Raw genomic sequence first — 57,671 nt, forward strand, 5'->3', positions numbered from 1 at the left:
CGCTATCAAGATTGACCGCATTTTTGTCGCCTCGCTGCCCGAAGATGATGCGATGGCCAACATTGTTGCCTCGATTGCGCGTGCGATGAACATAAAGCTGAAAGCTGAAGGCGTGGAAACCGAGGCGCAGCGCGGTTGGTTATTGAACAATCGCATTCTTTTTGGACAAGGCTATCTATTTTCAGCACCCGTTCCGCTGGTCGAATTTGAAACAAAATTTCTCCTCAACGAGACGATGGTTTAACTGCCCCTCAACTCCCCGCAAAGCCGCTTCATTACTGGCTTGACTTAATATTAATATTTATTTAATTTTTTAGCTGAATCCTTTCAGTTCAACTTTTATAACAACAATGATTGCCAAACGAAACAATTTATTTCCATCCTGTAATGTCGGTGCTATTTTCCGGCTGTCGCTATTCTCTCGACTGCTGTATATCTATGGCGATGTACCCTCCGCTTTTCGGGCCGTTTCGTTCCAGCGTCTTGAAATCTTTGGGGATACTTTCACTACAGGATGGCCGTAAAATGAAAAAAACAATATTTAAGAGTCTTTATTTCCAAGTGTTGACTGCGATAACCCTCGGGGTATTGCTGGGACACTTTTATCCAGATCTGGGGGCGCAGATGAAGCCGCTGGGCGATGGCTTTGTCAAACTGATCAAAATGATTATTGCTCCGGTGATTTTCTGTACTGTCGTTACCGGTATTGCAGGGATGGAAAGCATGAAGGCAGTAGGTCGCACCGGTGCGATTGCGCTGCTGTATTTTGAGATTGTGAGCACCATCTCGCTGATTCTTGGGCTGATTATCGTCAATATCGTGCAGCCTGGTGCGGGCATGAACGTCGATCCCGCTGCGCTGGATGCTAAAGCGGTCGCTGTTTACGCCGAGCAGGCGCAAACGCAGGGGATCATTCCCTTCCTGATGGATATTATTCCAGGCAGCGTGATTGGCGCGTTTGCCAGCGGCAATATCCTGCAGGTGCTGATGTTCGCTATTCTGTTTGGCTTTGCGCTGCACCACCTGGGTGACAAAGGTCAGCTGATGTTCAACTTCATCGACAGCTTCTCGAAGGTGATTTTTGGCATCATCAACATGATCATGCGCCTTGCTCCACTGGGGGCGTTTGGTGCCATGGCCTTCACCATCGGTAAATACGGCGTGGGTTCTCTGGTGCAGTTGGGCCAGCTTATTCTGTGCTTCTACCTCACCTGTGTGCTGTTCGTGGTGGTGGTGCTGGGTCTGATTGCGCGCTTTACCGGCTTCAATATCTTCAGGTTTGTCAGCTATATCAAGGAAGAGCTGCTGATTGTTCTGGGGACTTCATCGTCAGAGTCTGCGCTGCCGCGCATGCTCGACAAGATGGAAAAGCTGGGCTGTAAAAAGTCAGTGGTCGGTTTGGTTATTCCAACCGGTTACTCATTTAACCTCGACGGCACCTCTATCTATCTGACGATGGCGGCGGTGTTTATCGCTCAGGCGACCAACAGCCACATGGATATCTGGCACCAGATTACCCTGCTGGTCGTACTGTTGCTGTCTTCCAAAGGCGCGGCGGGCGTCACCGGCAGTGGATTCATCGTGCTGGCAGCGACGCTTTCTGCGGTTGGCCATCTGCCGGTTGCGGGTCTGGCACTGATTCTGGGTATCGACCGCTTCATGTCGGAAGCCCGTGCACTGACCAACCTGATTGGTAACGGCGTAGCGACCATCGTGGTGGCTAAGTGGTGCGATCAGTTAGATGAAAAGCAGATGAATTCAACGTTATCCGGCAAAGTACCTGCGATTGCCGATAAGACCGTGTAAGGCTTTCCTGCCCCATCGTTGCTAACAACAGGGGCCGTTTTCCGCTAAAACGGCCCTTTTAAACGCTAATTTCCCTTTTAATCCCGCTGTTACTTGATGTAACCGGTGGATTATATTCATAATATACTCTTATTTATTTTCCATCCCGAATCACGAAAACGAATGGGTTTCAGTGTCCGTCCGGCTTCAGCGCCAGATTATTTTCATTGTTGTCCGTGACATATGCGGAGTTGTGCTGTCTAAGACAGTGCTACACTCGCCGTTTTCGTTTATTGCATTCGAGCTTGCCACCTCTTAATTAGGGTAAGAGCAAGATTTAATTACAGAAAATTGGATTTACCCCAGTAATTGGAGTTGCCGAAAACGCAGATTCCATACGACGGGTAGAGTTATTACGTAGGGGTTCACATGCAGGGCACCAGAATTCGCTTACTCCTTGGTGGGTTGTTGATGGCATCGGCCTGCAGCAACGTGCAGGCTGAAGCACTACAACCCGATCCGGCCTGGCAACAGGGCAAACTGGATAACGGCTTCACCTGGCAATTGTTAACTACGCCGCAGCGTCCCAACGATCGCATCGAACTCAGATTACTGGTTCGTACCGGATCGCTGGCAGAAAATCCGCAGCAGCAAGGCTTCGCGCACTTCCTACCGCGCCTGGCATTAATCCGCAGTGAAGGTTTTACCACTGCCCAGCTTCAGTCCTTCTGGCAGCAGGCGATTGATAATCAACGCCCAATGTCTCCGGCTATTACCTCTTACGATTTCACCTCTTATAACCTTAGCCTGCCGAATGGTCGTCCTGATCTGATGAAAACGGCACTAAACTGGTTGGTCGACACCAGTGGCAAGATGGTGATTACCCAGGATTCTGTTCATGCCGCCTATCAGGCACCGCAGGACCCTATCGATTCTCTCCCGCCTGACTCGCAGGACGCCTGGTGGCGTTACCGCATCAGCGGTTCCACGCTGGTAGGCCACAGCCCTGAGCTACTGCCGGCCAAGGTGGCCAAACCGGCCGACCTGAGCAAGTTCTATCATCAGTGGTACACGCCAGACGCGATGACACTGTATGTGGTGGGCAACGTTGACGGCCGCGCGATGGCCGAGCAAATCAAAAGCGCCTTCTCTTCGCTGAAGGGCAGCCGCCAGACACCTCAGACTTTGCCAACCCTATCTGATGTGCCCCCGCAGGCAATGGCCGCGTTTGACCCTTCGCTGACGCAGGACAGACTCTCGCTGATGTGGAGCATGCCGTGGCAGCCTATTCAAGATTCTCCGGCGCTCAACGCCTACTGGCGCAGCGATTTAGCGCGTGAGGCGCTGTTTCTGCATTTGCAGCAGGCGCTGAAAAAGCCGGGTGATGAGAAAGAGGGGGGGGCGGTGCAACCGGCGCTTGGTTTTGACTGCCGCGTACAGTATCAGCATGCTCAGTGCGCTATCCGTCTGGAAGCGCCGCAAAGCGCGATACAGCCTGCGCTTAAGCGCCTTGCAAATGAGCTGGTGAAAGTGCGCGACACTGGCCTGTCTCAGGCAGAGTTTGACGCGCTGATCGCCCAAAAGAAAGACCAGCTGGGTCAGCTGTTTGCGACTTATGCCCGCACCGATACCGGGGTGCTAATGAGTCAGCGCCTGCGTTCACAGCAAAATGCGGTCGTCGATATCGCGCCAGAGCAGTATCAAAAACTGCGTCAGGCGTTTTTATCGACTCTGACGTTGCCTGATTTCAATCAGGAGCTGAAGCAGCAGCTTTCTCACGACCCTTCCTTACTGTTGATTCAGCCAAAAGGTGAGAATGAGTTGAGTGTGAAAACGCTACAGGAAACCTACGACAGCATCGTGGTGCCTGTTGCTACGCCGGCTGATGCCCAAACTTCCGACAGCACGACTGCAGCCACATCCCCCGGTGCCAGTGCTACGGGAACGGTGCAGTAAGCTCACGGCAACAGTATGCTGGACCTGTGCGCCGTGCAGTTTGGGCGGCGCACAGGACTATCAATCTGTTATTCCAGGTTATATAAATTCGGCATCAGGCAGGCATTGCCTCGAGTGGAATGATTGCGCCGCGATACTGAATGACCGTGCTGGCGGTTAAGTGCCCACGCTGTGCAGATTCAATTTCGCTGGCGCCCGTCAGGCGTTTAGCCAGGTAACCGGCGCTGAATGAATCACCGGCCGCCGTAGTATCGATAACCTTCTCTTTTTCGAGCCGAATTGCCGGGATATCATGCCGCTCACCGTTGGCATTCGACACGATGCAGCTGTCCGCGCCGCGCTTCACCACCACCTCGCTCACGCCCAGCGCATGGGTCCGCGCAATCACTTCCTCATACGGCTTTTCGCCCCACAGCATGTCTTCGTCGTCCAGCGTCAGAAACGCAATGTCGGTGCAGGAAAGCATTGCCAGGTAGGCGCGCTGCGTCTGCTCCTTATTTTCCCACAGCCTTGGGCGGTAGTTATTGTCAAAGATGACTTTTCCACCGCGCGCCCGGCATTCCTTGAGCAGCGCCATCAGGCGCGCGCGGTTCTCTTCGCTGAGAATAGCCAGACTGATACCACTGAGATAGAGATAGTCAAAATCTGCCAGACGCTGACAGAGCCGTTCGGAATCAGGTCCATTGAGCCAGTAGCGTGCCGCGGCGTCGTTACGCCAGTAGTAGAAGGTGCGCTCACCGCTCGGGTCCGTTTCTATGACGTAAAGGCCGGGTAGCTTGTTGTCGAGCCGTTGCACCAAATCAGTTTCGACGCCCTCGCGCTGCCATGCCGTCAGCATATCGCTGCTAAAGCTGTCGGTGCCTAGCGCGGTCACGTAATGCACCTTCAGCGCGGCGTCGTCGACCTGGCGGGCAATATAAACGGCGGTATTCAATGTATCACCGCCAAAACCGCGATTTAACGCGTCTCCTTTCTGTGAAAGTTCGATCATGCACTCGCCAATAACAGCGATGTTTTTGTTGGTCATAAAGGTGTCCATCAGTGATATCAAAGGTTAAGAAGTATGCGTTCCAGTCTCTTCGCATGTGGCACTTCAGTCAATAGTATTAAAACGCTGTTTTATTATTTTCCGAGATGCCTCGAAGTTTACGAATATAGTGGTAGGCATTTACACCCGGCAGTGTTCCTCTGGCAGCACGAAATGTGCACCTCAGCATAATCTCAACTATCTTTAATGAAACTTATCAAATAATTGACCCACAGGAACCGACCTATGACACGCACTGGAAAAGCGCTGAGTTGGACGGCAGGACTCGTGGTCATTCTGGTCTTTGCCATCATTATCTTTGTGGCGCTGTTTGACTGGAATCGCCTTAAACCTACGATTAATCAGAAGGTTTCTGCCGAGTTGAATCGCCCCTTTGCCATTCAGGGAGACCTTGGCGTGGACTGGTCGCGGCATAAGGAAGAGGGGGGATGGCGTGCCTGGGTACCCTGGCCGCACATTCATGCCGAAGATATTGTGCTCGGCAACCCAGCGGATGTGCCGAGCGACAAGCCGATGGTGCATCTGCAGCGCGTCGATGCCAGCCTTGCTCCTCTTGCGCTGCTCGACAAAGAGGTACTTATTCCGCGTATCTGGCTAAAGCAGCCTGACGCGTCGCTTATTCGCCTGGCTGACGGTAAAAATAACTGGACCTTTAATCTCGCCAACAGCGACAACAAAGATCCTAACCAGCCGCCTTCGGCATGGTCGTTCAATATGAATGACATCGTATTCGACCGTGGCCAAATCGACTTCAAAGATGCGACGTTGAAAGCGGATTTCCGCGCCGTTGTGGATCCGCTGGGTAAACCGCTGCCCTATGACGAGGTGACCGGCAAAAAAAGTGCTAAAGACAGCAAAGATGAGGGTAAGCTCTACACCCCTGATTATGTTTTTGGCTGGAAGGTTGACGGTAAATACAAAGGTGAATCTCTGGCGGGGAGCGGTAAGATTGGCGGAATGCTGGCCTTGCAGGACTCGGATGCTCGTTTCCCGCTTCAGGCGGACGTGCGCTCGGGGAATACCCGTGTCGTAGTTGCCGGAACCCTGACCGACCCAATGAATCTTGGTGCGTTGGACCTGCGCCTGAAGTTCTCCGGACAGACGCTCTCAGACCTCTACGGGTTGACCGGTGTGCTGCTGCCACAGACACCGCCGTATGAAACCGATGGTCACCTGATTGCGCACTTGCACGATAAAAACGGCGCAAAATTCGAATATCAAGGCTTTAACGGCAAAATTGGAGACAGCGATATTCATGGTTCGCTGACTTACGTTGCCAGCAAGCCGCGCCCTAATCTCAACGGTGAATTAACCTCTAATCAGCTGCGTTTCGCCGATCTTGCACCACTGATTGGCGCAGATTCCAACAGTGACAAGGCTAAACGCGGTGAGACGACGCGCCAGCCTTCCGACAAAGTTCTGCCCGTTGAGAAATTCGATACCAAAAGCTGGCGTGTGATGGACGCAGACGTGAAGTTTAGTGCCAGGCGCATCGAACGCGGCAGCTCTTTGCCGCTCAGCAATCTCAGTACCCATCTAAAGCTTAATGACGGCGATCTGCTGCTCGATCCTCTGCGCTTTGGCCTGGCGGGCGGAAATCTTAACTCGACGGTCAGGCTCGAGGGTGACAAGACGCCGATGCAAGGACGGGTCGATATCCACGCCCGCGGCCTTCAGTTGAAAGAGCTGGTGCCGAACGTTCAGTCGATGAAGAAAAGTCTCGGCCAGCTTAACGGTGATGCGAAGCTCACCGGCACCGGTAATTCCGTTGCTGCACTGCTCGGGACCAGTAACGGCGAGATGAAACTATTGATTAACGATGGGGTTATCAGCCGTGGACTGATGGAGATTGCGGGGCTTAACGTCGGTAACTATGTGGTCGCCAAGCTGTTTGGGGATGACGAGGTGGCTATCAACTGCGCCGCGGCAGACGTGAATATTAAAAGCGGGCTGGCAAGGCCGAATCTGCTGGTCTTCGATACCGAAAATGCGGTGATTAACGTCAGCGGTACCACCAACTTTGCGACCGAAAGGCTGGATCTCTCGATTGACCCCGAGAGTAAGGGCTTAAGGGTGTTGACCCTGCGCTCGCCGTTGTACGTGCGCGGGACCTTCAAAAATCCTGACGCCGGTGTCAAACCGGGTCCGCTGATCGCACGCGGTGCAGCGGCCGTGGCGCTAGGGGCGATCGTCGCGCCTGCCGCCGCGCTGCTGGCACTGATTTCTCCAAGCGATAACGAGTCAAATCAGTGCAGTACCATCCTGCAAAAGATTAAGACCTCGAAATAGGCCTTCCTCTCTTTTTCGCTGAACCCACTACTGCGGTAGTGGGTTCAGCACCGCACAGTTGTGGTCCTGGATCTCTTCGGTGGATGCGTTGTTCAGCTGAAGCAGATTGCGTTCATTGGCGAGCAGCAGGAAGTCACCGCCCTGTAGGCTGACCATGGCCAATCCGAAATGTCCCATCTTCTCGCGAGCCTCCGGCACACCCTCTGCTAAAAGCCGGAATGCGCCTTTCTGATTCAATTCTGCCGCTGAAACCTTACGCGCCAGATAAGTATGGCCAATCAGTTTCTCCGGCAACGGCTGCCAGCGATAGCCAATATCCCCTGCCTCCTGGCTCAGCTGGGTTTTCACCTGCGGCAGCAGGCATGAAATATGGATGTGCATCTGGTTCTGGCTGCGGCCATACTGCGAATTGATCGCCAGGGAAACGTTGCTGTCATCAATCGGTTTGCCGTATTTATCGGCCATATAGTGGCGAGCCTGCCACGCCTGGGCAAAGAAGTTCGGTGTGTTGTCTTCCAGAAGGGCGGGGCTTTCAATACCGGTAATTCGGGCGGTTGGCATCAGCAGAAATTGCAGAGGACCCACCATATCCTTGAGTACCACGTAACCCTGTTGCTCATCGACCTGAGAGCAGGGCGCGGGCTGACCGTTTTTTTCCTGATTAGGCACACACTTCTGGCTGACGATATTCCACAGCGCACTGGGATTACCGGAATGTGGCCAGACGTAATAGGCGATGGCGATAATGACTATTAGAACAATAAGCAGGGGAAACAGCAGGCGAGGTCGCAAGCGCATTGTAATGGCTCTTTGATAAAGCCCGGCATTGGAAGCCCAACACCAGGCGAAATAATCACAGTGACTGGTTGCCGGTCTCTTTGGTTAACAGCAAGGCAATGAGCGTGAGCGTTGCCATGGATGCCAGATAGACGCCAACGTAAAACAGCCCGTAATGGGTTGCCAGCCAGGTGGCAATATAAGGTGCAACGGAAGCGCCTAATATCGAAGACACATTATAGGAGAAAGATGCGCCGGTATAGCGAACTTCTGTTGGGAAAAGTTCCGGTAGAAGTGCGCCCATTGGACCGAAGGTCAGCCCCATCACGCTAAAGCCGCACAGCAGGAATACCATCACCGTACCGATAGAGCCGCCGCTGATAACCGACGGGAAGGTCAGCGCAAACAGGATGATCAGCAGCGTAATGCAGATCATCGATTTGCGACGGCCAAATTTGTCAGCCAGTTGACCTGCAATCGGCACCATCACGCCAAATCCGATAACGCCAATCATCAGCATTAGCAGGAAGTCGTTGCGGGCAATGCCCAGACCCGCTGGCTTAGGCGAAGTGCCGTAGCCCAGTGAGTACACCGTCATGATGTAGAACAGGGTGTAGGTTGCCACCATGATGAAGGTGCCCAGAATCGTCGCCTTCAGGTGCTTGCTGAACAGGCGGCCGATCGGCACTTTGACCTGCTTGCCCGCTTTGGCAATCTTGGCAAACACCGGCGTTTCATGCAGCGACACGCGCACGTAGAGGCCAATGAGCACCAGCACGGCTGAAAGCAGGAACGGCACACGCCAGCCCCAGTCGATAAACTGTTGCTCGCTCAGCAGCCATGACAGCAGCAGGAACATGCCGTTGGCGAAGAAGAAGCCGATTGGAGCGCCAAGCTGCGGGAATGAGCCGTAGAGTGCGCGTTTTTTCGGTGGCGCATTCTCGGTGGCTAACAGCGCCGCGCCGCCCCATTCGCCGCCAAGACCGAGGCCCTGACCAAAGCGTGCCAGCGCCAGCAGTATCGGTGCGAAAACGCCGATGGTGGCGTAGGTTGGCAGCAGACCAATGATGACCGTGGAGACTCCCATGGTCAGCAGTGAGGCAACCAGCGTGACTTTGCGCCCTACTCGGTCACCGAAGTGGCCGAATAGCGCCGACCCGATGGGACGCGCGACGAAGGCAATGGCGAAGGTCGCCAGAGACTGTAGCGTTGCCGCAGTAGGGTCACCCTGAGGAAAGAAAATGTGCGGGAAGACAATGACTGCCGCCGTCGCATAAATATAAAAGTCAAAAAACTCGATGGCGGTACCAATCAGGGAAGCGATGATAACTTTGCCGCGAGAGTTCTGGCTGACGAGTTCAGCGTCGGCCTCAAGTTCTGGAGTGATGGTGGCTTGCATAAGTGTTTCTTATTGGTTTTGTAAGTAAATTGATTCGAATTAAAAAATCATCTTATGCACTGGTTAGGGGAGTTTCAACAGGGCCAAATAGCGCAGAAACCGCGTATAGGTTGGAATTGGGAGATTCCCCCATAAACCTCGGGTCTGGCTAGTCATAAGTTTGTTGAATGATTTATTTTCAGAGTAACATTCTGTAAAAGAGTGAAAGAAAAGTGAGCGAGACAGTGTGTTGTTCTAAGTTTATCGATGCGAAAGGTGATGTTTTAGAATAATACACTGCTTTTTGGGTTGAATATTGGTTTTTCATGCCAGGCACTTTGCACTGTCTGGCATGAAGGGGTGAGTTAAGGCTTATGTGCGTGGTTAGGCTCAGGCATCGGCGGATCGTCGCTATAGCGGGCCGTGGCTATCCAGGCGGCGCAAAAGAGGGTCAAGCGCGCGAAGAAGTAGAAAAAGGCCATCAGACCAATCACCGAGCCGAAGGCAGCACCAGAAGGTGAGCTTGCCAGTCGCGGCAGCATCATGGTCATCACAAACTTAATCACCTCAAAGCCTATAGCCGCTATCAGCGTACCGCGCAGCAGGGCCTTTTTTCTCGGCTTATGGCGCGGCAGTATCCAGAATATCCATAGGAATAACAGGTAATTGGCGGCGACAGAAATGACCAGCGTAATTACCGTCATCACCGGCCGCAGCCAGTCGATGCCGCCCAGACCCAGCGCATCGACAATAGTTTTCTGCGCCGAACCGGCAATGGAGGTCAGAGAGAGCGTAATGATTAGCGCCAACACCAGTCCGGTCAACGAGACAAAGTCGCGCAGGTAGCGGATGTGGATCTTCTCCTGGTCCTGCGGATTTCTTTCCCACACGTCGCGAGACTGGGCGCGGATCGCCTCACGCAGATTGCCCATCCAGCTAATGCCTGAATAGAGTGCGATGACCAACCCGGACAGTCCCACCGCCGTTCTTTGCTGGATAGCGGTGTTCACCGTGCTCTTGAGGGTGTTCGCCAGATTAGGGTCACTAATGCTATTGACGATTTTGTTGATCAGTCCGGCCAGCAGGTCTGGATTTGAGGCCAGCACAAAGCCGACGGCGGCAAAGGAGACCATCAGTATTGGGATAAGCGACAAAAATGAGAAGTAGGTAATCGCCGCGCCAAACTGGCTGCCGAGACGGTCGTTAAATCTGTCGGCTGCACGCAGCAAATGCGCTACCCAGTGCCAGCCCTGAACATGGCTTACCAGGCGAGAAAAACCCGACAGGGTCGCATCGACTTTCTTATTTCCCGTCTTGATATTAATCAACGGCTTATCGCTATCATCTTGGATATTTTCTTCTTGTGGGGGTAATGGCATTAATCCACTGAGTCCTTATCGTTATTCAAGTTCCAGTGTCTAGTATAGCCGCCCAATCCCGTTAAGGCCCGTTACGGGCGAAATTATCATCATAAAATCCTTATACAATATAGTGTTGCATGATTTCACTCAGCCAATCCATGAACAGCTTGACCCTGCGCGACAGGTGTCGGCGATGCGGATAGACGAGGCTGACCGGCATCGGCGGTGCGCGGAACTGCGGCAAGATGCTGACCAGTTGACCACTGGCGAGATAATGTTTAATTCCCGTCGCAGGAACCTGAATAATCCCCAGCCCAGACAGGCAGGCGACCGTGTAGCTCTCGGTGCTGTTAACGGTGATGGTGCTGCCGCATTTCACCGTCCGCAGCTCTTTGCCATCGAGATATTCAAATTCGGTGCTGCGGCTTCGCAGCGCCTGGTCGTAGTTCACCATCGCATGATGGGCGAGCTGGTCGGGATGTTCGGGTATGCCGTAGCGCTGCAGGTAGTCCGGGCTGGCGCAGTTGACGACGCTGAGATGACCCAGTGTACGAGCGATGAGCCCGGAGTCTTTAAGAAGGCCGACGCTTATCACGCAGTCGAAACCTTCTCGCACCACGTCCACGCGATGGTCGGTGCTGCTCAGCTCAATCTCGAGCGCCGGATAGCGGTTCAAAAATTCTGCCAGACGCGGTAGCACGAGCCTGGTTGCCATCGTCAACGGCATATCGACCCGCAGCTTGCCGCTGACCGTCGTTGGATTGGATTGAAACATCGACTCCAGTTCGTCCATATTGGCCAGCAGTTCTTTGCAGCGCTCATAAAAAACCTGTCCGTCCTGCGTCAGCTGTACGCGGCGGGTTGAGCGATGCAGCAGCCGCGTCGACATTTTGCTTTCAAGCTGTTGCACGAGCCGTGACACGCTGGCCTTGGGTAATCCCAGACTTTCTGCCGCGCGCGTGAAATTGCTCAGCTCGGCAACGCGGACAAAAACCTGCATTGATTGAATTTTATCCACACTTTCCCCGTATAAACCGTCTATTGTTGTTGTCATTGAGACAGTGAAACTCATTTTAGACCATTTATCATTTCTGCAGAGTCTAATAGGCTGTTTATCACACAACGACGCAACTCTGGAGTCTCAAAATGAGCAAAAAAATTGCATTAGTGACCGGCGCAAGCCGTGGATTGGGTAAAAATGCGGTATTAAAGCTGGCAGAACAAGGTATTGACGTCATTTTCACTTATAACAGCCAGCGTGAAGAGGCTGAATCCGTGGTTCGTGAAATTGAGGCTAAAGGCGCGAAAGCGGTGACACTTCAGCTCAACGTGGCTGAGAGCAACGGTTTTGATCCTTTCGTGGCGCAGGTAAAGTCACAGCTAGAAAAGGTGTGGCAGCGCGAGAATTTTGATTTTCTGGTGAATAACGCCGGGATTGGCGGCAATGCTTCTTTTGCCGAGACCACCGAGGAGGAATTTGATCTGCTGATGAAGATCCATCTCAAGGCTCCGTTCTTCCTGACGCAGAAGCTATTGCCGCTGATTGCCGACGGCGGCCGCGTGCTCAACGTTTCAACGGGGCTGACGCGTTTCTGTCTGCCGGGCTTTGCCGCATACGCCACGATGAAAGGCGGTATGGAAGTATTAACGCGCTATCAGGCGAAAGAATTGGGCGCACGCGGTATCTCAGTCAATATTCTTGCGCCGGGTGCTATCGAGACGGATTTTGGCGGCGGGGCAGTCCGTGACAACCAGCAAATTAATCAGTATGTTGCTAAAAACACCGCGCTTGGCCGCGTCGGTCAGCCCGATGACATTGGCGGCATGGTCGCCATGTTGTTGAGCGAGCAAAGCGGCTGGGCCAACGGCCAACGCATCGAGGCGTCAGGCGGCATGTTCCTGTAAAATTCCCCCGCTGGCGCGCCGATTTTCATCATGAAAAGGAGTTTTTATGCAGCCAGCGGCAGTGCCTGTCCTTAACACCGAACGTTTAATCCTCCAGCCATTGTCTCCCGAAGACGCACCGGTTATTCAGCGCGTCTTTCCGCACTGGGAAATTGTGCAGTATCTGGCGGCCGCCGTTCCCTGGCCATTCCCCGATAACGGCGCGCACAATTACGTCAATAACGTGGCGCTGGCCGCGGTTGCCGCCGGTACCGGCTGGTTCTGGACGCTGCGCCACAAGGATTCGCCTTCGGAGTTGCTTGGCGTTATTTGCCTGACCGATGCCGAAGACAATAATCGCGGGTTCTGGCTGCGCCCGGAATGGCAAAGGCAGGGAATCATGGCTGAGGCCAGTATGGCGGTCACCGATTTCTGGTTTAATACTTTGAATCGCGAGGTGCTGCGTGCGCCTAAGGCCAGCCTGAATCGGGCCTCAAAACGAATTTCCGAGTCTAGCGGCATGCGGCTGTTACGGGTTGAGAAAAAGGCCTACGTCGGCGGTGAGATGGACTCCGAGCTGTGGGAAATCACCCGCGATGAGTGGAACGCGCTGCATCAAAAAAAATAATTTAAAAATGAGCGAATAAATTTCCGTGCCTGGGTGTTTACTCCGATATCGAACATCTGGGGCACGACTATGAAAAATAACCCTCTTTCTCCTTCGCGTAAACGCTATGACCATCTGACCCTATTGCTGCACTGGCTGACCGCCTGGATGGTGATTTTTCTTTTTGCCAGCGCCCATATCTGGGAGGTCCTTGAGCGAGGCACACCGCTGCGAAAAGCGTTGCAGTCGCTGCATATCTCAACCGGTATTCTGCTGGCGATGGTGATAGTCTGGCGTCTGCTGTGGCGGATAACGCATCCTGCCCGACTCGACGCTATTCCGATGCCGACTGCGATGTTGCTGTTATCTAAGCTCACGCATTGGGCGCTCTACGCCCTCCTGCTGGCGCAAATTAGCCTCGGTTTTCTCTTTCGCTGGGCGCAGGGCGAGCCTTTTTACTTCTTCTCGGTATTTCCTATCCCTGACGTTTTTGGTATCGACTCGTCGCTGCGACGTACCTTCGGCATGCTGCACAATAATGTTGCCTGGGCGCTGATCGTGCTGGCCGGTTTACACGCTCTTGCCGCGTTATTTCATCATTACGTGCTGCGTGACGGGACGTTACGGCGAATGCTCTCTTCGACAGACAAAGAGGCCCCCTGAAGCAACGCATTGCCCTGCTATTATCAATAAGAGGTCGCTCTCGACGGTCGCTGTACCAATATTCAGGAATATTTCGAGGAAGCCTATATGATTAAAGCACGACCTGAATCCTGATGATTTAATGGCAAAAAACTAAGGCGGATAAAATTACCTCCCCTAATCTGCGTAATGAGCTGAGTCTTTGTCTGGCGCGTTTATGGCGTTACGCCATGGTGTTGTCAAAAAAACGTGACGTTGCAGATGACCTTGTGCAGGCTACCTGCGTGCGTGCGCTTGAACGTGCCCAGCAGATTAAAGAAGGTTCGCCGATCGATCGCTGGTTTTTCTCCATTTTGCATTCAATCTGGATCAACGAAGTCCGTGCGCAGCAAGTCAGACGCGGTCAAGGCTTCGTTGATATTGACGAACTCAATGCCACCCCCGTCGAGTTCGACAATCAGCGCCAGGCCAATCAGGTAATGCAGCGCGTCAATCAGCTGCCCGAAGCGCAGCGTAATGCGGTGTTTTTGGTTTATGTTGAAGGCTTTACTTATCAGGAAGCTGCGCAAACGCTCGACGTGCCTGTCGGGACCATCATGAGCCGCCTCGCCAGTGCCCGACTGACGCTGGCAGGAAAATCGGCGGCGGCTTCTCACCGGGGGAGAACATCATGACCGATAATCTTTCTCTTTTTTCTAATGACGACACGCTGCTGGTGGCCTATTTAGACAACGAGCTAAAGGGCGACCAGCGACGCGCCCTCGAAAAACGTTTGCAGCATGATGAGGCTTTGTCTACCCGCTTGTCCCAGCTTGAGCAGACCCAGTTCGATTTTGGCGCAGCTTTCTCGCCAATGCTGGACCAGGCTCCCGTCGCCGAGATGCAGAGCCGGCTCGACAAACTGGCGTATATTCCGACGGCGGAAGCGACCAAGGTTGGCTTAAGCCGCCGCAGCCTGCTGGCGGCCGCGCTGAGTTTCCTGATGATTGGCGCAGGAGTGGGGCGTTTCGTTCTTTCCCCCGACCCTGACTCTGCTGACCAGAGCTGGCGCGATCGGGTTGCTCAATATATGTCGCTCTACACCGCCGATACGCTGGCCGACGTCTCGGACTCTCCCGCCCTGCAACAGCAGGAGTTGAACCGCGTAGCGAAAGAGGTGGGCATTGCTTTAAAGACGCCCCAGTTAAAGATAACCGGAGCACAGCTTAAAAATGCCCGCATCCTGCGTTATGACGACTACAACATTGCGCAAATTTCCTGGTTGGACGAGAAATATGGTCCACTCGCGTTATGCATAACGCCAAGCTCCCGCGCGGGCGCTCAGGCGCAGATCGCGGAAAAACGTCTGGGGATGAACGTGGTGTATTGGCGTCGCGAGGGGTACAACTTTATGTTAATTGGTCGAGCTCCCGAGCGAGATATTCAGCAGCAGGGCGTCGAGTTATTAAATAATATTTCATGATATGAAAATGGATGTGAAAAAAATAATCATCAACAATGTAATGAACCTATTGGTTCGATATTTGAATGCCGTTAGGGGTACTAAAAATAATACCTAAGATTATTTTTATTAGAACGTAATTTCAAAAAATAAATTATCCGATAAATAATGTATGTAAAATTATTGTTATGAATTTGTTTAAACAATTCAATGAAGTTTGTTACATATAATCATGATTTTGTTACATTTAACGCCGTAATAATGAGCCGATAACTGTGACTCCCATCACAAATCCCCCTATGATGAATCCGGGCATGCGTTCTGCATCAACCCACACACCCATCGTGCGTTTAATTTTTTCCTATTCAATGTCATGCAAACAGGGTTTTGCTTTAGGGAACAATGTGAAAAAAAACAATAATTCAGAGGATAACTCTGAACTGAGCAGCAACGGTCGTTCACGACGAAATTTAATTTCCCGTTCCGGCACATTAATCGCCAGCTTTGCTTTAGTCTCCGGCGGATTAACCTCCACCCCGGCATTAGCGGCCAACTCAAATAACGATTCTGCCGATTTCGATGGCTTTATTCGTTTGTCGCGTTTACTCACAGGACATAATAGTCTGGATATTCAGCTGGGCGAGCGTCTTTATTCCGCACTTTGCCAGAAAAATACCCAATTCGCCGGTGAGGTAAAACAGCTCAGTGAATTCGTGAAGCAAAATAATATTCCCGATGTGGAAACGCTGGACGAAAAATTAAAACAACAGCCTTTGCATGATCCTATGATGACAATTATCAAGGCCTGGTACAGCGGGGTTATCGAGCCCGGATATCACGCTACGGTCTATGGTTATCAGCAGGCGCTAATGTATCAGATCCCCCGCGATGGCATGGTTATTCCGACCTATGCTCACAACGGCCCTGACTATTGGGTGGCGAATCCGCCTCCGGTTGATCGACTGCTGACGTTCTAAAACCCCAGGCGCTAGCCTGAGCAGGTTTGTTTGACCGGCGTTAATTCTCCGGCAGCACGAGATAACGATAAACGTCATTTTCACGTCTGAAGGTTTTTTCTCCCGGAAAAAGCCCGCGGCTTTCTATGGCCAAAATTCAGCGCGCGTATTTATAAAATGAAAAGATTATGGAGAGCAGGTCCTTGCCAACAAATTACTCACTAACCCGAAAAATGCCGTTCAGGCGAGCCTTCTATTTTGCGGGCATTGCCGCAGCGGCCCTAATGGGGTCAGCGGTGTCGCACGCCGCAGAAAGTCTGCCGTTGGCCGCGCCTTCCGACCACCAGACCGGCGCTGACCTCATCGCTCGTGGTCAATATTTGGCGATTGCCGCCGACTGCGCGGCCTGCCATACCGATCCCAGCAGTAAGAAAGTGTTTGCGGGTGGTTACGCGATTCACTCGCCGATGGGGATCATTTATTCGTCCAATATTACGCCCTCAAAAGGGTTCGGTATTGGAAACTATACGGAAAAGCAATTTTCCGATGCCGTGCGTCAGGGGATTCGCGCAGACGGGAGTCATCTTTACCCGGCGATGCCTTATCCGTCCTACGCTGGCTTGACCGATGCCGATATCCACGCGCTTTATGCCTACTTTATACATGGCGTAAAACCGATTGATGAAAAGCCGCAGCAGACCAAGCTGAGTTTCCCATTCAACCTGCGTTTCTCCATGGCGGGATGGAATCTGCTGTTCCTGCACAACAAGCCGTTTACCCCCGTGGAGTCTGAGGATGCCACCTGGAATCGCGGAAAATACCTGGTCGATAACGTCGAGCACTGTAGCGAATGCCACACCCCGCGCAATGCGCTGATGGCGCTTCAGAGCGGAAATGCACTGTACACCGGTGCCATGCTGGGCAGCTGGCATGCGCCAAATCTGACCAGCGATGCGGTGAGTGGCCTCGGTGGCTGGAGCGATAAAGATCTGGCGCAGTATCTGCAAACTGGGCACGTCAACGGCAAGGCTCAGGCTGCCGGGCCTATGGCCGAAGCGGTGACCAACAGCCTGCAATATCTGCATGACGATGATATCAAAGCGATCATTGCTTACCTGCGCACCCTGCCTCCGGTTCGTGACCCGTCACAGACCCAAGCAGCGTCGGAATTTGGTACCGGTTCCAACTCTGACACCGCGACGCGAGGCATTCATCCGATCTCCAAGTTCCTTTCTGCCGAGGCTTCGGGACAAACCCTGTACGACGCCAGCTGTTCCAGCTGTCATCAGCCGGACGGTAAAGGCACGCATGACGGTTTCTATCCTTCGCTGGTGCACAACACTACGCTGGGCGGCGACTCACCGGACAATCTGGTATCGACCATCCTGTTTGGCGTACAGCGCACGGTCAACGGGAAATCCGTACTGATGCCAGCATTCGGCCCGTATTCGGACGTGCAGGCGCTTAGTGACAAGCAGGTCGCGACGCTAAGTAATTATCTGTTCAAGCAGTATGGCAATCCGCAGCTGTCCGTGACCGAAGAGGACGTGAAAACTATTCGTCAAGGTGGAGCGACGCCGCTCATTGCACGCGTGGCCGGTCCAGCAACCCTTGCGGGTGGTGTGATTGTCGTGATTTTGGTTGTGCTGCTCGCCGTGTGGCGTCTGCGCCGCAAACGCCGCTAAGCGCGACGTGTATCGAATGATTATCGCGCGCAGCAGGGCGCCTACAAAAATTTTAGAGGTTAAAAATGTCTAATGAATTGAGTGCAGACGTCGTCGTGATTGGCGCCGGGATTTGCGGTGGTTTCGTGGCGCAAGAATTGGCACAGGCCGGATTATCGGTACTGGTGCTAGAGGCAGGGCCGCGTTGGGAGCGTGCTCAGGTCGTTGAAAATTGGCGTAATATGCCGCCGGTGAATAAATCCGAGTCTGATTATGCGACGCCTTATCCGGCATCGCCTTGGGCGGTTCATCCACAGCTACACCCTTACAACGAGTACCCGCAGGTTGATGGTCCAGACGCCTCTGCCTACCGTCAGGGGGTGGTGCGCGGCGTTGGCGGTACCACCTGGCACTGGGCCGCCTCGACCTGGCGTTTTCTGCCGCATGACCTCCAGTTGTACAGCACCTATGGCGTAGGCCGCGACTGGGCGGTGACCTATGACGAGCTAGAGGATTATTACTACCGCGCGGAGGTGGCGATGGGGGTCAACGGGCCGAATGACACCACGCTGAAATACGTTGCGCCGCGTAAGCAGCCGTTCCCGATGGAGCCGATGCCTTATGGACCCGCTGACCGCCGGTTCACCGAGGTGGTCGCCAAGGCGGGTTACGAAAATACGCCGGTCCCTCAGGCGCGTAACAGCCGCCCTTACAACGGACGCCCTCAGTGCTGCGGCAACAACAACTGCATGCCGATATGCCCCATTGGCGCAATGTTTAACGGTATCCATGCCATTGTAAAAGCAGAAGAATATGGCGCTAAAATTATCTCTAATGCGGTTGTTTACAGCATGGAAACCAACGCCTCCAACGAGATTGTGGCGGTTAATTTCTACGATCCGGACAAGAAGTCGACCCGTGTGACCGGCAAAACCTTCGTGCTGGCGGGCAATGGTATCGAGTCGCCCAAGCTGCTGCTGCTGGCTGCCAACGATCGTAACCCGAACGGGATTGCCAACAGCTCGGGCCATGTCGGTCGCAATATGATGGACCATCCGGGCATTTTGATGAGCTTCCAGGCGGCAGAACCTATCTGGACCGGCGGCGGTTCCGTGCAGATGAGCTCGATTACCAACTTCCGCGACGGTGATTTCCGTCGCGATCGTTCCGCTATTCAGATCGGCATGAACAACACCTCACAGAACCATAAGGCGGGGGTCAAGGCTCTACAAATGGGGCTGGTGGGTAAAAAGCTGGACGAAGAAATTCGCCGCCGTGCGGCCTGCGGTATGGATATCTATGTGAACCACGATATTTTGGCCAACCCGGATAACCGCCTGCGCCTTAGCACCACCAAAAAAGATGGGCTGGGGATCCCGTATCCGCATATTACCTATGACGTGGGTGAATATGTGCGCCGCGCTGAACCAAGCTCTCGCCAACACCTGCAACAGATTGCCGAGCTGTTTGGCGCGACAGAAATTGAGTCCACGCCTTATTTCAACCCAAACAACCACATTATGGGCGGCACTATCATGGGCCATGACCCGAAAGATTCGGTCGTAGACGGTTGGATGCGGACCCATGACCACCGAAATTTGTTTATCGCTTCGGGCGGCGCGATGGCGTCTGCGGGCACGGTCAACTCAACCTTGAGTATGGTGGCACTTTCTCTGCGTGCGGTTGACGCTATCAAGAAAGACATGCTTCACGCTTGATTTATCGGTGTAAATTGCAACTGGGGCATTCAGTCCCCCGTTGCTTAATCATTCTGTGCGGTTTTTAATCACCGCACTTTTTTAATTCTTACTAATGTTCACATTTTAATCGCCAAAATCCCCTTTTTTATTTCGTCTTTTAATTCAACTTATTGCGGATTTTTGTCCTGTTTTCGGAAACGTTTTACGTGAATAACTGGTTAATTTTTTCCCATAACTATGCCATTATCATAATATTTGAATTATTAAATTTATTATCGCGTAAGTGGCAAAAATGTTATGTTAGTTACGTAGATTGGTATTTTTTGTTAAAAATAACCACTAGATTAGTGTGGAAAACACTGGCCGCTTTTGAATACTCCCGGTATTGAGAAGAGACGAAGCCGCCTTGGTCACAAGGAACGTTGGGTTTTTCACCTGCTTTAGCTAAAAGTGAGAAGTGAATCATGAAAAATCGACTATCCAGTGCTCTAGGCATGGGCCTGATGGCGCTGTCTAAACACGCGGCAGCGGCGGAAAATAAAATCGTTGATGTTGTCCTGATCGGTGGCGGAATTATGAGCGCGACCTTAGGCACGTATCTCCAGGAACTGGAGCCTGACTGGTCGATTAATATGTATGAGCGACTGGACAGCGTGGCTGACGAAAGTTCCAACGGATGGAATAACGCCGGTACAGGCCACTCGGCGCTGGCCGAGATGAACTATACCCCTGAGAAAGCCGACGGTTCGGTTGAAATCGCCAAGGCGGTTGAGATTAACGAGGCCTTCCAGATTTCTCGACAGTTCTGGTCCTATCAGGTCGAGAAGAAAGTGCTCGGTGAACCCCGCTCGTTCATCACCAGCGTGCCGCACATGAGCTTCGTCTGGGGCGAGAAAAACGTCGAATTCCTGCGTAAACGCCATGCGGCGCTGCAAACCAGCACGCTGTTCCGCGGCATGGAATTCTCGGAAGACCGCGCACAGATCGAAAAATGGATCCCGCTGGTGCTGGAAGGCCGCGACCCTAAAGAGAAAGTGGCGGCGACCCGCATCGAAAGCGGCACCGACGTCAACTTTGGCGCAATCACCCATCAGTTGGTTGAATCTCTGCGTAAAAAACCAAACTTCAGCCTGAATCTCGGCCATGAAGTTAAGAACATTAAACGTAATGCGGATAAAACCTGGACCGTGACCTTCTCAAAGAAAGGTGGCCGCGAACACAGCGTAACAACCCGCTTTATCTTTATCGGTGCCGGTGGTGCGTCCCTGACGCTGCTGCAAAAATCAGGTATTCCAGAGGCTTCACGCTACGGCGGCTTCCCGGTCGGCGGCGAGTTCCTGGTGACCGATAACCCAGAAATCGTTAAACGCCATCAGGCCAAGGTTTACGGCAAGGCGTCCGTGGGCGCACCGCCAATGTCGGTGCCGCACCTGGATACCCGCGTGCTCGACGGCAAAAAAGTCTTGCTGTTCGGACCTTTCGCCACCTTCTCGAGCAAGTTCCTGAAAAATGGCTCGCTCTGGGATCTCTTTGGCACCGTTAACCTGCACAACATCTTCCCGATGGTGCGCGTTGGCCTCGACAACTTTGATCTGGTCAAATACCTGATTAATCAGGTGATGCTGACCGAAGAACAGCGTCTGGCTGCGCTGAAAGAGTATTTCCCGGATGCCAAAAAACAGGACTGGCGTCTCGTGGTTGCCGGTCAACGGGTGCAGATTATCGAGAAAGATGGCAAGCAGGGCGGTGTACTACGCCTCGGTACTGAAGTTGTCACCTCGCAGGACGGCTCGATTGCCGCACTGCTTGGCGCTTCACCGGGTGCTTCTACCGCTGCGCCAATCATGCTTGAGCTGATGGAGCGTGTCTTTAAAGACAAAGTGGCGACGTCAGAATGGCAGAGCAAGCTTAAAGAGATGATCCCTTCTTACGGCCAGAAGCTGAACGGTAACGTTGAGTTGGCGAAGCGTGAAATGGATCGCACCAGTCGCGTTCTGCAGTTGGAAATCGAAGCGGTTAAACCTGCCGTTGTCGTTCAGCCTGTGGTTCACGTGCAGGAAGAAGAGGCAGAGCAGGAAGAATTCACCTCCTAATCTCTTCGTTCTTACACGCCCCCTTTTCGAGGGGGCGTGTATTCCACGTCACTTCCCCTCCCGGTTGATTATTTCCTGATATTTTCCTGATAAACCGACATATGCGTATAGGCGGCGTTGACCAGTGGCGTGTTTAATCCGGCTTTTTCAGCGATCGAGACCAGAGAACCGAGGATTTGTTCGGCCTCAACCGGCAGACCCTGAGTCATATCGCGGTACATCGAGGTCGTCTGTGTCGAGTTTTCATTAGTCAACTCTTTGATAGTATTTAGTTTAACGTGCGGGCGTTCCCGGTAACCGCCTGCGACCACGATAGCGACCACCTCCTCGACGAACGCCGAAATAAACGCCGGTCCTCCCGCCGCACGGCTGACTTGCCCCATATTGCCGCGCATCAGGCAGGTAATACCGCCCACGCTTGCCAGGAACAGCCATTTTTCCCACATCTCGCTGACAATATGGCGCGATAGCCGCGCCGTAAACCCGGCGTTTTGTAATAGGTCATCCAGCTTCACAATGCGTTCTGAACGTTCACCGTCAACTTCGCCATAGATGAGCTCGTCGAGCGCTGTCATCTGGTGTACCTGACCTTCGGCATCCAGAGTGGCGTTGATTCTGCAAAGTCCACCGATTGCCCTATGCTTTCCGAATCTTTGCTGAATCTTTTCCAGATGATGCATGCCGTTCAGCACCGGTAAAATCAGCGTCTGCTCGCCGACGGCCGGAGCGAACTCCTCCATGACCGCCTCAAGGGAAAAACCTTTCACCGTCAGGATAACCACGTCAAAGGTGTCTTTCAGCTCTGAGGCCAGCACCAGCTTGGGTTGTACGCAGGTAATACCCTGAGGGGTATGAATGTTCAGCCCGCTTTTTTTCAGCGTCTCCCCACGCTTCTCGCGCACCAGAAACGTCACGTCTCTGCCTGCCTGTGCCAGACGTCCGCCGAAAAATCCTCCCGTTGCCCCGGCTCCCACTACCAGAATACGCATGCTGATTTCCTTAATTGTCATTGCCGCTGTGATTAAAACGAGGGTTTAAATAAACCGTATTTCGCTACATCGAGGCAAGAGATATTGGCTGCCAACGCACTTTGACACTATTTTGCAGCGAAAGCGGGTCTTTCCTGGTGTATATATTAGGAGGTCGAAGGGCCGACCTCAGGCTCACTCATTCAGGAGAAAAAACATGATCGTAGAGATGCGGATTTACCACTGTGCGCCAGGTCGCTTGCCGGCGTTGCATGACCGTTTTAGAAACATCACGCTGGCATTTTTCGATAAATACGGCATCAAACAAATTGGTTTCTGGACCACGGTTGTCGGTACAAGCAACCATGCGCTGACCTACATGCTGCAATGGGAAAGTCTGGCCGAGCGTGAGCAGAAGTGGAACGCCTTCCAGTCCGATCAGGAGTGGTTAGCTAAACGTCTCGCCACCGAGGCAGAACAGCCGATCGTTGAGCGAATCGAAAACCATTTCTTGTCACCGACTGACTACTCGGCGCTGCGTTAAGCACGCGTTGCGTTGGACTGGAACTCCATGATGTCTTCTGAAATTGGCCTGGTGCGAGCCGAAACGCTGCGTTTTCAGGTAGAAAATGTATTACGGCAGGCGATCGTGAACGGGCATTTTGCGCCGGGAGAACGGCTTGTCGAGCGCGAGCTTTGTGAGAAGCTCGGGGTCAGTCGCACCTCGATTCGTGAAGCATTACGAAAACTCGAAGCCGAAAAACTGGTGAATATCCTGCCACACAAAGGCCCGATCGTGGCCAGCCTGTCGTTAAAAGAGGCCGCCGATCTGTACGCCATGCGCGGCCTGCTCGAGGGCTTTATTGCCCGCGAATTTTCTCAGTCGGCCAGTGAAGCAGACATCCTGGCGTTAGCCGCTGCGATAGCGCAATTACGCAAGGTGAGTCTTAGTGAAGACAGGGCCACAGTGCTACAGGCCAAAAATGCGGTTTATGGCATTATGTTGGCGCACTGTGGCAACGAGCTGGTGACGGAGTCGCTGACCACGCTGCATTCGCGAGTCAATCTGCTCCGTGCCACCTCACTGCTGCAACGAGACCGCTTGCCCGAGAGTCTGCGCGAGATAGACGCGGTCTTTCAGGCTATCAAGGCGCGTGACGGTGATGCGGCAGAGAATGCCGCACGCCATCACGTCGCCAATGCGCAAAAGTCGGCGCTGCAAACGTTAAGTTCCCTCAGCGACGCTTGCTGAACAACCAGCAGAACAGCGCCGCAATCAGCAGCGACGGCAGCGTCGCACCCAGGTTAGGGTAAAACTGTGCTATCAGATGATAAGTCGCAATACCGAGGATCCAGGCGGCCAGCGCGCGCCCGTCCAGACTGCGGGTAGACGGCTCACGACGGCGAAGCACGAAGTAGTCCATCAGCACGACGCCAAACAACGGCGCAAACACTGACCCAATCAGCAGCAGGAAATTCTCGTAGCGGTCAAGTGGAACCCCCCAGGCAATCAGCGTACAAATCAGGCCGATAGCCCAGCTCAGCTTGCCGATGTTTATCGGCAGCAGTGTGCCGGTCGAGAGCGCGGCTGAGTGAATGTCGGCAAAGGTATTCTCGTGCTCGTCGATCAGGATGAGCAGCAGCGGAATACCCAGCGCGACCCCCGACAATGCCAGCAGCAGCGCATTGCTGTCCTGAGAGCTGACGAAGGCCAGCGTGTAGGCCGCGCCCAGCGCCATCATCCACAGACTGCCCAGGAAGAAGCCGCAGGCGGTGCCAAGGAAGTTCTGGCGTGAGGTTTTGCCAAAACGGGTGTAGTCAGACACCAGCGGTAGCCAGGACAGCGCCATCGACACGACAATATCGCAGGCCAACGCAAACGGCATGCTGCCGTCTCCAGCCTTATGCCACAGTGCGGTGAGCGACGTATGCTGGATGAGGTTTACGCTCAGCCATGCGCAGCTGGCAATCAGCAGCCAGATGCCCCAGCGGCGCAGCACGACGCGAATGAACGCCAACGGCCCGCACACGGCTAGCAGCGTGGCGAGGAAGCCGAAAACCCACGTCCACAGCGTCGGATTTGCCCACAGGCTTTGCGGCCCCCAGGCCTGTTTGGCAAGCAAGCTCGCGGCGTCACGCATGACGATAATTTCAAAAGCGCCCCAACCAATAAGCTGCAAGATATTAAACAGTGCAGGCAGGGCGATGCCTCTTTTCCCGAGGCTCAGGCTCAGGGAAGACATTGATGAAAGGCCGGTTTGTCCACCAATCACACCGACCAGCGCAAGCAAAATCACGCCGACCAGCGTGCCGGTAAAAATAGCCAGCAGCGAACCCGCCATACCCAGGCCAGGGGCGAGAATCGCACCGGCCTGCAAAACCATGAGACCCATCCCGAGTGAAAACCAGAGCGAGAACAGATCGCGCCAGCCGAGTACGCGCTTCTGCGCCGCAACCGGCTGCGCAGGCGTGTAAATACTATTGTTTTTCATGTGGTTAATGCCGTTAAAAAGCTGAGCGCTTTTTATACCATACTCCGTGAGTTTGCGTGATGACCGGCGCACTTTTTGATAGACAGACCTTTAGCCTCACGCCTTAAGGTATCGAATGTTGCAGACAACTCTGCCCGCAAACATTCCACAAAATGCACTAAGCTTTGTTTTTATAGCAATTTCATTATTGGACCGGGGCGATACAGCCCTCGACTACCCATTCCAAAGCTAAATTCTATAGCTAGATTTTATTACTCCAGGATATGAGAGGCGTGTATGTTGTTCCGTCGTTTTGAACGGTTGATTGATGTTTTTAAAGCTCCGCCTAATGCGGCGGCACCCAACCAGGTTTGGCCCTTTTACTTTTATTATCTGCGTCAGGTTTGGCCCAGCTTTATCGCACTGCTGATCGTTGGCCTGATTGGGTCACTGATCGAGGTATCGTTGTTCAGTTACCTCAGCACGATTATCGACCTGACCCGTTCCACGCCGGCCGGTAGTTTCTTCAGCGTGCACGCCGGGGAACTGCTGTGGATGGCGGCAGTGGCCCTCATCATGCGGCCCATTTTTATCGGACTGCATGACCTGCTGGTGCACCAGACCATCAGTCCGGGCATGACCAGCCTGATCCGCTGGCAGAACCATAATTACGTGCTGCGGCAGAGCCTGAACTTCTTCCAGAATGATTTTGCCGGACGTATCGCACAACGCATTATGCAAACCGGCAACTCGCTGCGGGATTCTGCGGTGCAGGCGGTGGATGCCATCTGGCACGTGGTTATTTATGCCGTCAGTGCGCTGGTGCTGTTTGCCGAAGCCGACTGGCATCTGATGATCCCACTCATTGCCTGGATTGTGCTCTACAGCCTGTGCCTGTGGTTCTTCGTTCCTCGCGTCAAGGCGCGGTCGGTGGTTTCCTCCGAGGCGCGTTCCAAGTTGATGGGGACCATCGTTGACGGTTACACCAATATCACGACGCTCAAACTGTTTGCTCATACCGATCTCGAGCAGGAATACGCCCGCGAAGCCATCAGCGAGCAGACCGAGAAAACCCAGCTGGCAAGCCGTCTGGTGACCAGCATGGACGTAGCGATAACCACCCTTAATGGCCTACTGATTGTCGGCACCACCGGCCTTGCGCTGTGGCTGTGGACCCAATCGCTGATTAGCGTCGGGGCCATTGCGCTGGCGACCGGTTTGGTTATCCGTATCGTCAATATGTCGGGCTGGATTATGTGGGTGGTGAACGGCATTTTCGAGAATATCGGCATGGTGCAGGACGGCCTGCAAACTATCGCCCAGCCGATTGCCGTGACCGATAAGCCGCAGGCACCAAGGCTTAAGGTCAACCACGGTGCGATTCACTTTGACCACGTAACCTTCAACTACGGCAAAGAACGCAGCGTCATCACCGGACTGGATTTAGCCATTCGTCCGGGTGAGAAAATTGGGCTGATTGGACCGTCCGGCGCCGGCAAATCGACGCTGGTTAACCTGTTGCTCCGACTTTATGACCTTGATGGTGGCAGGATACTTATCGATCAACAGGACATCGCCGAAGTTACGCAGGAGAGCCTGCGTGCGCAAATCGGGATGATTACGCAGGACACCTCGCTATTGCACCGTTCTATTCGCGATAACCTGTTGTATGGTCGCCCTAACGCCAGCGACGAGGAGCTGAACCGAGCCATTCGTCAGGCGCGTGCCGATGAGTTTATCCCGCAGCTTTCTGACCCGCAGGGCAGAACGGGACTGGACGCGCACGTCGGTGAGCGTGGGGTGAAACTTTCTGGCGGACAGCGTCAGCGTATCGCCATCGCTCGCGTACTGCTGAAGAATGCGCCGATTCTTATCATGGACGAAGCGACGTCGGCGCTCGACTCCGAAGTCGAGGCGGCTATTCAAGAGAGTCTGGAAACGCTGATGACCCACAAGACGGTGATTGCTATTGCCCACCGGCTGTCGACCATTGCCAAGATGGACCGCCTGGTGGTGCTGGATAAAGGGCAGATTGTCGAGATTGGCAGCCACGGTGAACTGTTGGCGCAGAACGGTCTTTATGCACGCCTGTGGCAGCATCAAACCGGCGGTTTTGTCGGCCACTAATCGCCTAAGGCTGTGGCTGACGATAAGGCAGCGCGTCTCGTGCTTCAATGGCCCAGGCGCGCACGCCTTCCCGCTCTTGCCCAAGATACTCTTCAACCGCGTCGCGCAGTCCGGGATGGCGTAAATAGTGCCAGGAGTGCGTCAGCACCGGTTCAAATCCGCGAATAAGCTTGTGCTCACCTTGCGCCCCCGCATCGAAACGCGCCAGCCCGTTGGCAATCGCGTAGTCCATGCCCTGATAGAAGCAGGTCTCAAAGTGCAGCCGGTCAAATTCCGCCAGGCAACCCCAGTATCGGCCATAGAAAGTGTCGCCGCTGACCAGACTGAAAGCCATCGCTACCGTCTGGCCGCCCTGCGTGGCCAATACCACGCGGATATCCTCTGGCATACGCTCGGCCAGCAGACTGAAGAAATCGCGCCTGAGGTAAGGCGATTGCCCGCGCACGTGATAAGTGTTGGCATAGCAGGCGTAAATAAAGTCCCACTGCGCTTCTGTGACCTCTGCCCCCTTCAGCCAGGTAAATTCAAAGCCCTGCGCCGTAACCTGCTCGCGCTCCTTGCGCATCTGCTTGCGTTTACGTGAGGTCAGCGTGTCGAGGAAATCCTGAAAATCACGATAGCCGCGGTTGTGCCAATGATACTGGCAGCCAAGGCGGTGCAACCATTCGGACTCGCCGGCCATCAGCTCATTATCTCGCGGGTCGGTAAAATTGATGTGTGCGCCGGAGAAATCATGCTGTTCCAGAAAATTGGGAACGGCGCGCAACAGCTTCTGGGCTGCATCGTGTGCGCCCAGCAGTCGACGTCCGCCGACCGGGCTAAAAGGCGCCGCACCGAGCCATTTGGGATAATAGGGGATTCTTGCACGATAGCAGGCGTCGGCCCAGGCATGGTCGAAAACGTATTCACCCGAAGAGTTTGATTTACGATACCCCGGAACCGCGGCCAGCGTCTTACCGTTTTCCTGCCATAAGAGATGCTGGCTCTTCCAGCCCGATCTTGGCCCGAAGGTGCCGCTGTCTTCCAGCGCGGTCAGAAATGCGTGTCGCAGGAAAGGTTGCCCGGCAGGAACCAGCGCATCCCACTGCTCGGCGGGCAGCTCACCGAGATGCTCAAGGGACGTTAACGACATAAATTTTCCCCGATGGAGTGCAAGAAGGAGTAGGCAATAATAATGACACCAGTACGGAAAATTAAAAAGCCAGACGCTTAGGCAATCTGGCTTTTTGGGTATGGGTCTGCGTTTCAGCGAGACAGCGGGTGCCCGGCCTTGAACGCGACGCTTTTTTCGAGGGCTGCATCGGTAGGGTCTTTGCGGACACGTTCGATAGGCCCCATTACGAACAGGAACAGCAGGGCACCGAGGATGCAGTGTGCGCCGACGAACAACAGGCCCATGCTGTAATCACCTGTGATGGCAACGATATAGCCAAACAGAATGGGCGTGACTATTCCGGCAATATTGCCTACGCAATTGAAGATGGCACCGGCCAACCCGACGGCCTCTTTTGGCGCAGTGTCGCTAATGACGGTCCAGGTCCCCGCGCCTGCCGCCACGCCTTTGCCGAAGAAGGCGAATGACATGATGGCAACAATCCAGACATTGCTGTCAATGACGGCGGCACCGATGAGCGTTGCGGCCATCAGCATGCCGACAATATAAGGGGCCTTACGCGCCCAGGAGAGCGACCAACCTTTGAGGAGCAGGTAGTCGGAGATATATCCGCCGAAGATTCCGCCTGCAAAACCGCAGAGTGCAGGGGCGATGGTGGCAAATCCGGCGTGCAATATATCCATGCCGCGGGCCTGCACCAGATAAATGGGGAACCAGGTAATAAAGAAATAGCTCAGCGCGATAATGCAATATTGGCCGAGGTAGGCGCACCACAGCATTCTGTTGGTCAACAGTCCATTAACGGTTGCGCGCGATAAACGTGATTTGGCTTTACGCTCATGAACGGAATCAATATCAACCAGACCGCCGCCGTCAATAATATGATCCAACTCCTGCTGCGACACTAAAGGGTGATGGCGCGGCTCACGCATAAATGCCATCCAGACAAAGAAGGCGGCAACGCCAATAATGCCTAATACGAAGAACGGCCACTGCCAGCCGAATTCTGACACCAGCCAGCCGGAAAGCGGTGAGAATATCGCGACGGCAAAATATTGCGACGAAGCGAACAGCGAAGACGCTCTGCCGCGCTCGGCCTTTGGGAACCACATAATGGTGACGCGAGCATTGGCGGGGAAGCTCGGTGCCTCGATCAGTCCAAGTAAAAACCGCAGGCTGAACATAATCATTAACGCGCTGGCCATGCCACGCTCAAACTCGCCGACGAAGCCCATCGCCAGCGTGGAGAGCGACCAGAGCACCAGCGTGACGCCATAGACTCGCTTCGCGCCAAAGCGGTCGAGAAACAGCCCACCCGGAATTTGTCCTATGACATAGGCCCAGCTGAAAGCGGAAAGAATAAAACCAAGTTGAATAGATGAGAGGCCAAACTCGTCTTTAATCGCCGACCCTGATATCGATAAAATAGAACGATCCGCATAGGCTACGACCGATAAAAACAAAATCATTAATAAAATTCCTATGCGGACATAGGATTTTTTCTCAGGACCCTTTTTCGACCATACCATTTTATTTTCCTTTTAATTTTAAAAGGCAAGTTCGCTGACGTATCAAATATAGGATGGCGGTCAGAATGGGGTCATTGTGCTTATGTTGAAAAATAACGGCGAGAAATCAATAAAGTTTATGAAAGCATCCAATTGACTATGAGGTGGTGCACAGAGTTTTTCAAAACCTCGAATTCACCGACGTTGTTTTCGTAATCTGTGAGGAAGGTCCGGGAGATATTCAGAACTGGAGAACTTGACGGGGAGAATGCTCAGGCAAAGACGGCGCTTTGCCTGAGTCTATCGGGCGTTAAGCCTTGAGTTTCGCGGCAATTTGCGCGACATATTGGCCCTGATGACGGGCAATGGCCAGTTCGCGGGTGTCGGGCTGACGAGATCCGTCGCCGCCGGCTATGGTCGACGCACCGTAAGGCGTGCCGCCGCCGACTTGAGAAATATCGAACAACTCACCGGTGCTGTAGCCGATGGGAACGATAATCATGCCGTGGTGTGCCAGCGTGGTCCAGGTGGAGGTAATGGTCATCTCCTGGCCGCCACCGGTGCCGGTAGAGGTGAAAACGCTGGCGACTTTGCCAACCAGTGCCCCTTTGGCCCACAGACCGCCGGTTCTGTCGAGGAAGTTACGCATCTGCCCGGACATATTACCAAAGCGAGTCGGGGTGCCGAGAATGATGGCATCGTAATCAGCCAACTCTGACGGGTCGGCGACAGGAGCCGCCTGATCTGCTTTACCACCGGCTGCTGCAAAGGATTCCGCATCCATCACTTCAGGCACGCGTTTAAGCGTAACTTCAACGCCAGCAACGCTTTTTGCACCCTCTGCAACGTTCTGCGCCATAGTTTCTATGTGACCATACATTGAATGATAAAGTACCAGAACTTTAGTCATCTTTGGTTCCTCTTTTAGGGGCGTAGGTGTCGAATCAGTACCCAATAACTTCGCGAAGAATTTACTTAGTAATCCCACGAGATGCTCCACAACGTTGGACAGTTGATGAGTTAAAGATACATCCTCACCCCAGATTGGTCACATAACAACCGCAAACTTTTGACCGGTTCGGTCAGTTTTATTGAATATTCAGAGGGAATGCGGGGTATTTGTCAGCCGCCACCATCGCGCTTGTTGCTCACAAAGCTGTCGGTGGAAGTGCTGGAGCTGTAGCCGCGTGAGGCGCGGAACGGTCTCGGGAGTGAGTGCAGGGGAGAAAGTGTGCTGGGCTAGCCAGCGATCGCGCGCCTGTTGTTGCTTGTCCTGCGGGGTATTTTGAAGATTTTCAATCAGCGCAGTGGTTTTTTCAACTAACACATCGTCGGCAATATGGGCGATATTTGTCGCCATTTCCTCGATGAATTGCCTTATTTCAGTCATTATCTGTTCGCGGGTATGGCTCGGCGACTGCACCGCAAACAGTATACCGCTCTCGCCCGCCGTCTGCATAAAGCGGCAGGTAACCACGTAACCGATGTTTTTTTCGACCCGTAGTCGTTGGAAGAACAACGGCTCGAACAGTGAAGCCATAATCTGCCACGCCGCGAGGCAGGACGCGGTTGATTCAACCAGCGGGCAAAACAGCAGTACGGCGGCATCTTCACCCTGGGTGGGGAAGCGATACTCTGGCCGTGCTGGCTGTGGCGCAGTGACCGCAAAATGTCGCGCGTTTATCTTGCCAGGAAAATGGCTCAACAGATGCGATAGCGCCGTTTGCAGCTCGGCGTCTCCGCCATACAGCGCGGCATTCCAGCTAAGCCTTGGCAGCGTTTCAACGCCATTATCGTCGTCACGTTCACTCTCGTTTTCAGCGCCCTTATTTGCCTCGAAATCTGCCTCTGGCAGCTCGCCGGACAACAGCCGTGGCAACTGGTTCAGCAGGCAGCGGATGGCGATATCGGTTTGCAGCGCTTGCCGGGCCTGAACGGCCTGCCTTTCTCCTTGTGCACGCAGCGTTGCGGGCAGGGCTGAGAGTCGGGTCAGCAGGTTATCGAGGGTATTGACCATTAGCCCGTTATCGCCGCTGAGCAGCAACAGCCATTGGCCCTGATGGCGCTCAAAGGACAGGTTGCCGCCCGCGTGGGCACAGCCTGCGGCAATGGCGCGCAGGCTGGCCTGAAGAATATTGGCCCAGCGCAGCGGCAATGCCTCACCCTGGGCAGGGCTGAGGATCAACACCCCATTTTCGTTATCACTCTGATGATGCGCAAGTTGAACGGACTCCGCGGGCAGCACTGGAGCCGAACGTCGATCGCCAAGGGGATAAAAGGCCAGCGTTGGCGGCGCTGAAATTTCGGTAGACCAGTCAGGAATTGTCGCCAAAGGCAGTGAAAATCCCTGAATATGCCGGTTTTCTGCCGTAATGTCGGGGGTTACCCATAATCGAGTCATATTGCTGGCAACAAGCTGGTTCAGTAGCTGCTGCCAGTCGCTGACAAGCGCGGTATTCGCGGCATCGACGGGAGGGAAACCGAATGCGGTGGTGCGCAGCTTATCAACCGGCGTCAAGCGGGCAAACTCCTGCGTAGCGAGACCGGCGTAGTGCTGTAGCTGGGGGGGACTCAAGGAAGACAGCGTGCCCAGCCAGTGAGCGAAAATCGTTTCAGTCTGCGTGGCGGCAGGCCGAAGGGTTCCCGTGAGCATAAATTCAAAGGTGACGATAGACCCATTATCGCTGCTGTACGGCAATAATAGCTGCGCGTTATCGCAACATCCCTGCTCGCGAAGCGCGGCCAGCAGGCTATGCTCTGCCTCGTCGGTTGCAAGCTGACGCAGCAGGGTAAGCGAGGAAGCATTGGCGCGATGAATATTTTCTAGCCCGAAAGACAGGTGCAGGCGAGGTGCACCTTCATTACGCAGCGCGAAGGTCTGCGCGGCGTTAATTCTCAAGGGTTCGGTCTTTGGCACAGCCGCGCCGTTGGCGGCAGGCAATATGCCCGCATAACGTTCGGCCAGCGCCGCCAACTCCTCAATGGGCTGCGGCCCTAAGAGCTGAAGCGATAAATTGCCGGTATGAAAGAAGCGCTGCTGATAGTCACGCAAAGCCTGCTGGAGAGCGTCGATATCATCGCCAAAGTGCGCAAGCGTACCGACGTGAAACCGCGCCAGTGCGGCGGGGGAATCGAACGCGGCACCCAGCGCCGCCTCGCATAAGGTCTCAGCATCCGTGGTGAGCATCCGATATTCGGCGTCAATGACGGTGATTTCCTGCGCAACAGCTTCTCGAGAGAGCAACGGCTGCGCCAGCATATCGACCATACGGGCAAAACCGTCTTCCAGCTTGGCCGCAGGGATATCAAAAAACCAGGCGGTAGCGGTCGGCAGCGTGGTGGCGTTGAGGCGTGCGCCTTCGGCCTGCGCCCAGCCCATCAACCGCTGGTCACCCTGATAATGCTGGCTACCGGCAAAGACCACGTGCTCGTGAAGATGCGCTAATCCAGGCCACTGCTCGGGTTCGTGATGGCTACCGGCGGCCAGATGAAACAGCGCGGCCGCGCGTGACGCCTGCGGGTCATGAGTCAACGTGACCCACAGGCCGTTCGCCAGCCGCTGCCGTTGCTGCATATCAGGCTACCGGCGTCTTGAAGATCAGCTGCTGGGAGTTTTGGCGGTTGCGGAACTGGAGCTGACTGACCTGAATATTGGTGCAGTTGGCCTGCTCGCGCGCCTCCAGAATCTTGCCGTGATGTGGCGACTTGGAGCACACCGGATCAGTATTATCGGCATTGCCGGTCAGCATAAAGGCCTGACAGCGGCAGCCACCGAAGTCTTTTTCCTTTTCCGAACAGGAGCGGCAAGGCTCCGGCATCCAGTCGAAGCCACGATACTTGTTAAACCCAAACGAGTTGTACCAGATGTCCTGCAGCGATCGTTCGAGCACCGAAGGGAACTCCACCGGCAGCTGACGCGCGCTGTGGCAAGGCAGGGCCATACCCTCTGGCGTGACGCTGAGGAAAATCGAGCCCCAACCCCCCATGCAGCCTTTCGGGCGCTCTTCATAATAGTCGGGCGTCACGAACAACAGGTTGGCAAGATTGCCTTTGTCGGCCATCTTCACGCGATAATCGGCGACGACGGCTTCTGCATCAGCGATTTGCTGGCGCGTCGGCAGCAGGCCTTCACGGTTCAACTGCGCCCAGCCGTAAAACTGGCAGGTCGCCAGCTCGACGTCGTCGGCCTCAAGCTCAATGCTGAGTTCGATGATTTTGTCGATCTGATGAATATTGTGGCGATGCAGCACGAAGTTCAGCACCATCGGATAACCGTGGGCTTTGACCGCTTTTGCCATGTCCAGCTTCTGCTGGAAAGCCTTGGCAGAGCCTGCTAGCGCGGCGTTCAGCGTCTCGTCGCTTGCCTGGAAGCTTATCTGAATGTGGTCCAGACCTGCTTCGGCAAAGGCGTCGATCTTCTTCTCGGTTAAGCCAATGCCTGAGGTTATCAGATTGGTATAGAAACCGAGATCGCGTGCTGCCTTAATAAGTTCAGGCAAGTCCTTGCGCACCAGCGGTTCACCGCCGGAGAAACCTATCTGTACAGCGCCCATCTCGCGGGCCTGTTCAAACACCGTAATCCATTGTTCGGTGGTCAGCTCTTTTTCCTGCTTGGCAAAATCAAGCGGATTGGAGCAGTAGGGACACTGCAACGGACAACGGTAAGTCAGCTCCGCCAGCAACCAGAGCGGCGGTTTGACTTGGGGTTTAGGCAGGTTCACGGAAAATTATCCACTTTTGTTCGTAGGCTTGGGCAAAAAACTCTTTCACGTCTTCGTCAACGCCGCCCGCTTCCGGGAAGCGTTGATTTAGCCCATCAATGATTTCAGACAGCTGACGTTTACCGTCGACGTTTTCTAAAATCATCGCTGCGCTTTCGTTAAGTGTTGCCATGCCTTCAGGGTAAAGGATCACGTGGCTGTTCTGGGTCGGTTCCCACTGTAAACGGAAACCACGACGGAACATCGGCACCTGATTGACGTTAATTTCGATCACAGAAGCTTCCCTCTATGCCACACCGGCTGCTGCGTTACGCTGTGGTAAGGCGCGCGGTTAAGCTCATAGGCCATGGTCATTGAGTCGAGCATGGTCCACAGAATGTCCAGCTTGAACTGCAGAATTTCCAGCATACGCTGCTGCTTCTCAACAGTATTACAGTACTCCAGCGCTAACGCTAAACCGTGCTCTACGTCGCGGTTCGCTTGGCTCAGTCGGCTGCGGAAATAGTGATAGCCTTCAGGCTGGATCCACTGATAGTGGTTCGGCCAGCTGTCGAGGCGCGACTGGTGAATCTGTGGCGCAAACAGCTCGGTCAGCGAGCTACAGGCCGCTTCCTGCCACACTGCGCGGCGGGCAAAGTTGACGTAGGCATCAACGGCGAAACGTACGCCCGGCAACACCCTTTCTTCTGATAGCAGCACGTCGCGCTCAAGGCCTACGGCCTCACCGAGTTGCAGCCAGGCTTCAATGCCGCCTTCGCTGTCGCCTTGCCCGTCGTGGTCCAGAATTCGCTGTACCCACTTGCGGCGGGTCTGTGCATCCGGGCAGTTTGCCATGATGGCCGCGTCTTTCATCGGAATACTGGTCTGATAATAAAAACGGTTTGCGACCCATCCCTGAATCTGCTCACGCGTGGCCTGGCCGTTGTGCATGGCGATATGATAAGGATGGTGAATATGATAGTAGGCACCCTTGGCGCGCAGGGCCTGTTCAAACTCTTCTGGCGTCATCAGCGCCGCAGAGGCATTAAATGAGTTCATTAACGGTTTCCTAAAGCTCGATACGCATGCCGTCCCAGCTGACCTCAATGCCTTGCTCGGTCAGCGCATTGTGCTCGGCGGAGGACTCATCGAGGATTGGGTTGGTGTTATTGATATGAATAAGGATTTTACGCTCGGCGGGCAGCGAGGAGAGCAGGTCCATCAGACCTTGTTTCTCGGCCAGCGCCAGGTGACCCATGTCTTTGCCGGTGTTGCGGCCCACGCCGGTATTGGCCAGCTCGTTGTCGCGCCACAGCGTGCCGTCGATAAGCAGGCAGTCGGCCTTCTTGAGCCAACCCATCAGCGCGTCGTCTGGTTCTCCCAGACCGGGTGCATACATCAACGTTTTTCCGGTGCGGGTATCTTCAATAAATAGCGCGATATTATGGCCCGGCAGCGGCTTTCCGCGGTATTCAGAATACGGCGGTGCATTGCTTAGCAACGGAATAGCGGTAAATTTCAGCGCCGGACACACCGCAGTGGAGAAGGGCTGGTCGGGGTCAATCGCGTGGTGCACCAGTCCGCCGTTCCAATGGGACAGCATGGTAAATACCGGGAAACCGGTGGTCAGGTCCTGATGGACCTCAGGCGTGCACCATACCTGATGCGGACAGCCTTCACGCAGATTCAGCAAACCTGCGCTGTGGTCAATCTGGCTATCCGTAAGAATTATTGAGCCAATAGCCGTACCGCGCAGCACACCGTGTTTAATCAGGTCTGGCGTGGCGGCAATCTGATGGCAGACGTCAGGAGAGGCGTTACAAAGCACCCAATCAATACCGTCATCACTGATAGCAATCGAGGATTGCGTACGTGCCGAGGTTTTCATGGTGCCGTTGCGTACGCCCTGACAGTTGTTGCAGTTGCAGTTCCACTGTGGGAAGCCACCGCCCGCAGCGGAACCAAGAACGTTAATCAGCATGTGTAGACCAGGAAAAGAAGAAAAAAAGAAAATGCCCGCAGCGAACTGCGGGCAAGAGGGATTAGCGGTTAGAGATGTACAGCGTAACTTCTAAGCCCAGACGCAGATCTACAAATTTAGGTTTAGTCCAAGTGGTCATGGTCAACTCCTCGTGGTGTTGCAGGTTAAAAAAACATCATGCCAGTATTAATTCCGGCAGATGAAGTGCTCGTTGTCAAATATTAGAAAATTTGGCGCCGCAGATGTTCCTCCTAAGCTTATGTGATATCAACCACACAAACTGTATGGGGAAGGCTCTGAAAGCGCCCTATAAAGCCGAAAAGAGGTTATTTACCCCAAGTTTGCTTTAATACTTTTAACCAGTTGCGACAGGCTAGTTTCTCAATTAGTGCATTACTGTAACCTGCATGTTTCATGGCTTGTAACAGTAATGGCAGACCTTTAACATCACCTAACGCTTCAGGAACACTGATACCGTCAAAGTCTGAACCCAGACCCACTCGGTCTTCTCCGAGTTTTTCCAGCAGATACTCAATGTGTTGTACGATACGGTCGATTGGCGTGTCGGCGTCGCGTTTGCCGTCCGCTCGCAGGAAGGCGTTGCCAAAATTGACGCCAACAAAACCGTCACTTTCAGCGATCGCGGCCAGCTGTTTGTCGGTCAGATTGCGTGGTTGAGCGCAAAGGGCATGTGCGTTGGAGTGTGTGGCAACCAGCGGGGCATCGCTGAATCGCGCTGTCTGCCAGAACGCCTTCTCATTCATATGCGAGACGTCAATCAGGATTCTTTTCCGATTGCAGGCGCGCAGCAGACCGAGACCGGCCAGCGTCAGGCCGTCACCGCTGTCTGGGGATCCGGGGAAATCGCCGGTCACGCCGACGCCAAACTGATTCGGTAGATTCCATAACGGACCGATACTGCGCAAACCCGCCTGATAAAATTCGTCCAGATTGCCGAGTGAAACGTCAATTGCCTCGGCCCCTTCGATGTGCAGCACCATCGCCAACACGCCCTGTTCGATGCAGCTTTCAATTTCGCCCGCGGTACGACAAATCTTCGCCTGACCGTTAGATTGACGCTCAATACGCTGTAGCAGACTGATTTGCTGATGCGTTATTGCCAGCGGATCGTGGGGTTGCTGCGCCGCATGCGGTTTCAGCTTCGGCATGTAGGAGGCTGGCGGAATGAATACCGCGAACAGGCCACCGGCAAATCCGCCCTGACGACTCCGCGGCAGATCGAGATGACCCTCTGGCGAACCGTTTAAAAAGGTTGAAACGGGATCGGATGCCTCGTTCAGCCAAAGGCGCAGCAAAAGGTCATTATGACCGTCAAAAACAGGCTGAAGCGGGAAGTGCGTATTAAGGGTCATTGAAGTAATCAGCGTGAGAAGTTAGCGATGGTTTGTTGATCAAAAAACATTGAACAAATGATACCCCATTCTGCCCACCGATACCCCGATAAAAAATGCTGCATAGTGAGTATGGTCAGTGTTTCTGGCTATGAAAAAAGGATGAAGGAAGATTTTAGGGCGATACTGGTTTACACCTAAAGAGGCTAACTGATTTAAATACAAGGATTACAAACAGTGAGGATCCCCTGGCATGAAAATTGAAAATCTGGATCATCTGGTACTGACCGTGGCAGATATCGATAGCACTATCGCGTTTTACCATCAGATATTGGGTTTTGAAGTCGTGACCTTCAAAGGTTCTCGTCAGGCGCTAACCTTTGGTCGGCAAAAAATAAATCTTCATCAGCGCGGAAAAGAGTTTGAGCCTAAAGCACAGGCTCCGACACCAGGATCGGCAGACCTGTGCTTTATCAGCGCAACGCCCTTGGATGAGGTAATAGCAGAGCTGATTGCTCATGAGGTCGTGATTGAAGAAGGGCCGGTCGAACGCACCGGCGCCCAGGGGGCAATCCTTTCGGTTTACATCCGCGACCCTGATTTTAATCTGATAGAAATCTCAAATCTTATCTAATCTCTTTTCCAGCAAAGCTGGCCGATAAACCCAGCTTTCTACCCTGCCACAGCCCTCATCAGGGAACTCTCAGAGTAATTTAAGACAAAAGATGTACGTAATGTAAGCATTCCGTAATGCAGTGTATTCTTTTTGTCTGTTTTTCGTGATAAAAATAAGAACATAAATGATAACTATTATCTTTATCATTTATAGCGTCTAAGCCAGCTAGGGCAACCCGCTGTTTTCCTGAGGGTGTTTATTCAGGCGGCGGGTTCCTGCATGGGTGTCTCAGCAGACATCGATGCGCTGGGTAACTAATAACTTTTAAAACGAAGAAATATAAATAAGAAAATGGAAAAGCACCTCACCTTGCCGTTTACCAGCTTCAACTCACTCACGTTATTCACCGGTTTATGTTTGGGTATTTCAGCTCCTGCTTACGCTCAGGCTGCTGATAATGCAGAAAAAAAACAGGATGACACGCTGGTCATTGAAGCTCAGGCACCTTCTCTTTACGCTCCAGGGCAGTCCGCAGATCCAAAATTCACCCGACCGCTGGTGGATACCACGCGCACCATCACGGTTATTCCTAAACAAGTTCTGAACGATCAGGGGGTTAATAACCTGACCGATGCCTTGAAAAACGTGCCGGGAGTCGGGGCTTTCTACGCGGGTGAAAACGGCAGTTCATCAACCGGTGACGCGGTGTATATGCGCGGCGTCGATACCTCTAACAGTATCTACGTTGACGGAATTCGCGACATCGGCAGCGTCTCGCGCGATACCTTTAACACCGAGCAGGTTGAGGTCATCAAAGGGCCGTCGGGTACCGACTATGGCCGCAGTGCGCCAACGGGCTCTATCAACATGATAAGCAAACAGCCGCGCATGGATAACGGCCTCGATGCGTCTGTCAGCGTGGGAAGCGCCTGGTTCCGCCGCAGCACGCTGGATTACAATCAGATGCTCAACGACACGACGGCATTCCGCCTGAACCTGATGGGCGAGAAAACGCATGACGCAAGCCGTGACAAGGTGCAGAACGAACGTTACGGCATTGCGCCTTCTCTGGCTTTTGGTCTGGGAACCTCCAACCGTCTTTACCTGAATTATCTGCATGTTACCCAGCACAACACGCCAGACGGCGGTGTGCCGACTATCGGATTACCAGGTTATTCGGCTCCGTCGGCGGCGACTTCGGCGCTGAATTCCTCGGGCAAGGTCAACACGCATAATTTCTACGGCACTAATTCCGATTACGACGATTCAACCACCGATACCGTCACGATGCGTTTCGAGCATGACCTTTCGGAAAACACCACTATCCGCAACACCACTCGCTGGTCGCAGATCAAGCAGGACTATCTGCTTAGCGCATTTATGGCGGCGGATTCCAATATCACCCGTCCTAACAGCGACGTTGGCAGCTGGTCGCTCGGCCGTGTGGCGAATACCAAAGACGTCAGCAACAAGATTCTGACCAACCAGACCAATATCACCTCTAAGTTCCAGACCGGTTCTATCGGTCACGACGTCAGCGCCGGGGTTGAATTTACCCGCGAGCAGCAGACCAACTACGGCGTTAATGCGCTGACGCTGCCAGCGGCCAATATTTATCATCCTAATAGCGATATCAGCATCGGTGGCCTGACGCACAATGGTGCGAATGCCAATGGCACCACCGATACCGCCGGGATTTATGCTTTTGATACCCTGCAGATTACCCGTACATTTGAAATTAACGGCGGCGTTCGTCTCGACAGCTATCACACCTCCTACGACAGCGCGACTGCCTGCGGCTCAACGGGGCGCGGTGCGTTGGCCTGCCCTGCCGGGGTGCCAAAAAATACGCCGATTACGACCGTGAATACCAATAAGTCGGGCAACCTGGTTAACTGGAAGGTCGGTGCACTTTATCATCTGACCGAAAATGGCAACCTTTACGCCAACTATGCAATTTCTCAGCAGCCTCCGGGTGGCAGCACCTTCGCGCTGGCCGCCAGCGGGACGGGCAACAGCGCCAACCGCACCGATTTCAAACCTCAAAAGGCTAAAACCACTGAAATTGGCACCAAGTGGGAAGTGATGGATAAACGTCTGCTGCTTTCCGCCGCCGTGTTCCGTACTGATATTGAAAACGACGTTGAAGCTAACGACGACGGTACCTATTCGCAATATGGCACCAAGCGCGTAGAGGGCTACGAGCTGTCGGCGAGCGGCAATATTACAACGGACTGGCAGGTGATAGCGGGTTACACCCAGCAGCATGCCTCGGTTCGCCAGGGGGCTATCGAGACCGCGGAAGGCTCGTCGTCTCTGCCTTACACGCCTAAACATGCGTTTACCCTGTGGAACCAATATCAGGTCAGCGATGACTGGTCCGTTGGCGGCGGCGCACGCTATGTTGGCGGCTTAAGCCGTGGCACCGATGGTGCGGTGGGGACACCTTCTTATACCGAAGGTTACTGGGTCGCTGATGCGAAGGCCGGCTATCGCGTGAACCGCAACCTTGATATTCAGCTCAACGTTTATAACATCTTCAACAAAGACTACGTTGCATCGATCAACAAGAGCGGATATCGCTACCATCCGGGCGAAGAAAGAACGTTCTTGTTAACTGCGAGCGTGCATTTCTAAGCTGTTTTAAAAAGAACGTGGGGCCCTGTGCCCCACGATTTCCTGTGAGATGACAATCATGATGTATCGTATTCCCGCAGTATTAAACGCTGACGAGCTTGCTGCCTTTTCCCGCGAGCTAGAGCGCGCACCCTGGATTGACGGGCGTGCCACCGTCGGCAGTCAGGGTGCTCAAGTGAAGAATAATCAACAGATTGATACACGAAGCGAGATTTATCAGGTGCTACAGGCTGCGGTTCTCAAGGCGTTGCAAAACAGTCCGCTGTTCTTTGCCGCCGCTCTTCCGCGCAGTATCTCTGCGCCACTGTTTAACCGCTATCAGCAGAATGAAACTTACGGTTTTCACGTTGACGGTGCGGTGCGTAACAACGGTGAAGCGGGTTGGATGCGTACTGACCTCTCCGCCACACTTTTTCTTTGCGAACCAGAAAGTTATAAAGGAGGCGAACTGGTCGTTAATGACACCTACGGACAACACTCGGTCAAATTGCCAGCGGGTGATTTAATTCTTTACCCTTCCAGCAGCCTGCATTGCGTCACGCCTGTGACACAGGGGACGCGAGTGGCGTCATTTATGTGGGTACAGTCGATGATTCGCGATGATAAAAAGCGTGGCATGCTGTTCGAACTCGACGGCAATATCCAGAAGCTGAAAGCGCGCCACGGCGAAAGTGAAGAGGTACTGTCGCTGCTGAATCTGTATCACAACCTGTTGCGTGAATGGTCGGAGATTTGATCAGTAATAGAGATCTTGCTAATAAGGCTCGTTGAGGATTTGTATCGTGTTCGATGATGTTTTTTTAAAATCTGCACGGTATTGAGACTGGTCGATACCGGTCATAAAATTATCCAAATCGGTGTAAGCAAATCGAAGCGATTTATTGTGAGCCCATTTGGGTAATGCTTTAACAGAGTAATAGAAAACGATGAATCCCCGATCTTTTCCAGTGAGTTTGGGAAATAAAAAAGGCCGAGGATAAATCCTCAGCCTTAAATGCTATTAATTTTAATTATGAATTAACGGTTTGGGTGGTTAACTTCTACCGGGCGCAGGTCAAACAACAGGACTTCGGCTTTATCACCGTCGGTGAACGTCAGAGACGTTTCATTACGTACGCGGGCGCCGTCGCCTGCCTTAAACTCGATACCATTTACCTTCACGCTGCCGCGAGCAACGTGGATATACGCGTAGCGGTTCTCGGCAAGAGTCACGGTATCCTGCTCGTTACCGTCGAAAAGCCCGGCGTATATTTTAATATCCTGACGCACGCTTAAAGCCTTGTCATCACCGGTCGGCGATATTATCAGTCGGAGCTTGCCGCGTTTGTCCTCTTCAGCAACAGAGACCTGCTGATAACCTGGTTTGGTCCCATTTTCTGCCGGCACAATCCAGATTTGCAAAAAATGCACGCCGTCAGTCGTCGAGTTATTAAACTCGCTGTGCGTTACGCCTGAACCTGCGCTCATTAGCTGCACATCGCCTGGAACAATCACCGAGCCGGTACCCATCGAGTCTTTATGTGCCAGTTCACCTTCCAGAACGTAGGAAATGATCTCCATGTTGCTGTGCGGGTGTGCCCCAAAGCCGCGGGACGCTGCCACACGATCGTCGTTAATTACCAGCAGGTCAGAGAAACCAACCTGTTTAGGGTCATAATAGCCGGCGAATGAAAAAGTATGACGAGATTTCAACCAGCCGTGGTCACCAAGGCCGCGTTGTTCAGACAGTCTTTGCTCAATCATAATGTGCTCCTGAATTATGGGGATGAAAGGCGTTTGCCCTTCCGATATAAATAGATTAAACGTAAACTGATTTGTGTAATAGATGGCCTGAATGACAAACACTGTCACTTTTTAGTTGACGATAATGGGCAACGTTCACTTTGAGACTCACAGCATGCAGATTGAAGATCTTCGCATTTTTATTACCGTAATAAAGGCTGGCAATTTCACGGCGGCAGCGGAGCAGTTGTTACTGTCTAAGCAGTATGTGAGTCGGCGGATGGCGGCACTCGAAGCTTCTCTCGGCGTCAGATTGTTGATTCGTAATACGCGCAAGTTATCGGTGACAGAGTCTGGGCAGGTTTTTTCGCAACATGCACAGAAAATTTTGGATGATATTCAGGAAGCCGAGCAGGCCGTGTCAGAACGTCGGCTGGAACTACAAGGCTCCTTTCGTATCAGCATTCCGATGTCATTTGGCATGAGTTTTCTCTCCCCGCTGATTGCCGAATTCTTGCGACAGCATCCTTCGGTGCAATTTCAGGTGGAGCTGGGCGACCGCTACGTCGATGTGATTGGCGAAGGTTTTGATATCGCTATCCGTATTGGTTCACTCGCAGACTCGACGCTGATTGCCCGTCGCTTAAGCGTACTAAACAGGGTGATTTGCGGTAGCCCGGATTATCTTCAACGCGCAGGTACGCCTAGGGTCCCGGAAGATCTTTTGCGGCATGCTTGCCTTCGCTATGGCCGTGAAGGTCAGAACGGCTGGGAGCTGACGCAAGACGGCAAGCGCAAACTGCTCGACGTACAGGGTCCTATAGTCAGTAATAATGGCGAAATATTGAAAGACGCAGCCGTGGCTGGGCTGGGACTGGTGCTTTTGCCAGAATTTATTATTGAATCCGCATTAAATAATGGAATGCTGGTGACGGTCCTGGAGGATTTTAATCCTGAACCATTAACGCTGAGTGCGGTTTATCCGCAGCATCGCCAGCGCAGTGAGGTCAATAAGGCATTTTTAGATTTTCTTCAACAGCGATTGATTTCATAATTTTAAGCTTAAATCGCTCCTTTTATAATGATTAGTATATTCAATATTTCATCAAGTATATTATGAAATATCACTTTGTTAAATTTGATAATTTTTTATTTTATTACATTTAGCTTTAGAATATCTAACTCAACATAAGTAAGGATTGCATATGTTAAGCGCAGCTCTTCTCGAGGAAAGTAATAGAGTTATTAATAGAGCGGAAAGGGAAATTGTTAATCCCTTTAATTTTCGGAAAGTTAATGTCTATAATAGCGGAAAGAATATCTCCTCTGATAAGAAAATCATAAATTTTAAAGATGAATTGTATCTGGCTAATCAATGCCCGCGTATTATTCCCGGTGAGGGTACCCTCCCACCCATGCCTGATCTCGAGCTGGTGCCTTCAGCCAAAGCGACGGCAATGATTGCAGCCGTTCAGTTGCTGACTCAAACCTTGGGCTGCGTCGATGTGAGCAAGAAACCGACTTCCCAAGCCCATACAAGCCCGACTCACCCCTCCCCAGCAGGCTCAACTTCAACATATAGCGATTCCCTCAGCCAGATCTTGGATCATGGAAAAAGATGGGGCAGTCGGCTCGACAATAATATAGATTCAGTGATGCAAAAAATATGGCCATGGAGTGTGGCCAATGCCCACCCGGTCATTCAACTTGATCCCGATGATGAAAGGATGACGGTCAGCCGGCACAGTGAACCCCATCCAACGCAAAGCCTTTTAGACGAAGCACAAAATTTATCCCAGGCGAGAAACCGAAAGGCTTATCTTAATACTGTTAATAAAATAAAAGAAAACTACCCTAAGCTATATGAACTTGCCTCGAATTATATCAAGGCAAGCCTCTCAAAAAATCAGCAATATCGTTCTCTGAATATCGACCCTGATAAGACATGGTTTAACCGATTTGAACGTTCTTCAAGTTCATCAGAGAGTTATACAGGATGGGAGCACCATAATCATCCCAAAGAATCTACGACGTTAACCCAGATGTTATTAAATAACTTTGGTGCAGAAGACAGGCTCAATGCTGATGCCCTGAGTGGTAACTCTGGAATATATAATCAGGGTGCTGAGGCTAATTATTTTGGCGCTGTTAATGAAGTAAAAATCTTGCCTAAGGACTTTCTAAACATTGTTGTAAAAAGTGATTTTAGTAAGAAATTCTTAAAAGAATTAAAGACTTTTTGGCTGATAAATATCAGCAGTTATAGAACGGTGATTAAAGGGAAATTTCTTAGTCTTATGGCAGATAAGTCGAATAATTTATCTGAGTTGGGTGAAGACTCCGTAATGATGGGCGTATTAGGGGATATAAGAAAACTTCCCTTTATGACTATGGATGAATTGGAGAAGAAAAACTCTAAAAGAACAGTTCTAAAAGTTTCTAGTTTTTCAATCTACGGATATCACGCTACAGATATTATTTTGATTCACGGCTTTAATGGGAGGATTATTTTATATAAACCCACCGAGGATGAGAGCTTTGTCGAATTCAATAATTCACAGGAGCTCAATAACTGGGTATTACAGCAGGTACGACATGACGGCAAGCGACAGAGTTTGCTGGAACATTTTTCGTTATACGATCGTCAGGATGGGCAAACTTATTCGGGTGTTTACACCGCCCTAAAGGGGCTGGCGAGTGGGGACTGGGCTGAAAGTTACATCAACTATAAATCGCTCGATATTAAAGGTGATGTCTTTACCTGGCTTGCAGCACGTGCGCAAGAACGCACTATCAAAGATGCCGAAACGCTGACTATAACCAATAATGAGGTGCTTAAAGACCAGCTGCTGATGAACCTCAAACCTGTACTTATTACCGCAGGGATTGGGACAATGATCCTTCCTGGCGTAGGTAGCTTGGTTCTTCTGGGGGCTGGTGCGGTTGAAATGGAAGTAGGTGTCAATATTAATATTTATGGCGATACCGAAGCAAAACGCTTCGCCGGATTAGCCGCTGCCATAGACGGTGGTATTAATGTTCTCTTTGGAACGATTGGGGTAGTTGAAACCGTTCCTGTAGCCAGCGTGCAAAATTCGCCCCCGATCAGTTGGTTTAATCGAGTTTTAAAAAGAACCGTTTTACATGGCAAAGGCCTCGCCGGGATTACGCGCTACAGCGTAAGAGATGCTCTAAAATTGACTGATACGTTATCTAAAATGGATCAAACTTTGCTTAAGGCTCGAGGGGCGCTGAGGACAGGTCGAGGTAAAGACATTGTTGCAGCATATTTAGGCTACGAAGAGGGCAGTTCAATCACCGATGCCGATATACAGTTCGTGCGAAGAAATATTGATTCTCTGATGACAGTACATGAAGCGATAGGGGATGAAAGCATCGTTGTTAAAGCGGTAAAAATATATGACCCTAAAAGGCAAGGGGTACATGCCTATTACGAGGATCATAAAAAAAGCATTTCTTTCGACGATAAATTTTTTGGAGGGTCCGATGATAATAGATTACATGTGTTACTTCATGAAGGGATGCACGCGACCGCACCTTATAGATTAGACGAGTTTAAAGCAGGGGTGCCAGATTATTTCTACACCTCTACTCACTTTAGTTCTCTACATCAATTACGTGATGATACCCTGGAAATATCCGCCGGAGCTGTAGGTTTAGATTTTCAACGTGAATACCATGCGGAACCGGTAGTGAACAATTTTATTGAAAAAATGGGTGCCAAAGGTAGAGGAGAAGCAAGACGTATTTTTAAGGAGAACAGTGAGCTCAGAAAAGAACTTCTACTAGTGAACCCAGATACTCAAGCAATGCTAATAATGGAGTTGGGCGATCAGGTTCCAGGTGAGAGAGCAATTGACGGAGCTTTTAAAACTCCAGATTCTGTTAAAAATTTCAGAGCCAAGGTGATTGAACAACAAAAACAAGAGGCGAAAGATGCTGAATATGGCCCTGTTGCATGGAAAAATAATAATGAGCAAGAATCACGTCTCCGTTAAGAAATTGGAGGTATGAAATTTAACACATGGTCATGAACTCTTCAGCACCGTAGGGTGAATAGCCACAGTGTTGTTGAGTTCCATATCTTTAAATCAATATTTTTGAGCTATTCTTTATAGTTATTATTCAGGTGCGTTGATATGTTAAATATCCCTACAGCTCTCGTTTTGTTTGAAATAAATCACCTTCTAAAAAATATTCAACAGAGTCGCGCTTCATGTAGTGAGGTTTTGAAATTTTAATTGAAATCAGAGTTTTTATATTTTCTACATAAAGGTAATTATCTATGCTCTCAGAGTAATATTAAAGCTCACGAAGGGTCATAATTGCATGAATAATAATATTTAAAATTCTTCAGTTTTTTACTTTTTTATAAAGGTCAATTTTAGGTTAACAACCAAAGGGATTGTTATGCATAATAAACTAGCAGATTATTCAACGAGGCATGATGTTATTTTTACACCTCCATATAAAATAATAAATCAGTGTGACTCTAAAGTAAGTAAAGTTAAAAATATAAGAAAAGTGATTACCTCTAATGAGCATAGGGCCGAAAAAAGAAATCTAGAAAGCGCCCAATGGCAACAGGCTTTATGCGCACCCCGCTGTACACCGGGGCAGGGACTGTTACCGCCTTTGCCAGACTTGTCTCCTAAAATGACGGTAAAAGGTCTTATTATTCTGGCTGCTGCTCAACTAAATGTGCCAAGTCTGCTCTCCGTCGCTTTTAATAACAGCCCGGTGCTATCATGGTCTCATTTTAAAAATAGCGTTGATCATGCCATAAATAGGGTAGTCAATAAAATGACTCTGTGGGACAGTGTTGATGCCAATGTGATACATAACCAGCCCTGGACCAACATCTTGGACGAGTTTCCTGTAAAAGTCCGCAGTCAGGGTGTCGGCAAAAATGCAATTAGTACTCATCAGGCAAGGTCCACTGCACGTGATATAGCCAATTATCTTAAGATAGTTGATGTACTCAAACACGAGTTTCCTGAATTATTTCCGACGGCCTCAGCATTCCTAAAACAATTGATTGAGGATAAACATGGCCTCATCCTCGATCCGGATAAAGTAATGTTTGTTCTCTTTGATCCCAAGTCAAACTCTACTTGGCCTTCAAGTACCAGCTTTACCGGTTATGAACACGTCGGGCCGCCACTGGCGATTAAGACTTTAACCGAACAGTTATTGTCTAACGCCGTCGTCCAGGACGGGCTTAATGATATTACTCTAAGGGGCAGAGCCGGCCTCTATAACCAAAGTACGCCTGGGGGCGAGTTTGGTAAGAATAATGAAGTCTGCCTGCTTCCTGAGGATTTCATAAAAACGGTAATAGAAAGTAATTTCTCGAAAATTTACACCCAAAAGCTCGAAAGTTTTTGGAACAAGTATTATTATATTTACCGAATTTATATTAAAGGTCTATTTATTACCCTACTCGGCCAGCAGTCTAATCAATTAAGCGATCCGGCGTTAAAGATGGTGATGTCTTTAACCCTCGGCCATATTACTAATATCACTCACATTACTATGGAACATTTGGAAAAGTCAGTGCCTCAGGTACATTTTGATGTTATTCCATTAAGCATTAATGGTTATAAATCGAGTGACGTATTTATCATAAGTGAGGCTGATGGGCTTAGAGGTCATAAAATGAATAACATGGTTGTCCTATATCGGCCGACGAACGAAAATTCATTTCAGGAGTTTGATAATCATCAAGAGTTGAAAGAATGGATAAAGGTTCAGGGGCGCGATCCTTATCTCCGCACTCGATTAGCAAGCCACTTTTCTCTCCGCGACCGTCAGGACAATATGATTAATCCTGGTGTCGATTCATCACTAATCAAGCTTGGCGCTGGCTCGCTTTCAGATGAACATATTAATAATAATCTTGATATGCATTATGGCGATCTCTTTACCTTGATGACTGCTAAAGTGATGGATCGCACAATATCGGATGCAGAGTTGTTAATAACTAGCAATCTGGAGATATTTAAGCAAAATTTAATGCGAATTTTGCCGATTGCGGCGATGGCGGCAGGGGTGGTTGCCCTAATTTTCCCACCCGCGGGGTCTCTCGCCCTAATAGGCATTGGTGCTCTTCAGATAGGGTTGGGGATTGACGAGGCATTTCACGGTGATGCTGAAAAGCTGCGTAGAGCGGGCGCTGCCGAGACTTTTTCAGGGGGGCTTAACATGGTGTTTGGCGCCTTTGGTCTGGGAACAATAAGAGCAGTAGCAGGGGGACTAGCAGGAGCGGGTGAAGTAGGAGGAACTGCCGTGAGAGAAAGTGTTGCGGAGATACAAGCACCGCTTATCGAGGCAGACATACTTGAGCCTCAAGCTGAGATCAATCCTGAGCCTTCATACCATGTTAAGACTGTCAATATTGGGGATCCCAATCCTGGTAATGTTTTAGCGGGGAAGGTTAATAGTAACATAGTGCCTTATAGTAATGTTATCCATCCCCCTGCAAACTATGAATTTGAACTCGTTGGTTTAACTGCTATCGAAAAAAACAGCATAATCCGTGCTGACTACATTCGTTACACTATGACTGACGTCGGCGAATGTTTAAACTTGGCGTCTAATAGACTCCATACGCTTGAGGGAAGAGAGATAGCTGCGCGCTATTTGGGGCTTGAAAAAGCTGCTGATATCAGTGCGGAAGATATGGCTAATTTGCATAAAAATATAATTGATATGAGGGGGGTGATTACCAGAAGCAGTCAAAATCCTAATTTTTTCATCACTGCGATACATAAAGTGGTCGATGATATTATAATCGTGGCATTTTATATTCCAATGATAGACTCAATATGTCTGACTCAATACTTCTTTAATGACGATCCGTTTCTTAGAATAAGAACATTAATGCATGAAATAGTCCATGCGGGTGTTAAAGAAGGAGCGGAATGCACGCCGGATTATTTTTACATAAAAGCAATGACGTCTGACGGTGACTGGTTAATGAAATATCGTGATGAGATGTTATACGTCTCTCAGGCAAAACTTGAAAGCAGTTATTTTAGTGATGATGGATTTTATCTGCTAAAAGACAATTTCAAGCAAAAAATGGGAGGGAATAATTGGGACGAGGCGGTAAATAATTTCCGTGTTAATCAAGATCTACGTAAAGCATTATTATTAAAAAATCCTGATACTCAGACGATGATGGTGATGGAATTATCTGGAACTATACCTGAGGCGAAGGGGCTTGATGGGAAAATGAAGCTTCCCTGGGAGAATGGCGGCCGGCCAATGTTCTCACGCCGACGTCGTTAACACCAGACTTCGTTAACCCAAAGACGGTGTCCATCGACTCAATATCGATAGATATTATAATTAACGCATAGCCACGATGTTGTTAGAGTAGTCATCTCTTTATCCTTTATCAATAAATTTGAGCTCATATTTATAGTTATTTTATTTCTAATTTATATGTTAATAAGTCCCACGGACTTTTTTGTTTTAATTTAATGAGATTTTTAATTAATAACTATTTAATAAAGTGACATTTCTCTGAGTGATGTCTTTAGGTTTTAAATGGAAATTAGAATTTTAATATTTTCTACATAATGGGAACTATCAATGCTCATAGAAGAATTAACATCTACGAAAGGTCATGATTTACTGGTTAATCACAGCAATGATAAATCGCCGAGTGGTAAATTATTATTTAAAGAGATTGGTAATAATCAGAAAAAAATCACATCCGTGAGTGACTGGACAAGTTATTGCCGCAATAAATATAAATTTCAGGAAATGGTACAAGGTTCAAATTTTCTACCAGGGCGAGGATTATTGCCTCGCGAGCCGAATCTTTTCCCTGTTCTAACAGGTGCCGCGCTAACGATACAGGCAGCTGCACAGTTACTGACCTACGATATTAACATCAGGGCAGCGCCGCTGAACGCTAGCCCACATGATGCTCTGGGAGGCCCGGTCGTTCAAAGCCCGCGAAACTCTGCTGCAAGGTATGCACAGAATATCATCACTCACATTGACGGTGCTTTTTCCTCACTTGTTAATGGTATGCTTCCCTGGGATCAAAGTGATGCATTACCTGTTCCACTTTCAATGATTTTATCTACCCAGCCTAAATTAACCAACACCTTTATGGTGCCAGAACCGATTAATATCACGATGACTGAAGATCAGGGAGTAGAAATCAATAATACGACTGAGCCGTCAGGCTTAGTTGAAGACAGGCGAAAATATATTGAGGCAGTCTTTCAGATAAAAAATGAATATCCAGAATTGACTTCATTAGCTTCTGCTTATTTAAGAAAAGCTATCAGGGAGAAATATGCTTTAGAGATTGATCCTGATACAACATATTTTAACCGATTTAATTATGGATCAACTTCCTCTAAAACATTCACCGGCTGGGAACATACCACCCGTCCCGTTGAGTCAAAATCGCTGACCGAGCGGCTGCTGGAAAATTTTGGCGCTGAGGATCAAATAAATTCCGACGCACTAAGTGCTAACTCAGGAATTTATACTGAAGGAGCACGGGCTGAACAATTTGGCAAAAATAATGAAGTCCGTTTACTGCCCAAAGACTTTTTAGATTTAGTGATCGAAAGTAATTTTAGCTATAAATTTCTGCAACAGCTTAAAAACTTCTGGAGAAAAAACCGCATAAGCTTTCGCACCGTCAGTAAAGGACTTTTCATTACCCTGTTAGGTCAAAACTCAGGGCTGTTGTCAGAGGCTAGTTTGAAATTGGTGACAAGGACTGTATTGGGTGATATTGCAAGCTTGCCCGATATGTCTATAAAGGAGTTAGAACGTGAAGTCAGGAACCAATACGCCGGAAGTATCTCTACTTTTGATATTTATGGTTATCCAGCCACTGATATTTATCTGATCCACGGCAATGGCGGTAAAATTGTTTTGTACCAGGCTTCGGGAACACAGAGTTTTGTTGAGTTTGAAAGCACTAAAGAACTGATAGATTGGGTATTAGTGCAGGCAAGGGACCCCATTAAGTGCGAGGAACTTGCCAACCACTTCTCTTTATACGACCGCCAAGAGGGGCATTATTATCCTGGCGTTGACTCTACTTTGCAGGCACTGGCGAAAGGTAAGTTGGATACAAAATATTTAAATTATCACCAGAAAGTATTTAAAGGTGATCTTTTCACTGAAATGATGCATAAGTCCGAAAGTAGAACCCTCAGTGATGCACATATTCTTACTACAACCAACGGCGAAGTATTTAAAGAGAAAGTATTGATGAATCTTCGGGCTGCTGCAAATATGGCAGGCGTGGTCACCGTCGTGCTTCCGGCAATAGGCAGTCTCAGCCTATTGGGGATTGGCATTATACAAACTGGACTGGGAATTAATGATTCGATTTATGGTGATACGGAAAGAAGAAGAAAGTTAGGTTTGAGTAATGTTATTGATGGAGGAGTTAATACGTTATTTGGATTAATGGGCGCAAACATAAAAACACCCGCTGAAGAATTTAGCGCTGCCGATAATGAAATCGATGAACTTCCAACCTATGAGGCCGATGAAATATATAAACCCGGTCCCAGCCAGGCTGATGACACTTTACAGCGCGGTACCTTCATTAATCGTTTATTCAAAGAGACGGTTGTGCGTCAACGTGGTTTAAACGCCATTAAAGCCGATAATTTATCGCGAGGATGGATGACAACGGTCACTTTTAATAATATGGAAGAGGCGCTACAGATAGCAGAGGTCGCGATCGATACGCCACAGGGCCGTGAAATAGCCGCAAGATATTTAGGTTATGACGATATTAATAAATTGGCGGAGGCTGATATTCAAGAAATTAAGATGAATATTCAAGCGCTTAAGGTTACCCATAAATTTTTGGTCAAAACTGATAAAAGTATTAAGACGGTGTCTATTTTCGGACCCAGGGGCGGTATCGTCAATGCCTATTATAATGAGCAGAAAAATGTCATCGCTTTTACTGACCGTTTTTTTTCACTCCCGCGTTTAAGCCGGTTGCGCGTATTGTTGCATGAGTGCATGCATGCTTCAGTTAAGGAAGGGGGTAAATCAGTACCAGACTATTTCTATTTAAGAAACTGGAACGTGCCTGAAGAAATTACCGCCCAGCGTAATGAGCAACTTCAGATTTCACGTGGAAATATTGGTATTGACTATTTTATAGGAAAAGATGGCCATATGTTAAGAGAAGATTTTATGAAAAAAATGGGCACGAAAAGTATGATTGTTGCGGGTATCAGGTTTCATGAAAATGGTGCACTAAAAAGGTCTTTACTGTTGAAAAATCCGGATACTCAAGCAATTATGATCATGGAATTAGCAAGCTTGATCCCTGAAACGACTAATATAGATGATTCAATGCGTTTACCCTGGGAGCATAATAATAGTCCAGATGAGACGCATCTCTGGCAGCATAGCGATAATCATCCTGGAGTAAAAGAGTTCCTGGCCAATAATGGCGCATAAACGGGGTCCATCGGCTCAACGCCGATGGACGTTACGATCAATGTAATAAAGCAATTAACGCATAGTCACGAATTCTTCAGCACCGGTAGGGTGAATAGCCACGGTGTTGTCAAAGTCTTTTTTGGTCGCGCCCATTTTCAGTGCTACCGCGAAGCCCTGTAGGATTTCGTCCATGCCGTAGCCAATACCGTGAATACCGACAATTTTCTCTTCTTTACCGACGCAAACCAGCTTCATACGGCAAGGTTGGCGGTGCTGAGTCACTGCGGTATACATTGCTGTGAAAGAAGATTTATAAACTTTAACGTTATCTTTGCCGTATTTCTCTTCCGCTTCTGGCTCGCTCAGGCCAACAGTACCGATTGGTGGATGGCTAAAGACCACAGTTGGGATCAGGCTATAGTCGAGATGCTCTTCCGGCTTATTGTTAAACAGGCGCTCTGACAGGCGACGACCCGCGGCTACCGCAACCGGCGTCAGCTCAACCGCACCGGTATTATCACCCACCGCGTAAATGCCTTTGACGTTAGTATTTTGGTACTTATCGACTTCGATGTAGCCTTTGGCGTTGGTTTTCACACCGGTGGCTTTCAGGTTGAAGTTGTCAGTTTCTGGCTCACGGCCGATGGCCCATACCAGGCTGTCGACTTCGAACTCTTTGCCGTTTTCCAGTTTCAGGGTCAGGCTGCCGTTGGCATTTTTGACCACTTCTTTTGGAATTGACTCAGTATGCAGCGCCGGACCTTCGGTGTTCATTACCTCAACCAGCGTTTCAACGATTAGTGGGTCAAAGGTGCGCAGCGGAGCGTGTTTACGTACGAACAGGTGGGTTTCAGCACCGAGGCCGTTCATCACGCCGGCGATTTCCACTGCGATGTAACCGGCACCGACTACAGCAACGCGCTTCGGCATTTCCAACAGATCAAAGAAGCCGTCTGAGTCGATACCGTATTCAGCACCGGGAATATCAGGGTGGCTAGGGCGGCCACCGGTGGCGATCAGGATGTGATCGGCGGTGATCGTCTCGCCGTTGACTTCAACGGTATGAGCATCGACGAAGCGAGCGAAGCCGTGAATAACGTCAACCTTGTTCTTACCCAGTACGTTGTCGTATGAGGTATGAATACGGTCGATGTAGGCGGTACGGTTAGCGACCAGTGTCTTCCAGTTAAAGCCGTTAATCTGGGTGTCGAAACCATAATCAGGACCGTAGTTACGAATGGCTTCAGAAATCTGTGCCGCGTGCCACATGACTTTCTTTGGAACACAGCCGACGTTGACGCAGGTGCCGCCGAGTGCTTTTGCTTCGATAATGGCACATTTTTGTCCATACATGGCCGCGCGGTTGATTGATGCGATACCGCCACTGCCGCCGCCAATTGCCAGATAGTCATAATGTTTGGTCATCGAATTTTCCATAAGTTAAGAATGAGAAGAAAGCCGGGAAGCGGTTGTTCCCAAAATCTAATGGCATAGAGTTTAACGCCTGAATCGGCTTTGTCGCAAAGATTGCAACGATGGCTGTAATAGCTTAGCTGAATGAAAGCCGGAGAGAAGCCCCGGCTTTGCAGGAAAAAGTTACTCTGGAACGACCCATTTAACCAGCTGATGCCCGTTGCCGTTTGGCACCAGCACCTCAAGCAACCAAGGCAGGACCTTGTTCATCTGCTGCTCCAGCTTCCAGGGTGGGTTAATCACAATCATGCCGGAAGCGGTCATACCGCGCTGATCGCTGTCAGGGCGCACGCCCAGCTCGATTTGCAGAATACGACGAATGCCGGTCGCTTCGAGTTCGCGCAGCATACGTTTGATCTGTTGACGCATGACCACCGGATACCAAATAGCGTAAGTACCGGTCGCGAAACGCTTATAGCCCTCCTGAATGCCTTTAACCACGTCCTGATAATCGGTTTTTAGCTCGTACGGGGGGTCCATCAGGATCAGGCCGCGACGGGACGGCGGTGGCAGCTGGGCTTTCAGCTGCTGATAGCCGTCGGCACGCAGGACGCGGGCGCGGTCGTCTTTCTGGAACTCGTTGCGCAGCAGCGGAAAGTCGCTCGGGTGCAGCTCGGTCATGTGCAGTTTGTCGTCTTCACGCAGCAAGTGGCGGGCAATCAGCGGCGAACCGGGGTAATAGCGCAGGTTCTCATTGCGGTTAAAGTAGTTAATCGCCGACATATAGGCCGCCATCTCTTGAGGCACGTCATCACGCTGCCAGAGGCGGGCAATGCCTTCAAGATATTCACCGGTGCGTTCTGCATGTTCCCCGCTCAGCTGGTAGCGTCCGGCACCGGCGTGGGTATCGAGATAAAGAAAAGGTTTATCTTTTTCTTTAAGAGACTCGATGATCAGGCTCTGAACGGTGTGTTTCAGAACGTCGGCATGGTTGCCTGCATGAAAACTGTGGCGATAACTCAACATAGTATTTTTACATTTTCCTAATAATTTATGGCGACAGTATAAACTTTTAGCGCCGAGTTATCCGCAGAAATAAGAAAGTGGCACAGGATACGCTGCCGATGCCTCCAGGCTTAGCAAGTCCAGCACCGTCTGCCCTTGATTTTGAACGCCGTTGTCCTCATGTTAGTTTTTACGACTTATCGATGATGTCTCTTAAATCAGGACTGCCCTATGACCCAAACTACGCAAAACGATTCGTTAGCTAAAAACCCGCTCTTGGAACAGTTCGATCTCCCGCCATTTTCCGCCATCCGTCCGGAGCATATTGTTCCTGCCGTGAAGGCTGCCATTGACGCATGCCGCGCCGCTATCGAGCAGGTTGTCGCACAGTCTGGCCCTTATACCTATGAATCGCTGTGTCAGCCGATTGCTGAAAGCGAAGACAAATTCAGCCGTATCTGGTCGCCCGTTGGGCACCTGAATTCGGTCAAAAACAGCGCCGAACTTCGCGCCGCCTATGAGCAATGCTTGCCTATTCTGTCTGAGTTTTCGACCTGGGCCGGCCAACATGAAGGACTGTATAAGGCCTATCGCGACCTGAAAGAGGGCGATAATTTTGCCACTCTGACGCTCGAGCAGAAAAAGGCGGTGGATAACGCGCTGCGCGACTTCGAGCTGTCGGGCATTGGCCTGTCTGCCGAGAAGCAGAAACGCTACGGTGAAATCACCTCTCGTCTGTCCGAGCTTGGCTCGACCTACAGCAATAATGTGCTCGACGCCACGATGGGCTGGAGCAAGCTGATTACTGACGTCGAGGCGCTAAGCGGTCTGCCAGAGAGTGCGCTGGCGGCTTCTAAGGCGCTGGCTGAGGCCAAAGAACAGCAAGGCTGGCTGCTGACGCTGGACGCGCCGAGCTATCTGCCGGTGATGACCTACGCCGACAACGCCGAGCTGCGCGAGGAGATGTACCGTGCCTATGCCACCCGCGCGTCGGACCAAGGCCCCAACGCAGGTAAGTGGGACAACAGCGAAGTGATGGCCGAAGAATTGGCGCTGCGCCACGAACTGGCCGAACTGCTTGGCTTTGACTCCTATGCCGATATGTCTCTGGCAACCAAAATGGCGGAAAACCCGCAGCAGGTTATTGGTTTCTTGAATGATTTAGCCAAACGCGCTCGTCCACAGGGTGAGGCTGAACTGGCTCAGCTGCGTGCATTCGCCAAGGCCAACTATGGCGTCGACGAAATGAACGCCTGGGACCTGCCTTACTACGCAGAAAAACAGAAGCAGCACCTGTTCTCCATCAACGACGAGCAGCTGCGCCCTTACTTCCCTGAAAACCGTGCACTGTCGGGCCTGTTCGAAGTCGTCAAACGCATCTACGGCATCACCGCCAAAGAGCGCAAAGACGTCGATACCTGGCACAAAGACGTGCGTTTCTTCGACCTGTTTGACGACAGCGGCGAACTGCGCGGCAGCTTCTATCTTGATCTCTACGCGCGTGAACACAAGCGTGGCGGTGCGTGGATGAACGACTACGTCGGTAGCCTGCGTCGCAGCAACGGTAAATTGCAGCATCCGGTGGCTTACCTGACCTGTAACTTTACCCGTCCAGTCGGTGACAAACCTGCGCTGTTCACTCACAACGAAGTGACCACGCTTTTCCACGAGTTTGGCCACGGTCTGCACCATATGTTGACCAAGGTCGAGACCTCAGGCGTTGCGGGAATCAGCGGTGTGCCATGGGATGCCGTCGAGCTGCCGAGCCAGTTTATGGAAAACTGGTGCTGGGAGCCTGACGCACTGGCGTTTATCTCTGGTCACTACGAAACCCATGAGCCACTGCCGCAGGAAATGCTTGAGAAAATGCTGGCCGCGAAAAACTATCAGGCGGCGCTGTTTATCCTGCGCCAGCTGGAGTTCGGCCTGTTTGACTTCCGTATGCACGCTGAGTATGACCCAGCCAAAGGTGCACGGATCCTCGAAACCCTTGCCGAGATCAA

44 protein-coding genes (2 of these 44 running past the window's edge) are annotated in these 57,671 nt (G+C 51.3%); 24 read left to right on the forward strand and 20 right to left on the reverse strand.

Annotation, left to right across the window (positions count from 1 at the left end):
- The 3 genes from hmsP to O1V65_RS19350 form a co-directional block, all read left to right on the forward strand.
- Window positions 1-244: the 3' end of a biofilm formation regulator HmsP gene (gene hmsP, locus O1V65_RS19340; RefSeq protein ID WP_206023971.1), read on the forward strand. It extends 1,736 nt beyond the left edge of the window; 244 of the gene's 1,980 nt are visible here — the last part of the coding sequence; its start codon lies beyond the left edge, outside the window; its stop codon occupies window positions 242-244.
- A 281-nt stretch (window positions 245-525) separates the two neighbouring features.
- Window positions 526-1,806 (forward strand): dicarboxylate/amino acid:cation symporter, encoded by a 1,281-nt coding sequence (locus tag O1V65_RS19345; RefSeq protein ID WP_017492227.1) that lies wholly within the window; start codon window positions 526-528, stop codon window positions 1,804-1,806.
- Window positions 1,807-2,214: 408 nt separating this feature from the next.
- Window positions 2,215-3,741: a M16 family metallopeptidase gene (locus tag O1V65_RS19350; RefSeq protein ID WP_017492226.1), complete on the forward strand. Its 1,527-nt coding sequence runs from the start codon at window positions 2,215-2,217 to the stop codon at window positions 3,739-3,741.
- A 94-nt stretch (window positions 3,742-3,835) separates the two neighbouring features.
- Here O1V65_RS19350 and kdgK read toward each other — a convergent pair whose 3' ends face one another.
- Window positions 3,836-4,768 carry a 2-dehydro-3-deoxygluconokinase gene (gene kdgK / locus O1V65_RS19355; protein WP_026110570.1) on the reverse strand — a complete coding sequence of 311 codons (933 nt, stop codon included), beginning with the start codon at window positions 4,766-4,768 and terminating at the stop codon, window positions 3,836-3,838.
- Between the two features lie 246 nt (window positions 4,769-5,014).
- Between kdgK and O1V65_RS19360 the strand changes: the two genes are divergently transcribed.
- Window positions 5,015-7,078 carry an AsmA family protein gene (locus tag O1V65_RS19360; protein ID WP_084912959.1) on the forward strand — a complete coding sequence of 688 codons (2,064 nt, stop codon included), beginning with the start codon at window positions 5,015-5,017 and terminating at the stop codon, window positions 7,076-7,078.
- Window positions 7,079-7,105: 27 nt separating this feature from the next.
- On the opposite strand, the gene O1V65_RS19365 is transcribed toward O1V65_RS19360, so the two are convergent.
- The 4 genes from O1V65_RS19365 to O1V65_RS19380 all read right to left on the reverse strand — a co-directional run bounded on the left by O1V65_RS19365 (window position 7,106) and on the right by O1V65_RS19380 (window position 11,612).
- A complete protein-coding gene (locus tag O1V65_RS19365) occupies window positions 7,106-7,876 on the reverse strand; it encodes a CDP-diacylglycerol diphosphatase (RefSeq protein WP_165429905.1) in 771 nt (256 codons plus the stop codon).
- A gap of 55 nt (window positions 7,877-7,931) precedes the next feature.
- Window positions 7,932-9,254, reverse strand: a complete 1,323-nt coding sequence (locus O1V65_RS19370; protein WP_017492222.1) for an MFS transporter — start codon at window positions 9,252-9,254, stop codon at window positions 7,932-7,934.
- A gap of 344 nt (window positions 9,255-9,598) precedes the next feature.
- Window positions 9,599-10,612 carry an inner membrane protein YhjD gene (gene yhjD, locus O1V65_RS19375; RefSeq protein ID WP_017492221.1) on the reverse strand — a complete coding sequence of 338 codons (1,014 nt, stop codon included), beginning with the start codon at window positions 10,610-10,612 and terminating at the stop codon, window positions 9,599-9,601.
- 100 nt (window positions 10,613-10,712) lie between these two features.
- The gene (locus tag O1V65_RS19380) at window positions 10,713-11,612 is read right to left on the reverse strand and encodes a LysR family transcriptional regulator (protein ID WP_017492220.1); all 900 of its coding nucleotides are present in this window, start codon (window positions 11,610-11,612) and stop codon (window positions 10,713-10,715) included.
- 128 nt (window positions 11,613-11,740) lie between these two features.
- Between O1V65_RS19380 and O1V65_RS19385 the strand changes: the two genes are divergently transcribed.
- From O1V65_RS19385 to O1V65_RS19425, 9 genes are all read left to right on the forward strand, one after another.
- On the forward strand, window positions 11,741-12,499 hold the full coding sequence (locus tag O1V65_RS19385; RefSeq protein WP_017492219.1) for an SDR family NAD(P)-dependent oxidoreductase: 759 nt from the start codon (window positions 11,741-11,743) through the stop codon (window positions 12,497-12,499).
- A 46-nt stretch (window positions 12,500-12,545) separates the two neighbouring features.
- A complete protein-coding gene (locus tag O1V65_RS19390) occupies window positions 12,546-13,106 on the forward strand; it encodes a GNAT family N-acetyltransferase (RefSeq protein WP_084912957.1) in 561 nt (186 codons plus the stop codon).
- A 69-nt stretch (window positions 13,107-13,175) separates the two neighbouring features.
- Window positions 13,176-13,748: a cytochrome b gene (locus tag O1V65_RS19395; RefSeq protein ID WP_017492217.1), complete on the forward strand. Its 573-nt coding sequence runs from the start codon at window positions 13,176-13,178 to the stop codon at window positions 13,746-13,748.
- Window positions 13,749-13,957: 209 nt separating this feature from the next.
- Entirely contained in the window at window positions 13,958-14,401 is a 444-nt protein-coding gene (locus tag O1V65_RS19400; protein WP_017492216.1) for an RNA polymerase sigma factor, read from the forward strand.
- Window positions 14,398-15,189 carry an anti-sigma factor family protein gene (locus O1V65_RS19405; protein ID WP_017492215.1) on the forward strand — a complete coding sequence of 264 codons (792 nt, stop codon included), beginning with the start codon at window positions 14,398-14,400 and terminating at the stop codon, window positions 15,187-15,189. The genes O1V65_RS19400 and O1V65_RS19405 overlap by 4 nt, the downstream gene beginning before the upstream one ends.
- A gap of 293 nt (window positions 15,190-15,482) precedes the next feature.
- Window positions 15,483-16,145, forward strand: coding sequence for a sorbitol dehydrogenase family protein (locus tag O1V65_RS19410; protein WP_225741541.1), 663 nt, complete (start codon window positions 15,483-15,485; stop codon window positions 16,143-16,145).
- Window positions 16,146-16,408: 263 nt separating this feature from the next.
- Window positions 16,409-17,809: a cytochrome c gene (locus tag O1V65_RS19415; protein WP_416362469.1), complete on the forward strand. Its 1,401-nt coding sequence runs from the start codon at window positions 16,409-16,411 to the stop codon at window positions 17,807-17,809.
- Window positions 17,810-17,874: 65 nt separating this feature from the next.
- Window positions 17,875-19,506, forward strand: coding sequence for a GMC family oxidoreductase (locus tag O1V65_RS19420; protein WP_269129954.1), 1,632 nt, complete (start codon window positions 17,875-17,877; stop codon window positions 19,504-19,506).
- A 446-nt stretch (window positions 19,507-19,952) separates the two neighbouring features.
- Entirely contained in the window at window positions 19,953-21,581 is a 1,629-nt protein-coding gene (locus tag O1V65_RS19425) for a malate:quinone oxidoreductase (RefSeq protein ID WP_026110719.1), read from the forward strand.
- A gap of 68 nt (window positions 21,582-21,649) precedes the next feature.
- On the opposite strand, the gene O1V65_RS19430 is transcribed toward O1V65_RS19425, so the two are convergent.
- Window positions 21,650-22,570, reverse strand: coding sequence for a ketopantoate reductase family protein (locus O1V65_RS19430; RefSeq protein ID WP_017493248.1), 921 nt, complete (start codon window positions 22,568-22,570; stop codon window positions 21,650-21,652).
- A 196-nt stretch (window positions 22,571-22,766) separates the two neighbouring features.
- Here O1V65_RS19430 and O1V65_RS19435 point away from each other — a divergent pair, with 196 nt between their 5' ends.
- Together O1V65_RS19435 and O1V65_RS19440 are read left to right on the forward strand one after the other, a co-directional pair.
- Window positions 22,767-23,093, forward strand: coding sequence for an NIPSNAP family protein (locus O1V65_RS19435; protein ID WP_017493247.1), 327 nt, complete (start codon window positions 22,767-22,769; stop codon window positions 23,091-23,093).
- Window positions 23,094-23,123: 30 nt separating this feature from the next.
- Window positions 23,124-23,801 carry a GntR family transcriptional regulator gene (locus O1V65_RS19440; protein ID WP_017493246.1) on the forward strand — a complete coding sequence of 226 codons (678 nt, stop codon included), beginning with the start codon at window positions 23,124-23,126 and terminating at the stop codon, window positions 23,799-23,801.
- On the opposite strand, the gene cytX is transcribed toward O1V65_RS19440, so the two are convergent.
- Window positions 23,785-25,041 (reverse strand): putative hydroxymethylpyrimidine transporter CytX, encoded by a 1,257-nt coding sequence (gene cytX, locus O1V65_RS19445; RefSeq protein WP_227953630.1) that lies wholly within the window; start codon window positions 25,039-25,041, stop codon window positions 23,785-23,787. The two genes, O1V65_RS19440 and cytX, sit on opposite strands and share 17 nt — an antisense overlap.
- A 276-nt stretch (window positions 25,042-25,317) precedes the next feature.
- On the opposite strand from cytX, the gene O1V65_RS19450 reads away from it, so the two are divergent.
- On the forward strand, window positions 25,318-27,147 hold the full coding sequence (locus O1V65_RS19450) for an ABC transporter ATP-binding protein (RefSeq protein WP_017493241.1): 1,830 nt from the start codon (window positions 25,318-25,320) through the stop codon (window positions 27,145-27,147).
- Window positions 27,148-27,151: 4 nt separating this feature from the next.
- Here O1V65_RS19450 and O1V65_RS19455 read toward each other — a convergent pair whose 3' ends face one another.
- The 10 genes from O1V65_RS19455 to O1V65_RS19500 form a co-directional block, all read right to left on the reverse strand.
- Window positions 27,152-28,279 (reverse strand): GNAT family N-acetyltransferase, encoded by a 1,128-nt coding sequence (locus tag O1V65_RS19455; protein ID WP_017493240.1) that lies wholly within the window; start codon window positions 28,277-28,279, stop codon window positions 27,152-27,154.
- Between the two features lie 113 nt (window positions 28,280-28,392).
- Entirely contained in the window at window positions 28,393-29,790 is a 1,398-nt protein-coding gene (locus O1V65_RS19460; RefSeq protein WP_017493239.1) for an MFS transporter, read from the reverse strand.
- Between the two features lie 289 nt (window positions 29,791-30,079).
- Window positions 30,080-30,679 carry an NAD(P)H:quinone oxidoreductase gene (wrbA, locus tag O1V65_RS19465; protein ID WP_017493238.1) on the reverse strand — a complete coding sequence of 200 codons (600 nt, stop codon included), beginning with the start codon at window positions 30,677-30,679 and terminating at the stop codon, window positions 30,080-30,082.
- Window positions 30,680-30,868: 189 nt separating this feature from the next.
- Window positions 30,869-33,343, reverse strand: coding sequence for a pyrroloquinoline quinone biosynthesis protein PqqF (gene pqqF / locus O1V65_RS19470; RefSeq protein WP_269129955.1), 2,475 nt, complete (start codon window positions 33,341-33,343; stop codon window positions 30,869-30,871).
- Window position 33,344: 1 nt separating this feature from the next.
- The gene (gene pqqE / locus O1V65_RS19475; protein ID WP_017493236.1) at window positions 33,345-34,490 is read right to left on the reverse strand and encodes a pyrroloquinoline quinone biosynthesis protein PqqE; all 1,146 of its coding nucleotides are present in this window, start codon (window positions 34,488-34,490) and stop codon (window positions 33,345-33,347) included.
- Entirely contained in the window at window positions 34,477-34,764 is a 288-nt protein-coding gene (gene pqqD, locus O1V65_RS19480) for a pyrroloquinoline quinone biosynthesis peptide chaperone PqqD (RefSeq protein WP_017493235.1), read from the reverse strand. Before pqqD ends, pqqE begins: the two co-directional genes overlap by 14 nt.
- Window positions 34,761-35,528 carry a pyrroloquinoline-quinone synthase PqqC gene (gene pqqC, locus O1V65_RS19485; RefSeq protein WP_017493234.1) on the reverse strand — a complete coding sequence of 256 codons (768 nt, stop codon included), beginning with the start codon at window positions 35,526-35,528 and terminating at the stop codon, window positions 34,761-34,763. The genes pqqD and pqqC overlap by 4 nt, the downstream gene beginning before the upstream one ends.
- 10 nt (window positions 35,529-35,538) lie before the next feature.
- Complete coding sequence (gene pqqB, locus O1V65_RS19490; protein ID WP_269129956.1) at window positions 35,539-36,450, reverse strand: pyrroloquinoline quinone biosynthesis protein PqqB; 912 nt, start codon at window positions 36,448-36,450, stop codon at window positions 35,539-35,541.
- Between the two features lie 61 nt (window positions 36,451-36,511).
- Window positions 36,512-36,589: a pyrroloquinoline quinone precursor peptide PqqA gene (pqqA, locus tag O1V65_RS19495; protein WP_038328232.1), complete on the reverse strand. Its 78-nt coding sequence runs from the start codon at window positions 36,587-36,589 to the stop codon at window positions 36,512-36,514.
- Window positions 36,590-36,776: 187 nt separating this feature from the next.
- Window positions 36,777-37,823 (reverse strand): dipeptidase, encoded by a 1,047-nt coding sequence (locus O1V65_RS19500; RefSeq protein WP_084913253.1) that lies wholly within the window; start codon window positions 37,821-37,823, stop codon window positions 36,777-36,779.
- Window positions 37,824-38,055: 232 nt separating this feature from the next.
- On the opposite strand from O1V65_RS19500, the gene O1V65_RS19505 reads away from it, so the two are divergent.
- The 3 genes from O1V65_RS19505 to ybiX all read left to right on the forward strand — a co-directional run bounded on the left by O1V65_RS19505 (window position 38,056) and on the right by ybiX (window position 41,791).
- Window positions 38,056-38,436, forward strand: coding sequence for a VOC family protein (locus O1V65_RS19505; protein WP_017494090.1), 381 nt, complete (start codon window positions 38,056-38,058; stop codon window positions 38,434-38,436).
- Window positions 38,437-38,769: 333 nt separating this feature from the next.
- Window positions 38,770-41,055, forward strand: coding sequence for a catecholate siderophore receptor Fiu (locus O1V65_RS19510; protein ID WP_269129957.1), 2,286 nt, complete (start codon window positions 38,770-38,772; stop codon window positions 41,053-41,055).
- Window positions 41,056-41,113: 58 nt separating this feature from the next.
- Window positions 41,114-41,791, forward strand: coding sequence for a PKHD-type hydroxylase YbiX (gene ybiX / locus O1V65_RS19515; protein WP_192504241.1), 678 nt, complete (start codon window positions 41,114-41,116; stop codon window positions 41,789-41,791).
- A 281-nt stretch (window positions 41,792-42,072) separates the two neighbouring features.
- On the opposite strand, the gene O1V65_RS19520 is transcribed toward ybiX, so the two are convergent.
- A complete protein-coding gene (locus O1V65_RS19520) occupies window positions 42,073-42,798 on the reverse strand; it encodes a pirin family protein (RefSeq protein ID WP_017494087.1) in 726 nt (241 codons plus the stop codon).
- 154 nt (window positions 42,799-42,952) lie between these two features.
- Here O1V65_RS19520 and O1V65_RS19525 point away from each other — a divergent pair, with 154 nt between their 5' ends.
- The 4 genes from O1V65_RS19525 (at window position 42,953) to O1V65_RS19540 (ending at window position 53,268) form a co-directional block, all read left to right on the forward strand.
- The gene (locus tag O1V65_RS19525) at window positions 42,953-43,831 is read left to right on the forward strand and encodes a LysR family transcriptional regulator (RefSeq protein WP_026110819.1); all 879 of its coding nucleotides are present in this window, start codon (window positions 42,953-42,955) and stop codon (window positions 43,829-43,831) included.
- A 151-nt stretch (window positions 43,832-43,982) separates the two neighbouring features.
- Window positions 43,983-46,796 carry a dermonecrotic toxin domain-containing protein gene (locus O1V65_RS19530; RefSeq protein WP_269129958.1) on the forward strand — a complete coding sequence of 938 codons (2,814 nt, stop codon included), beginning with the start codon at window positions 43,983-43,985 and terminating at the stop codon, window positions 46,794-46,796.
- A 412-nt stretch (window positions 46,797-47,208) separates the two neighbouring features.
- Entirely contained in the window at window positions 47,209-50,091 is a 2,883-nt protein-coding gene (locus O1V65_RS19535; protein ID WP_269129959.1) for a dermonecrotic toxin domain-containing protein, read from the forward strand.
- 306 nt (window positions 50,092-50,397) lie between these two features.
- Window positions 50,398-53,268: a dermonecrotic toxin domain-containing protein gene (locus O1V65_RS19540; protein ID WP_227969007.1), complete on the forward strand. Its 2,871-nt coding sequence runs from the start codon at window positions 50,398-50,400 to the stop codon at window positions 53,266-53,268.
- A gap of 54 nt (window positions 53,269-53,322) precedes the next feature.
- Here O1V65_RS19540 and gorA read toward each other — a convergent pair whose 3' ends face one another.
- On the reverse strand, window positions 53,323-54,675 hold the full coding sequence (gene gorA / locus O1V65_RS19545; protein ID WP_165429916.1) for a glutathione-disulfide reductase: 1,353 nt from the start codon (window positions 54,673-54,675) through the stop codon (window positions 53,323-53,325).
- Between the two features lie 171 nt (window positions 54,676-54,846).
- Window positions 54,847-55,689, reverse strand: coding sequence for a 23S rRNA (adenine(2030)-N(6))-methyltransferase RlmJ (locus tag O1V65_RS19550; RefSeq protein WP_017492766.1), 843 nt, complete (start codon window positions 55,687-55,689; stop codon window positions 54,847-54,849).
- A gap of 210 nt (window positions 55,690-55,899) precedes the next feature.
- On the opposite strand from O1V65_RS19550, the gene prlC reads away from it, so the two are divergent.
- A protein-coding gene (prlC, locus tag O1V65_RS19555; protein WP_017492767.1) for an oligopeptidase A crosses the window boundary here: on the forward strand, window positions 55,900-57,671 show its 5' portion. It continues 316 nt past the right edge of the window; the window shows 1,772 of its 2,088 coding nt (coding positions 1-1,772); its start codon is at window positions 55,900-55,902; the stop codon falls past the right edge of the window.

The organism is Rouxiella badensis, assembly GCF_026967515.2.
GTDB lineage: Bacteria > Pseudomonadota > Gammaproteobacteria > Enterobacterales > Enterobacteriaceae > Rouxiella > Rouxiella badensis.

What these genes read in the sequence shown, in the direction of transcription:
- O1V65_RS19345 (WP_017492227.1), top strand. Translation starts at nt 526, where the DNA reads ATGAAAAAAACAATATTTAAGAGTCTTTATTTCCAAGTGTTGACTGCG.
- O1V65_RS19350 (WP_017492226.1), top strand. Translation starts at nt 2,215, where the DNA reads ATGCAGGGCACCAGAATTCGCTTACTCCTTGGTGGGTTGTTGATGGCA.
- kdgK (WP_026110570.1), bottom strand. Translation starts at nt 4,768, where the DNA reads ATGACCAACAAAAACATCGCTGTTATTGGCGAGTGCATGATCGAACTT.
- O1V65_RS19360 (WP_084912959.1), top strand. Translation starts at nt 5,015, where the DNA reads ATGACACGCACTGGAAAAGCGCTGAGTTGGACGGCAGGACTCGTGGTC.
- O1V65_RS19365 (WP_165429905.1), bottom strand. Translation starts at nt 7,876, where the DNA reads ATGCGCTTGCGACCTCGCCTGCTGTTTCCCCTGCTTATTGTTCTAATA.
- O1V65_RS19370 (WP_017492222.1), bottom strand. Translation starts at nt 9,254, where the DNA reads ATGCAAGCCACCATCACTCCAGAACTTGAGGCCGACGCTGAACTCGTC.
- yhjD (WP_017492221.1), bottom strand. Translation starts at nt 10,612, where the DNA reads ATGCCATTACCCCCACAAGAAGAAAATATCCAAGATGATAGCGATAAG.
- O1V65_RS19385 (WP_017492219.1), top strand. Translation starts at nt 11,741, where the DNA reads ATGAGCAAAAAAATTGCATTAGTGACCGGCGCAAGCCGTGGATTGGGT.
- O1V65_RS19390 (WP_084912957.1), top strand. Translation starts at nt 12,546, where the DNA reads ATGCAGCCAGCGGCAGTGCCTGTCCTTAACACCGAACGTTTAATCCTC.
- O1V65_RS19395 (WP_017492217.1), top strand. Translation starts at nt 13,176, where the DNA reads ATGAAAAATAACCCTCTTTCTCCTTCGCGTAAACGCTATGACCATCTG.
- O1V65_RS19400 (WP_017492216.1), top strand. Translation starts at nt 13,958, where the DNA reads ATGGTGTTGTCAAAAAAACGTGACGTTGCAGATGACCTTGTGCAGGCT.
- O1V65_RS19405 (WP_017492215.1), top strand. Translation starts at nt 14,398, where the DNA reads ATGACCGATAATCTTTCTCTTTTTTCTAATGACGACACGCTGCTGGTG.
- O1V65_RS19410 (WP_225741541.1), top strand. Translation starts at nt 15,483, where the DNA reads ATGCGTTCTGCATCAACCCACACACCCATCGTGCGTTTAATTTTTTCC.
- O1V65_RS19415 (WP_416362469.1), top strand. Translation starts at nt 16,409, where the DNA reads ATGGGGTCAGCGGTGTCGCACGCCGCAGAAAGTCTGCCGTTGGCCGCG.
- O1V65_RS19420 (WP_269129954.1), top strand. Translation starts at nt 17,875, where the DNA reads ATGTCTAATGAATTGAGTGCAGACGTCGTCGTGATTGGCGCCGGGATT.
- O1V65_RS19425 (WP_026110719.1), top strand. Translation starts at nt 19,953, where the DNA reads ATGAAAAATCGACTATCCAGTGCTCTAGGCATGGGCCTGATGGCGCTG.
- O1V65_RS19430 (WP_017493248.1), bottom strand. Translation starts at nt 22,570, where the DNA reads ATGCGTATTCTGGTAGTGGGAGCCGGGGCAACGGGAGGATTTTTCGGC.
- O1V65_RS19435 (WP_017493247.1), top strand. Translation starts at nt 22,767, where the DNA reads ATGATCGTAGAGATGCGGATTTACCACTGTGCGCCAGGTCGCTTGCCG.
- O1V65_RS19440 (WP_017493246.1), top strand. Translation starts at nt 23,124, where the DNA reads ATGTCTTCTGAAATTGGCCTGGTGCGAGCCGAAACGCTGCGTTTTCAG.
- cytX (WP_227953630.1), bottom strand. Translation starts at nt 25,041, where the DNA reads ATGAAAAACAATAGTATTTACACGCCTGCGCAGCCGGTTGCGGCGCAG.
- O1V65_RS19450 (WP_017493241.1), top strand. Translation starts at nt 25,318, where the DNA reads ATGTTGTTCCGTCGTTTTGAACGGTTGATTGATGTTTTTAAAGCTCCG.
- O1V65_RS19455 (WP_017493240.1), bottom strand. Translation starts at nt 28,279, where the DNA reads ATGTCGTTAACGTCCCTTGAGCATCTCGGTGAGCTGCCCGCCGAGCAG.
- O1V65_RS19460 (WP_017493239.1), bottom strand. Translation starts at nt 29,790, where the DNA reads ATGGTATGGTCGAAAAAGGGTCCTGAGAAAAAATCCTATGTCCGCATA.
- wrbA (WP_017493238.1), bottom strand. Translation starts at nt 30,679, where the DNA reads ATGACTAAAGTTCTGGTACTTTATCATTCAATGTATGGTCACATAGAA.
- pqqF (WP_269129955.1), bottom strand. Translation starts at nt 33,343, where the DNA reads ATGCAGCAACGGCAGCGGCTGGCGAACGGCCTGTGGGTCACGTTGACT.
- pqqC (WP_017493234.1), bottom strand. Translation starts at nt 35,528, where the DNA reads ATGAACTCATTTAATGCCTCTGCGGCGCTGATGACGCCAGAAGAGTTT.
- pqqB (WP_269129956.1), bottom strand. Translation starts at nt 36,450, where the DNA reads ATGCTGATTAACGTTCTTGGTTCCGCTGCGGGCGGTGGCTTCCCACAG.
- pqqA (WP_038328232.1), bottom strand. Translation starts at nt 36,589, where the DNA reads ATGACCACTTGGACTAAACCTAAATTTGTAGATCTGCGTCTGGGCTTA.
- O1V65_RS19500 (WP_084913253.1), bottom strand. Translation starts at nt 37,823, where the DNA reads ATGACCCTTAATACGCACTTCCCGCTTCAGCCTGTTTTTGACGGTCAT.
- O1V65_RS19505 (WP_017494090.1), top strand. Translation starts at nt 38,056, where the DNA reads ATGAAAATTGAAAATCTGGATCATCTGGTACTGACCGTGGCAGATATC.
- O1V65_RS19510 (WP_269129957.1), top strand. Translation starts at nt 38,770, where the DNA reads ATGGAAAAGCACCTCACCTTGCCGTTTACCAGCTTCAACTCACTCACG.
- ybiX (WP_192504241.1), top strand. Translation starts at nt 41,114, where the DNA reads ATGATGTATCGTATTCCCGCAGTATTAAACGCTGACGAGCTTGCTGCC.
- O1V65_RS19520 (WP_017494087.1), bottom strand. Translation starts at nt 42,798, where the DNA reads ATGATTGAGCAAAGACTGTCTGAACAACGCGGCCTTGGTGACCACGGC.
- O1V65_RS19525 (WP_026110819.1), top strand. Translation starts at nt 42,953, where the DNA reads ATGCAGATTGAAGATCTTCGCATTTTTATTACCGTAATAAAGGCTGGC.
- O1V65_RS19530 (WP_269129958.1), top strand. Translation starts at nt 43,983, where the DNA reads ATGTTAAGCGCAGCTCTTCTCGAGGAAAGTAATAGAGTTATTAATAGA.
- O1V65_RS19535 (WP_269129959.1), top strand. Translation starts at nt 47,209, where the DNA reads ATGCATAATAAACTAGCAGATTATTCAACGAGGCATGATGTTATTTTT.
- O1V65_RS19540 (WP_227969007.1), top strand. Translation starts at nt 50,398, where the DNA reads ATGCTCATAGAAGAATTAACATCTACGAAAGGTCATGATTTACTGGTT.
- gorA (WP_165429916.1), bottom strand. Translation starts at nt 54,675, where the DNA reads ATGACCAAACATTATGACTATCTGGCAATTGGCGGCGGCAGTGGCGGT.
- O1V65_RS19550 (WP_017492766.1), bottom strand. Translation starts at nt 55,689, where the DNA reads ATGTTGAGTTATCGCCACAGTTTTCATGCAGGCAACCATGCCGACGTT.